We start from the raw sequence: 53,980 nt of genomic DNA on the forward strand, positions 1-53,980 counted from the left end.
GGCTTGCTCGCGAATGCAGTGTGTCAGGCAACGAATAGGCTGACTGATCCACCGCTTTCGCGAGCAAGCCCGCTCCCACACAAGCCCGCTCCCACAAGGGGTCAGAGTTGGACGTGAGGTCCTGCTCCGACCATTTCACCGCGTTTAGCCTTCGAGTTTGCTTTTCAGCAGTTCGTTGACCTGTTGCGGGTTGGCCTTGCCTTTGGAGGCTTTCATCGCCTGGCCGACAAAGAAGCCGAACATCTTGCCCCGCTTGGCTTCATCCGCCGCACGGTATTGTTCAACCTGCTCGGCATTGGCTGCCAGCATCTCGTCGAGCACGGCCGAAATCGCGCCGCTGTCGGTGACTTGCTTCAGGCCGCGCTTTTCGATGATCTCGTCAGCGTTGCCTTCGCCGGCGGCCATGGCTTCAAACACGGTCTTGGCGATTTTGCCGGAGATGGTGTTGTCCTTGATCCGCAGCAACATGCCGCCCAACTGTTCTGCCGACACCGGTGCTTCGTCGATTTCCAGGCCCTGTTTGTTCAACAGGCTGCCCAGCTCAACCATCACCCAGTTGGCCGCCAGTTTGGCGTCGCCGGCAATGCTCACGACTTTTTCGAAGTAGTTGGCTTGCTCGCGGCTCGACGCCAGCACGCTTGCGTCATACACCGAAAGCCCGAACTGCGCCTGGAAACGCTCGCGTTTCTGCGGTGGCAGTTCCGGCAGCGTGGCGCGCACGTCAGCCAGGAACGAGTCCTCGATGACCACCGGCAACAGGTCCGGATCGGGGAAGTAACGGTAGTCGTTGGCTTCCTCCTTGCTGCGCATGGCGCGGGTTTCGTCTTTGTTCGGGTCGTACAGGCGGGTCTGCTGGATCACCTTGCCGCCGTCTTCGATCAGCTCGATCTGGCGACGTACTTCGGTGTTGATCGCCTTCTCGATGAAACGGAACGAGTTGACGTTCTTGATCTCGCAGCGGGTGCCGTACTCGGCCTGGCCCTTTGGCCGCACCGACACGTTGCAGTCGCAACGCAGGGAGCCTTCGGCCATGTTGCCGTCGCAGATCCCGAGGTAACGCACCAGCGCGTGGATCGTCTTGACGTAGGCCACGGCTTCCTTGGCGCTGCGCATGTCCGGCTCGGAAACGATCTCCAGCAGCGGGGTGCCGGCGCGGTTCAGGTCGATGCCGGTGGCGCCGTTGAATTCTTCATGCAGGCTCTTGCCGGCATCTTCTTCCAGGTGCGCACGGGTCACGCCGACACGTTTGATGGTGCCGTCTTCCAGCGGGATGTCCAGGTAGCCCTTGCCGACGATCGGCAATTCCATCTGGCTGATCTGGTAGCCCTTGGGCAGGTCCGGGTAGAAGTAGTTCTTGCGGGCGAACACGTTGTGCTGGCCGATCTCGGCATCGATGGCGAGGCCGAACATCACCGCCATGCGCACCGCTTCCTGGTTCAGCACCGGCAGCACGCCGGGCATGCCCAGGTCTACCAGGCTGGCCTGGGTGTTGGGTTCTGCGCCGAACGTGGTGGCGCTACCGGAGAAAATCTTCGATTGGGTGGCGAGCTGGGTATGAATCTCCAGCCCGATCACGACTTCCCATTGCATAGTGTTCTCCTCAGAAGCCGGTAGGGGTGCGAGTGTGCCAGTCAGTGTTCAACTGGTACTGGTGCGCCACATTGAGCAGGCGGCCTTCCTGGAAATACGGGGCGAGCAGTTGCACGCCCACCGGCAAGCCATCGACGAAACCTGCAGGCATGGACAAGCCCGGCAGACCGGCGAGGTTGGCGGTGATGGTGTACAGGTCTTCCAGGTACTCGGCGATCGGGTCGCCGGTCTTGGCGCCGATCTTCCAGGCCGGGTTCGGCGTGGTTGGGCCGAGGATCACGTCGACTTCATTAAAGGCAGCCATGAAGTCGTTCTTGATCAGGCGACGGATCTTTTGCGCCTTGAGGTAGTACGCGTCGTAGTAGCCGGCCGACAGGGCGTAGGCACCGACCATGATCCGGCGTTGTACTTCCGCGCCGAAACCTTCGCCACGGGAGCGCTTGTACAGGTCGGTGAGGTCTTTCGGGTTTTCGCAGCGGTAGCCGAAGCGCACGCCGTCGAACCGCGACAGGTTGGAGGACGCTTCTGCCGGGGCGATCACGTAGTAGGCCGGAATCGCGTGCTGGTTGTTCGGCAGGCTGATTTCCTTGATCACGGCGCCGAGCTTTTCCAGCTCCTTGACGCTGTTGTGCACCAGTTCGGCGATGCGCGGGTCGAGGCCGGCGCTGAAATACTCTTTCGGCACGCCGATGCGCAGGCCTTTGATCGAGGTATTCAGGCTGGCGCTGTAGTCCGGCACGGGTTCATCAATGCTGGTGGAGTCCTGCGGATCGAAGCCTGCCATGCCTTGTAACAAAATTGCGCAGTCTTCAGCGGTGCGTGCCAGGGGGCCGCCCTGGTCGAGACTGGAGGCATAGGCAATCATGCCCCAGCGGGAAACGCGACCGTAGGTCGGTTTCAGACCGGTGAGGTTGGTGAAAGCGGCCGGTTGGCGGATCGAGCCGCCAGTGTCGGTAGCCGTGGCGGCAGGTAACAGACGAGCGGCAACCGCGGCCGCCGAACCACCGGACGAACCACCGGGCACGTGCTCGAGGTTCCACGGGTTTTTCACCGCGCCGTAGTGGCTCGACTCGTTGGCCGAGCCCATGGCGAATTCGTCCATGTTGGTCTTGCCCAGGGTCACGGCCCCGGCAGCGGCCAGCTTGGCGACCACAGTGGCGTCGTAGGGCGCCTTGAAATTGTCGAGCATCTTCGAGCCGCAGCTGGTGCGAATGCCCTGGGTGCAGAACAGGTCCTTGTGGGCAATCGGCGCACCCAACAGGGCGCCGTTCTCACCGTTGGCGCGACGTGTGTCGGCGGCCTTGGCCTGGCTCAGGGCCAGCTCTTCGGTGATGCTGATGAAGCTGTTGACCTTAGGGTCCAGCTCGGCGATACGCGCCAGCAGGGTCGTGGTCAGCTCTTCGGAAGAAAACTTTTTGTCGGCGAGACCGCGGGCGATCTCGGCCAGAGTCAATTGATGCATTGCAGGCTCTTTCCCTTTAGTCGATGACTTTCGGAACCAGGTACAGGCCGTTTTCGACCGCTGGCGCGATGGACTGGTAAGCCTCGCGATTATTGCGCTCGGTCACGACGTCGGCGCGCAGGCGCTGGCTGGCTTCCAGCGGGTGAGCCAGGGGCTCGATGCCGTCGGTATTCACGGCTTGCATTTGGTCGACCAGCCCGAGAATGCTGTTCAGGGCTGCGGTGGTCTGTGGAAGATCGGCTTCATTGAGGCCCAGGCAGGCCAAATGAGCGATTTTTTCCACGTCGGAGCGTTCAAGCGCCATGGGATTCTCCAGTGGAAAACAGAACGGAAGCTATCCGTGTGTTAGATTGTAGGAACACTACCGCATTTCTACGGTCATATGGCCGCGATTGTGGGGGTTGGTGCACAGAAAGTCGGCCAATTTAGCACATTGGCGCCTTGCCCAAAATCCCTGTCGTTGTTAGAGTTTGCCGCACTTTTTTACCCACGCGTTGCCTAGGGTCCCTTTCCCATGTTCAAGAAACTGCGTGGCATGTTTTCCAGCGATCTTTCCATCGACCTGGGCACTGCCAACACCCTTATTTACGTGCGCGAGCGCGGTATCGTCCTGAATGAGCCATCGGTTGTGGCCATTCGGACCCATGGTAATCAGAAAAGTGTCGTTGCCGTTGGCACCGAGGCCAAGCGCATGTTGGGCCGAACACCGGGCAACATTGCTGCCATTCGTCCGATGAAGGATGGCGTGATTGCTGACTTCAGTGTCTGCGAAAAGATGCTGCAGTACTTCATCAACAAGGTTCACGAAAACAGTTTCCTGCAGCCCAGCCCTCGTGTGCTGATCTGCGTTCCGTGCAAATCCACCCAGGTGGAACGTCGTGCCATCCGTGAGTCGGCCCTTGGCGCCGGTGCCCGTGAAGTGTTCCTGATTGAAGAGCCAATGGCCGCTGCGATCGGTGCCGGCCTGCCGGTTGAAGAAGCGCGCGGTTCGATGGTGGTGGATATCGGTGGTGGTACCACTGAAATCGCCCTGATCTCCCTCAATGGTGTGGTGTATGCCGAATCCGTACGGGTTGGCGGCGACCGCTTCGACGAAGCGATCATCACCTACGTGCGTCGCAACTACGGCAGCCTGATCGGCGAATCCACCGCCGAGCGCATCAAGCAGGAAATCGGTACCGCTTACCCGGGCGGCGAAGTTCGCGAAGTCGATGTTCGCGGTCGCAACCTGGCCGAAGGCGTTCCACGTGCCTTCACCCTGAACTCCAATGAAGTGCTGGAAGCTCTGCAAGAGTCCCTGGCCACCATCGTTCAGGCGGTGAAGAGCGCCCTGGAGCAATCGCCTCCGGAACTGGCTTCCGATATCGCCGAGCGTGGCCTGGTACTGACCGGTGGTGGCGCCTTGCTGCGCGACCTCGACAAGTTGCTGGCCCAGGAAACCGGTTTGCCAGTGATCGTCGCTGAAGACCCGTTGACCTGCGTCGCCCGCGGCGGTGGCCGTGCACTGGAAATGATGGATAAACACACCATGGACCTGCTCTCCAGCGAATAAGAATTTGCTGGTTTGCCCATGTTTCGCTCACAGGCAGCACTTTGCAGTGCTGCCTGTTGGCGTTTATCTTCTTCAATCTGCATCCAGGCCGGTTTGATGCCGTATGAATAAAGAAAACATTTGCCTGGGAGGAGCGGCTTATTAAACCGCTTTTTTCCAAAGGCCCCTCATTGGGCGTGCGCCTGTTGGTGCTGGTCGTGCTATCGGTTGCGCTGATGGTGGTCGATGCTCGCTTCACACTGCTCAAGCCAGTGCGTAGCCAGATGTCGCTGGTCCTGATGCAGACGTACTGGATCACTGACCTGCCGCAGCGTCTCTATCAGGGTGTCGCCAGTCAATTTGGCAGCCGCACCGAACTGGTGGCGGAGAACGAAAAACTCAAGACCGAAAACCTGCTGCTGCAGGGGCGCATGCAAAAGCTCGCGGCCCTCACCGAGCAGAACGTTCGGCTGCGCGAGTTGCTCAATTCCTCTGCGCTGGTCAATGAGAAGGTCGAAGTGGCCGAGTTGATCGGTATGGATCCGAACCCCTTCACCCATCGCATCATCATCAACAAGGGTGAGCGCGACGGCGTAGTCCTTGGCCAACCGGTGCTCGATGCCCGTGGCTTGATGGGCCAGGTGGTGGAGTTGATGCCTTATACCTCCCGCGTGCTGTTGCTGACCGACACCACCCACAGCATCCCGGTGCAAGTCAACCGCAACGGCCTGCGGGCGATTGCCAGCGGTACCGGTAACCCGGAACGCCTGGAGTTGCGTCACGTCGCAGACACCGCCGACATCAAGGAAGGCGACCTGCTGGTCAGCTCCGGCCTGGGTCAGCGGTTCCCGGCAGGCTACCCGGTCGCGACGGTCAAGGAAGTGATCCACGATTCCGGCCAGCCGTTCGCCATTGTGCGTGCCGTGCCGACCGCCGCATTGAACCGCAGCCGTTACCTGTTGCTGGTGTTCAGTGACAACCGCACCCCGGAAGAGCGTGCCAACGAAGCCGCCCAGGCCCAGGAAGCGGAAGACAAGCAAAACGGCACCGCGCCGATCATTCCGGCCACCGTGCCAAAACCGGCGGCACCTGCTGCCCCGGCAGCCGCTCCGGCAACGCCAGCCGCGCCGGTTGCGACACCGGTCAAGCCTGTGGCCCATAGCGCGCGTCCGGCCAAGCCTGCGGCTGCAACACCTGCCGCTGCCAAACCGCCCGCCGCCGCCAAACCACCGGCCGCGGCCCCGGCAACCACTCGGCAGAGGGAAGAATAATGGCCGGTACTCATTCGCGTAACGGCTGGATCGTCTGGCTGACCTTTGCCATCGGCTTGCTGCTCAGCGTTTCGCCGCTGCCGCAATTCATGGAGATCCTGCGCCCGCTGTGGCTCGCCTTGCTGCTGGCGTTCTGGGCCCTGGCGCTGCCGCACAAGGTCGGGATGGTCACGGCCATGTGCCTGGGGCTGATGGAGGATGTGCTCTACGGCACCCTGCTCGGGCAGAACGCGTTGATCCTGACCCTGATTACCTTCCTGGTGCTGTCATTGCAGCAGCGCCTGCGGATGTTCCCGATGTGGCAACAGTGCCTGGTGATCCTGGTGATCTTCGGCCTGGCGCAGTTGGTACAGCTGTGGCTCAGCGCCTTGACCGGCAACCGCCAACCGACCCTGGCGCTGGTGTTGCCCGCGCTGGTCAGCGCGCTGTTGTGGCCCTGGGTCAGTTTTGGCCTGCGTGGATTGCGTCGTCGCTATAAAATCAATTGAATGGATCGCGAGGCTCTGCCTGGTTATCGAACCCTACAGGGAGAGTCTGCATGAATTCGCTTTATCTGGCCTCGGGCTCCCCGAGGCGGCGTGAGCTGCTGACACAGATCGGCGTGCCGTTCACCGTCGTCAGCGCCGCCATTGATGAAACTCCCCTTACAAATGAATCGCCCGCGTCCTACGTAGAACGCCTGGCGCGCGGCAAGGCTGCGGCCGGTCGAGCGACCTTGGCCGATGCCACCGGCGCCTGTGTGCTGGGCGCGGACACAGCCGTGATCCTCGACGGCCGGATCCTCGGTAAACCCGTGGATCAAGCCGATGCCCTGGCCATGTTGCTGGCCCTTTCCGAGCGTGAACACGAAGTGTTGACGGCCATTGCCCTGATTGACGGCCAGCGTTGCGAAACGCAGCTGGTCAGCAGTCGTGTGCGCTTTCGCAGGATTTCAGCGGACGAAGCCACCACTTATTGGCACAGCGGCGAGCCCCAGGACAAAGCGGGCGGCTATGCTATCCAAGGCTTGGCGGCGGTGTTCGTCGCCGGACTCAATGGCAGCTACTCTGCCGTCGTTGGCCTGCCGGTCTGCGAAACCGCAGAACTGCTGGGCCAATTCGGCATACCCTGTTGGCAAAACCTTACCGTGCGCTAAACGCCGTATTCCAGCGCCAAGCCTTAAGCGATCGGTCACTATTGTGAAAACGCCTGAACGAGACCCAGCCATGAGTGAAGAGATTCTGATCAATATCACGCCGATGGAATCGCGCGTGGCGGTGGTAGAGAACGGTGTTCTGCAAGAAGTGCACGTCGAGCGCACCCAAAAGCGCGGGATCGTCGGGAATATTTATAAAGGCAAGGTCGTGCGTGTGTTGCCGGGGATGCAAGCGGCGTTCGTCGACATCGGCCTGGACCGCGCTGCGTTTATCCATGCTTCGGAAATCTCCCTGCGAGAAGGCCCTGCGGTTGAAAGCATCAGCGCCCTGGTGCACGAAGGGCAGAGCCTGGTGGTGCAAGTCACCAAGGATCCGATTGGCTCAAAGGGCGCACGGCTGACCACGCAACTGTCGATTCCTTCGCGCTACCTGGTGTACATGCCGCGCACGGCCCACGTCGGTATTTCCCTGAAAATCGAAGATGAAGCCGAGCGCGAGCGCCTGAAAAAGGTGGTCAGTGACTGCGTGGCGCTGGAAGGCATCAAGGAGGCCGGCGGCTTTATCCTGCGTACTGCCGCAGAAGGTGCCGGTGCTGATGAAATCCTCATGGACATCCGCTACCTGCGCCGCCTGTGGGACCAGATCGGCGCGCAGATCAAGACGATCGGCGCCCCCAGCGTGATCTACGAAGATCTCGGCCTGGCCCTGCGCACCTTGCGCGACCTGGTCAGCCCGAAGATCGAGAAAATTCGCATCGACTCGCGGGAAACCTTCCAGCGCACTACGCAATTTGTTGCCGAGCTGATGCCGGAAATCGCCGATCGCCTGGAGCATTACCCGGGCGAGCGGCCGATTTTCGACCTGTATGGCGTCGAAGACGAAATCCAGAAAGCCCTTGAGCGCAAAGTGCCGCTCAAGTCCGGCGGTTACCTGGTGGTGGACCCGGCGGAGGCCATGAGCACTATCGACGTGAATACCGGTGCCTTTGTGGGCCATCGCAATCTCGAAGAAACCATCTTCAAGACCAACCTCGAAGCGGCCACCGCGATCGCCCGCCAGCTGCGCCTGCGCAACCTGGGCGGGATCATCATCATCGACTTCATCGACATGGAAGACGAAGAGCACCAGCGCCAGGTGCTGCGTACCCTGGAGAAGCAACTGGAGCGCGATCACGCCAAGACCAACATCATCGGCATCACTGAGCTGGGCCTGGTGCAGATGACCCGCAAGCGCACCCGCGAAAGCCTGGAACAAGTGCTGTGCGAGCCGTGCAGCAGTTGCCAGGGGCGCGGTAAGTTGAAGACCCCGGAAACGGTTTGCTACGAGATTTTCCGGGAAATCTTACGGGAGGCACGCGCCTACCAGGCCGAGGGCTATAGAGTCCTGGCTAACCAGAAGGTGGTCGACCGTTTGCTGGATGAAGAATCCGGCAACGTAGCCGAGCTGGAGGGTTTTATCGGGCGCACCATTCGCTTCCAGGTCGAAACCATGTATTCCCAGGAACAATATGACGTGGTGCTGCTCTGATTCGCGTTAGTTCTTATCAACGAGACGGGCAGGCCTTGATCTGCCGTCCGACTATTGCCTTTGAGGGTCGCCTGACATGGAGCGTCTGATACGCTTTTTTGCCGCATTGACCCGCTGGGGCCTCGGCCTGTGCGCCTTGCTGCTGGTATTGGCGGCGGTGTACGTGAGCCTGGGCCGTGAATTGACGCCGTTGGTGGCGGAATACCGTGGCGAAATCGAGGCCAAGGCGCGTACTGCGCTGGATATGCCCGTGAACATCGGCAGCCTGGAAGGGCGCTGGAGTGGCTTCGCGCCGGTATTGTTGGCTCACGACGTGATGATCGGCGAGGGCAGCAGCGCCCTGCGCCTGGACCAGGTGCAAGTGGTGCCGGATATCTGGGCCAGCCTGCTGGCGCGTGAAGTGCGCATTGCCCACCTGGAAGTCAGCGGCCTGCAAGTCAGCGTGAAGGAAGACCAGGACGGCCACTGGGCGCTGCAAGGCCTGCCGGTGCAGGATGACCAGCCGCTGGATCCCGAACAACTGCTGACGCGCATGCAAATGGTCGGGCAGGTTTCATTGCTCGACAGCCAGGTGACGCTGCAGCCGTTCGACCAGGCACCGCTGACCTTGACCTACGTCGGCGTGAGCCTGCAGACCGGCGCCAACCGCCAGCGCCTGGACGCGCGCCTGACCCTGCCCGACGGCCAGCCCCTGGCGTTGAACCTGCGCACCCGAATCCGCGCCAGCCAGTGGAAAGACGGCGAAGCCGAGGCTTACCTGAGCTTGCCCCAGAGTGACTGGGCAAAATGGATCCCGGCAAAACTGACCCAGCAATGGAAACTTTCCGAACTCAAGGCTGGCGGCGAATTCTGGCTGACCTGGGCCAAGGGCACCGTGCAAAGCGCCGCCGTGCGCCTCAACGCCCCGCAGCTCAAGGGCAGCTATGCCGATCGCAAGCCGACTCATATTGAGAACCTGGCCCTCACTGCGTACCTGCAACGCAATGACAGCGGCCTCAAGGTGCTGTTTGACTCGCTCGCAATGAACCTCGGCGACACCCGCTGGGAATCGCGCCTGCAACTGCAGCAAACCCTGGCCACCGACAAGGCCCAGGAAGTCTGGAACCTGCAGGCCGATCGCCTCGACCTGACGCCGATCACGCCATTGCTGCACACCTTGGCACCCTTGCCGGAAGCCGTGGCCACCACCCTGGATCATCTGAAGGCCACTGGCACGCTGCGGAACGTGTTGCTGGATTATCGGCCTCAAGACACCACCGACCAGCGCGTGAGCTTCGCGGCCAACCTCGACCGTATTGGTTTCGACGCTTACTTCGGCGCACCGGCAGCCCGCAATGTCAGCGGCAGCATCAGCGGTGACCTGGGCAAGGGTGAGCTGCGCATGGACAGCAAGGATTTCTCCTTGCACCTGTTTCCGATCTTCGCCAAGCCCTGGCAGTACATCCAGGCCAACGCCCGCCTGACGTGGAAGCTCGACAAGCAAGGCTTCACCCTGATCGCGCCGTATATCAAGGTGCTGGGCGAGGAGGGCAAGGTCGCCGCCGACTTCCTGATTCGCCTGCATTTCGACCATAGCCAGGAAGACTACATGGACCTGCGGGTCGGTATGGTTGACGGCGATGGGCGCTTCACCCCCAAATACCTGCCGGCGGTGTTGAGCCCGGCACTCGATGAGTGGCTGCGCACTGCGATTCTCAAGGGGGCAGTGGACGAGGGCTTCTTCCAGTACCAAGGCTCGCTGAACCACGACGCACTGCCTGCCTCGCGCAATATCAGCCTGTTCTTCAAGGTGCATGATGCCGAGCTGGCATTCCAGCCGGGCTGGCCGCACGTGAGCAAGGTCAAGGGTGAAGTGTTTGTCGAGGAAAGCGGCGTGCGCATCCTGGCCAGCAAGGGCCAGTTGCTCGACACCAAGGTCAATGATATCTACGTCAACATTCCCCACGCCCCCGAAGGCAAGGACAGCCACCTGCTGCTCACCGGCAACTTTGCCGGTGGCCTGGGCGATGGCCTGAAAATCCTTCAGGAAGCGCCGATCGGCACCGCCTCGACCTTCGCCGGCTGGAAAGGCGAGGGCGACCTGCAAGGCAAGCTGGACCTGGATATTCCCCTGGCCAAGGGCGCCGATCCCAAGATCGTGGTGGATTTCAAGACCGACAAGTCCCGCCTGCAACTGGCCGAGCCTACGCTGGACCTGAGCCAGCTCAAGGGTGATTTCCGCTTCGACAGCGCCAAGGGCCTGAGTGGCCAGAACATCAGCGCCCAGGCCTTCGACCGACCGATCACCGCGCAGATTTTCGCCGATGGCAAGCCAGGCGACCTCAACACCCGCGTCACCGCGAAAGGGCAGGTGACCGTCAAGCGGCTGACTGACTGGCTGAAGGTCAGCCAGCCGTTGCCGGTGTCCGGCGATATCCCCTACCAATTGCAGCTCAACCTCGATGGCGCCGACAGCCAGTTGATGGTCAGCTCCAACCTCAAGGGCGTGGCCGTGGACCTGCCGGCGCCGTTCGGCATGCCGGCGAGCCAGGGCCGCGACAGTGTGTTCCGCATGACCTTGCAGGGTAAGGAGCGCCGTTACTGGTTCGATTATGGCGAGTTGGGCAGCTTCACCTTCGCCGCCCCGGCGGACAATTTCGCCGACGGCCGGGGTGAGCTGTTCCTGGGCGATGGCGATGCGGTGTTGCCGGCCGGCAAGGGCTTGCGAATCCGCGGCGTGTTGTCGGAGCTGGATATCGACCCCTGGAAAAAGCTCGTGGACCGCTACGCCGGCAACGACCCGGGTGGCAGTGCCAAGCAGTTGTTGAGCGGGGCCGATTTCAAGGTCGGCAAGCTGACCGGTTTCGGCACCCAGTTCGACCAGGTCAGCTTGCAGCTGGACCGCAAACCCGCTGCCTGGGGCTTGCAGTTCGACAGCCAGCAGGCCAAGGGTACCGTGGGGTTGCCGGACGCCAAGGGCGCGCCGATTGCAGTCAACCTGCAGTACGTGAAGCTGCCTGCGGTGGATCCGACCGTGCAGGCGGATGAAAATGCGCCGGACCCATTGGCTGATGTTGATCCCAAGGATATTCCCGCGCTGGATATCTCGATTGCCCAGTTGTTCCAGGGCCCGGACCTGGTAGGTGCCTGGTCTCTGAAAGTTCGCCCGACCACCAGGGGCATGGCGTTCAACAGCCTGAACCTGGGACTCAAGGGCATGGTGCTCCAGGGCGCCGGCGGTTGGGAAGGTGCACCTGGTGCCAGCAGCAGTTGGTACAAGGGCCGCCTCGATGGCAAGAACATTGGCGACGTGCTCAAGGGCTGGGGATTTGCGCCGAGCGTGACCAGCGAAGATTTTCACGTGGACGTGGACGGCCGCTGGCCGGGTTCGCCGGCCTGGGTAGGTCCCAAGCGTTTCTCCGGCAGCCTGGACGCCAGTTTCCGCAAAGGCCAGTTTGTTGAAGTGGACGGCGGTGCGCAGGCCCTGCGGGTGTTTGGCTTGCTGAACTTCAACTCCATCGGTCGCCGGCTGCGCCTGGACTTCTCGGACTTGCTTGGCAAGGGCTTGAGTTATGACCGGGTCAAGGGCTTGCTGGCCGCCAGTAACGGCGTGTTTGTAACCCGTGAGCCGATCACCATGACCGGCCCGTCGAGTAACCTGGAGATCAACGGCACCCTGGACCTGGTGGCAGACCGCGTCGATGCCAAGTTGCTGGTGACGCTGCCGGTCACCAACAACCTGCCGATTGCTGCATTGATCGTCGGCGCGCCGGCCATTGGTGGGGCGCTGTTCCTGATCGACAAGCTGATTGGCGACCGTGTTTCGCGTTTCGCCAGCGTGCAGTACAAGGTAGAAGGCCCGTGGAAGGACCCGAAAATCACCTTCGACAAGCCATTTGAAAAGCCAAACTGAGTACCTGTGGAGTAGCATGGCCTCATGCCTTTTCTGGAGTGTGGGCCCATGTCCTTTGCGGTAATTCAAATGGTCAGCCAAAGCGATGTGCTGGCCAACCTGGCCCAGGCCCGGCGCCTGCTGGAGCAAGCGGCGGCGGGCGGTGCAAGGCTTGCGGTACTCCCGGAAAACTTCGCCGCCATGGGCCGTCGCGATGTGGCCGATATCGGTCGCGCCGAGGCCTTGGGCGAAGGTCCGATCCTGCCATGGTTGAAACAGACCGCCCGCGACCTCACCTTATGGATAGTGGCCGGCACTTTGCCGCTGCCCCCAAAGGATCAGCCGAACGCCAAGTCCAATGCCTGCTCGCTGCTGATCGATGATCAGGGCGAAATCGTTGCCCGCTACGACAAGCTGCACCTGTTCGATGTCGATGTGGCCGATGCCCGGGGTCGTTATCGTGAATCCGATGACTATGCTCATGGTAGCCAGGTGGTCGTGGCGGATACGCCGGTCGGCCGCCTGGGGCTGACGGTGTGTTACGACTTGCGCTTCCCGGAGCTATACAGCGAATTGCGCGCTGCGGGTGCCGAGTTGATCACCGCGCCCTCGGCCTTTACAGCGGTAACCGGCGCCGCGCACTGGGATGTGCTGATCCGTGCGCGTGCCATCGAGACCCAGTGCTACCTGCTGGCGGCCGCCCAGGGTGGCGTGCATCCGGGGCCCAGGGAAACCTTCGGGCATGCAGCGATCATCGACCCATGGGGGCGGGTGCTGGCACAACAGGATCAAGGCGAGGCGGTGTTGTTGGCCGAACGCGATAGCAGCGAACAGGCGTCGATACGGACGCGCATGCCGGTGGCGGGCCACCGGCGCTTTTTCTCGCAGGGCGCACAGCGACCTGCTTCAGAACGATGAATTTAAGGCCAAACCTATGAGCGAGTTGTTGTCCTCAGTCAGTGAACACCTCCTGGCGCCTGGTGGCGTGACCATCGAAAGCTTGCAAACGGTCCTCGGCGATCTGGCCGGGCCAGGCATCGACGCTGCGGACCTGTATTTCCAGGGGCAGATTTCCGAGTCCTGGGCCCTGGAAGACGGGATCGTCAAGGAAGGCAGCTTCAACCTCGACCAAGGCGTGGGTGTGCGTGCGCAGTCCGGTGAAAAAACCGGCTTTGCCTACAGCAACGCCATCACCTTGGAAGCCCTGGGGCTGGCGGCTCGTGCAGCGCGTTCGATCTCCCGTGCCGGGCAAAACGGCACGGTGCAGGCGTTCAGCACCCAGGACGTGGCCCAGCTGTATGCCCCGGATAACCCATTGGAAGTGATCAGCCGCGCCGAAAAGGTCGAGCTGCTCAAGCGTGTGGACGCGGCGACCCGTGCCCTGGACCCGCGTATCCAGCAAGTCACCGTAAGCATGGCCGGGGTGTGGGAACGCATCCTCGTGGCCTCCACCGATGGCGGCCTGGCGGCGGATGTGCGGCCGCTGGTGCGCTTCAATGTCAGCGTGATCGTCGAACAGAATGGCCGTCGCGAGCGCGGTGGCCACGGCGGCGGCGGGCGTACCGACTACCGTTATTTCCTCACCGAAGACCGCGCCATGGGGTATGCCCGTGAAGCGTTGCGCCAGGCCCTGGTCAATCTGGAAGCAATTCCGGCCCCGGCGGGTACGTTGCCGGTGGTATTGGGCTCTGGCTGGTCCGGCGTGCTGCTGCATGAAGCGGTGGGCCACGGCCTGGAAGGTGATTTCAACCGCAAGGGCAGTTCCGCCTACAGCGGGCGCATGGGCGAGATGGTTGCGTCCAAGCTCTGCACCATCGTCGATGACGGTACCCTGGCCGGGCGTCGCGGTTCGTTGAGCGTCGATGACGAAGGCACCCCGACCGAGTGCACCACGCTGATCGAAAACGGTGTGCTCAAGGGCTACATGCAAGACAAGCTCAACGCGCGCCTGATGGGCGTGGCCCGCACCGGTAACGGTCGTCGCGAGTCCTACGCGCACCTGCCGATGCCGCGCATGACCAACACCTACATGCTCGGCGGCGAAAGCGATCCGGCCGAAATCATCGCCTCGGTGAAACGCGGCATCTACTGCGCCAACCTCGGTGGTGGGCAGGTGGACATCACCAGCGGCAAGTTCGTGTTCTCCACCAGCGAGGCGTATTTGATCGAAGACGGCAAGATCACCGCGCCGGTCAAGGGTGCAACGTTGATTGGCAACGGCCCGGAAGCCATGAGCAAGGTGTCGATGGTCGGTAACGACCTGTCGCTGGATAGCGGTGTGGGGACGTGCGGCAAGGATGGTCAGTCGGTGCCGGTGGGTGTCGGCCAGCCAACCTTGAAAATCGATGCGATCACCGTGGGTGGCACGGGGTCGTAAGAACGGGAGCTTCGGGTGGCGAAGGCCGCCACCCGGGGAAGAGGGTCAGCGCAGGCCGCGTTGACTATCGTCCAGCTCACGGATGTATTTGAAGATTTTTCGGCTGGAGGCCGGTGGCTTGCTTTGCGCCAGTTCGTGCTGGGCCTGACGGATCAGGGAGCGCAATTGTTGGCGATCGGCATCCGGGTACTCGATGACGAACTTCTCCAGTACCGCGTCATCGCCAGCGATCAGGCGATCACGCCAGCGTTCCAGGTTATGGAAGCGCTCGTTGTACTGGCGAGTGGAGGCATCGAGTTGATCGAGCAACGTCAGAATGGCGTCAGTGTCCTGGTCGCGCATCAGTTTGCCGATGAACATGAGGTGCCGTTTACGCGCGATATTCGCGGTGTGCTTGGGCGCATCGTTCAGAGCCCGGCGCAGGGCGTCGGTCAATGGCAGTTTTGCACACAAGTCAGGCTTGAGTGTTGTAAGGCGCTCGCCGAGGTCAACCAGAGCATGCAGCTCGCGTTTGACCTGAGATTTGCTTTTCTCCCCATCGAGGGAGTCGTCGTAAGAATCAACCATGGTGGCAGTCCGCAAAGAAACGCCGCCATGATAACCAGTCGGGGGCCGCTTGTCCGGCCCGGTCGCTAGAAGGCCTTAACCGAAAGCAGAATTTGAGTGGAGAAAACCATGAGTGCAGCCCAAAGCGTCGGTCCGCAAGCGTTACCGGCACTGCAGGAACAAGTCGAGCAGATCATTGCCGAGGCCAAGCGCCAGGGGGCCAGTGCCTGTGAAGTGGCGGTGTCCCTGGAGCAGGGGTTGTCGACTTCGGTGCGCCAGCGGGAAGTGGAAACCGTCGAATTCAACCGCGACCAGGGGTTTGGCATCACCTTGTACGTGGGCCAGCGCAAGGGCTCGGCCAGCACTTCTGCCAGCGGCCCGGAAGCGATTCGCGAAACCGTTGCAGCAGCACTGGCGATTGCCAAGCACACCTCCGAAGATGAAAGCTCCGGCCTGGCTGATGCAGCCCTGATGGCTCGGGACTTGAAGGATTTTGACCTGTTCCATGCCTGGGACATCACCCCGGAACAGGCTATTGAACAGGCTTTGACCTGTGAAGCGGCGGCATTCGATGCCGACAGCCGGATCAAGAACGCCGATGGCACCACCTTGAGTACTCATCAGGGTTGCCGCGTATACGGCAACAGCCACGGTTTTATCGGCGGTTATGCCTCGACGCGTCACAGCCTGAGTTGCGTGATGATCGCCGAAGCCAACGGCCAGATGCAGCGTGATTACTGGTACGACGTGAACCGCCAGGGCGAATTGCTGATGGACCCGGTACTCATCGGCCAGCGTGCCGCGCAGCGTGCTGCCAGCCGCCTGGGCGCGCGCCCGGTGCCGACCTGTGAAGTGCCGGTGTTGTTCTCGGCGGAACTGGCCGGTGGTTTGTTCGGCAGTTTCCTTGGGGCGATTTCCGGCGGCAACCTGTACCGCAAGTCGTCGTTCCTGGAAGGTGCGATTGGCCAGAAGCTGTTCCCGGAATGGCTGACCATCGATGAGCGCCCGCACCTGATGCGCGCCATGGGCAGTTCGTCGTTTGACGGTGATGGCCTGGCCACCTATGCCAAGCCATTCGTCGAGAACGGTGAGCTGGTGTCCTATGTGCTGGGCACCTACGCCGGTCGCAAACTCGGCCTGCCAAGCACCGCCAACTCCGGTGGCGTACACAACCTGTTCATCACCCATGGCGATGAAGACCAGGCGGCGCTGTTGCGGCGCATGGGCCGTGGCTTGCTGGTCACCGAGTTGATGGGCCATGGCCTGAATATGGTCACGGGTGATTACTCCCGTGGTGCGGCGGGTTTCTGGGTGGAAAACGGCGAAATCCAGTTCGCCGTGCAGGAAGTGACCATCGCGGGCAACATGCGTGACATGTTCAAGCAGATTGTCGCGGTGGGTAATGACCTGGAACTGCGCAGCAACATCCGCACCGGTTCGGTGTTGATCGAAAAGATGACCGTCGCCGGCAGCTAACCCGCCGACAGGCGCCATAAAGAAGGCGCGCCACCCATTGGGTGGCGCGCCTTTTTTTGTGCCTGGAATTCCGAGTGATTTTCTCAGGCTCTTGTTTTGATTCTCAATATCATTTAATAATAAATATCATTACCGAATGAGTGTGGATCATGAGTTCTGTCCTGCATGAGGATCCCTACCTGGAAAGCTGGCGTTGGATGAGTCGTCAGATTCGTTGCGGCCTTGCTCCCGACGAGCCCCGCCTGATCGAACATTATCTGGCCGAAGGCCGGTACCTCGCCTGTTGCACTGCGACCCACCCGTGGACCATCGGCGAAACCTCATTCCGCCTGCTGCTGGACACCGCCTCCGACATCGCCTTGCCCTGGCACTGGCGGTCCATGTGCCTGGACCAGGCCTGGCGCCCGTTGCGCGACCTGGAAAAACTTTCCCACTGTGCCTGCCGCCTCAAGCGCTGGCAGACCTTTGCCTGGCAATTGGCGACCTGCGAATTGCTGCCATCGATTTCTCACTCTGACCTGGTGCAAGGATCTTCCGATGAGTAACACCCGTATCGAACGCGACAGCATGGGCGAACTGCAAGTGCCCGCCGAGGCCCTGTATGGCGCACAAACCCAGCGTGCGGTGAACAACTTTCCCATCAGCCACCAGCGCATGCCGGCGCAGTTCATTCGTGCGTTGATCCTGGCCAAGGCTGCCGCCGCTAAAGCCAACGTCGAGCTGAAACAACTGAGCGAAGCCCAGGGCAAGGCCATCGTTGATGCCGCCCAAGGCTTGCTGGAAGGCGATTTCATGCAGCATTTCCCGGTGGATATCTTCCAGACCGGTTCCGGCACCAGCTCCAACATGAACGCCAACGAAGTGATTGCGACCCTCGCCAGCCGCTTGCTGGGCGAGCCGGTCAACCCTAACGATCACGTCAACTGCGGCCAGAGCAGCAATGACATCATCCCGACCACCATTCACGTCAGTGCGGCGCTGGTGCTGCATGAGCAAACCCTGCCGGCGCTGCTGCACCTGGTCCAGGTGATCGAGCACAAGGCCGAGGAGGTGCACCGTTTCGTCAAGACCGGTCGGACGCATCTGATGGACGCCATGCCGGTGCGCATGAGCCAGGTGCTCAATGGCTGGGCGCAGCAGCTCAAGGCCAATATCGGCCATCTGCAAGACCTGCTGCCGAGCTTGCAGGCGCTGGCCCAGGGTGGCACTGCAGTCGGCACCGGGATCAATGCGCATCCGGAGTTTGCAGCGCGCTTCAGCCAGCAACTGAGCAGCCTGACCCACGTCCAGTTCACCCCAGGCAAGAACCTGTTCGCGCTGATCGGCTCCCAGGACACGGCCGTCGCGGTCTCCGGGCAGCTCAAGACCACCGCCGTGTCCCTGATGAAAATCGCCAACGACCTGCGCTGGATGAACTCCGGCCCATTGGCGGGCCTTGGTGAAATCGAGCTGGAAGGCCTGCAGCCGGGCTCTTCGATCATGCCCGGCAAGGTCAACCCGGTGATCCCGGAAGCCACCGCCATGGTTGCCGCACAAGTCATCGGCAACGACACGGTGATTACCATCGCCGGCCAGTCCGGCAACTTCGAACTCAACGTGATGCTGCCGATCATTGCCCAGAACCTGCTCGGCAGCCTGGAGTTGCTGGCCAACTCCAGCCGACTGCTGGCCGACAAGGCCATCGCCAGCTTCAAGGTCAACGAAGCCAAGCTCAAGGAAGCGCTGTCGCGCAATCCGATCCTGGTGACCGCACTCAACCCGATCATCGGTTACCAAAAGGCCGCCGAAATCGCCAAGAAGGCCTATCAACAAGGCCGTCCGGTGATTGATGTGGCGCTCGAACATACCGACTTGCCCCGCAGCCAACTGGAAATCCTGCTGGATCCGGAAAAGCTCACGGCCGGCGGCGTGTAATCACCGACCCTGCTTTGGAGGCTCACCATGGAGCACTGGAAACGCACGATCGAACGGGCCAATCGCTGCTTTATGGCGGGCGAGCTGGTAGATGCCCGCGAGGCCTACCTGCAAGCCCTGGCCCTGGCTCAAGTGTTGTTTGAGCGCTGGGCGGATGCCGACGAAGCGGTGGCGGCTTGCGTCATTTCCCATCACAACCTGGCCGATCTGCACTTGCGCCTGAACCAGCCGGAAGAAAGCGCGGAATACCTCTGCGCCATTCACCAGCGCCTGTTGCAGACCATGCAAGACACCCGTCTTAACCCGCTATTGCGGGAAGCGGCCCTGCGTCAGAGCAGCAAGACCTACGTCGAACTGCTGAATTTCATCAGCGATCACGGTGAGTACCCACGTACCCACCGCCTGCTGGGCAGCAACGTGGCGCCATCGGATGCGTCGACCCGCAACAGCCCTTTTTATGGAGCTCATTGATATGTCCTACACCTTGCCGGCCTTGCCTTACGCCTACGATGCCCTTGAACCGCATATTGACGCGCAAACCATGGAGATCCATTACACCAAGCACCACCAGACCTACATCAACAACCTCAACGCAGCCGTCGAAGGCACCGAGTTTGCCGCTTGGCCGGTGGAGAAACTGGTGTCCAGCGTCCAGCAACTGCCGGAAAAGCTGCGGGCGGCGGTGATCAACCAGGGCGGCGGCCACGCCAACCACTCGTTGTTCTGGGCTGTCATGTCGCCCAAGGGCGGCGGCAAGCCAGACGGCGCGCTGGGTAACGCCATCGACGAGCAGTTGGGCGGTTTCGACGCCTTCAAAGAGGCCTTCACCAAAGCTGCCTTGACCCGTTTCGGCAGCGGCTGGGCGTGGTTGAGCGTGACGCCGCAAAAGACCCTGGTGGTGGAAAGCAGCGGCAACCAGGACAGCCCGTTGATGAACGGCAATACGCCAATCCTCGGCCTGGACGTCTGGGAACACGCTTATTACCTGCTGTACCAGAACCGTCGTCCGGAATACATCAATGCGTTCTACAGCGTCATCAACTGGCCGGAAGTTGCCGGCCGCTACCAGGCTGCGCTGGGCTGAAACTCCTCTATAACAAGATCTAAGGCCGACTATGGGCACTGAAACACTGGCGATCAGCAGCGTGCGAATGTTTCGTTATGCGTTTGGCTCGCTGCTGCTATTGGCAGGAACTGCATTGCTGGTGGCCCAAGGGCTGGCCTGGCTTGACCTGGAACCGCGCATCCTGCGTGCCTTGCAGGGCGGGGCCATCTGCGCGCTCGGCACCGCCCTGGGTGCCGTGCCGGTACTGGTGATCCGCCGGATGCCATTGGCGGTGAGCGACACGCTGCTCGGCTTCGGTGCCGGGGTGATGTTGGCCGCTACGGCGTTTTCGCTGATCGTGCCGGGTATTGCGGCTGCCCAAAGCCTGGGGCTGACGCCATGGGGCGCCAGTGGATTGATCAGTTTCGGCATCATGCTGGGCGCGTTCGGGCTGTATCTGGTGGATCGCAAGGTCTCCGGCGCGAGCCCGGAAATGCTGGTGGGCAGTCCGGATCATCCGGTGATACCGCCGCGTATCTGGCTGTTTGTGTTCGCCATCATTGCCCACAACATTCCCGAAGGCATGGCCGTGGGTGTCTCGGCAGGCGGCGGCATGCCGGATGCCGACAGCCTCGCCATGGGTATTGCCTTGCAGGATGTGCCGGAGGGACTGGTGATTGCGTTGGTGCTGGCCGGGGCAGGGATGTCGCGGGTCAAGGCGTTCCTGATCGGCGCAGCGTCAGGGCTGGTGGAGCCGGTGTTTGCGGTGCTGTGTGCCTGGCTGGTGAGCCTGGCTCAGGTGCTGTTGCCGCTGGGGCTGGCGCTGGCGGCCGGGGCCATGCTGCTGGTGGTGACTCACGAAGTCATTCCCGAGTCGCGGCGCAATGGCCATGACAAGCTCGCCAGCCTGGGGCTGTGTATCGGGTTTTGCTTGATGATGGTGATGGATACGGCGTTGGGCTGAGGCTGTCGCACTTCTACAAGAAGCGCTTGCGGTAGTCGCTGGGGGTAACGCCCAGGCGGCGAACGAAGGCGCGCCGGAACCCATCAACATTGGCATAGCCGACCTGATCGGCCAGGCGTTTGAGCGAGACATTCGACCCTTCGATCAGCCGCCGTGCCTGGTCGATACGTGCCAGCTCCACGAACTCGGCAGGGGTGAATCCACCCTCGGCCTTGAATACCCGGGCAAAGTTGCGTTCGCTCATGTCAGCGCGCTGGGCCAGCAATGCCACGCTCAGGTCTGCGGCCAGGTTGTCGACGATATAGGTCTGTATCTGGCGAATGTTCGTGCGCTCTGCGGTCTGTGCCGCCAGTTGGGCGCTGAACTGTGACTGGCCGCCCGGCCGTTTGAAGTACATCACCATTTCCCTGGCCACACTGAGCGCCAAATCCCGGCCGTGGTCCTCCTCGACTAACGCGAGCGCCAGATCCATACCGGCCGTCACACCGGCGGAGGTGTACAGGTTACCGTCGCGGATAAAAATGCTGTCCGGTTCGACCACGGCATCGGGGTATTGCCTGGCCAGCAATGCACTGGAATTCCAGTGCGTGGTGACGCGTCGCCCGACCAGCAAGCCAGCAGCCCCCAGCACAAAAGCGCCACTGCAAACCGAGCCTATCCGCCGCACGCGCGTGGCCTGGTAGCGTACCCAGTCCCGCAGGTGGGCGTCGTGTGCCACGTCATTCACGCTGGGGCTTCCAGCGATCAGCAGCGTATCGATAGCCCCCTTGAACGTCTCGATGGAGTCATCCGTGGCCAGGCGAAGCCCATTGGTTCCCTTGATCTGCCCGGCGACGGTACCGATGACCGAGATCCTGTATGCACGGGAATTGCCCAATTGCCTGGCCGCTTCAGCGAACACATCGGCAGGGCCCACGACATCCAGCATTTGCACGCGGGGAAATGCCAGGAGGGCAATTCGCATGGTGTCGGTCTCCGTAGTGGAAATGGCTGAAATCGTCGTTAAGCGACACTATAGGACAGAGGGGAGGTAGGCGACACTGTCCGTCACGTGCTTTATCGTCAACCGGAGACCCGCATGAGCATCTGTAACGCGCCACTTCCCCCCTTCGCTGTCGAATCGAGCGAGCGGTCGGGGTCCATCAAGAATCTTCCCATCAATTTGTTTGGCGCCGTGATGGGGTTGGCCGGCTTGAGCCTGGCCTGGCAGTCCGCCAGTGAATATGTGGCTTACGCGCAAATGATCGGAGCGGTCATTGGTGGGTTTGCCATTCTGGTGTTTATCGCACTGGTGGCGGGGTATCTCACCAAATGGGTTAAATACCCTGCGGCGGTCAAAGCCGAGTTCAATCACCCGATATCAGGAAATTTCTTTGGCACGGTGACGATCGCGTTGCTGCTGCTGTCGGCAGTCGTAGGCTCAGCTAGCACCCTGATCAGCCAGGGGCTTTGGATGTTGGGTAGCCTGCTGACCATGATCCTGGCGGCAATTGTGCTCTCGCGACTGTTGTCCGGTAATCAGGAGTCGCAATATGCGGTGCCTGCCTGGCTGATCCCGGGGGTGGCGGCGCTCGACATCGCGGTGACAGGTGCCCACATGCCCATGGCGTGGGCATACGAGTTCAATCTGTTCGCGATGGCGGTAGGGAGTGTGATTGCGCTGGTGTTCTTCACGCGAATTTTTTCACGTCTGGTTCACGAGCCGGTGATGGCCAAAGGTATGACACCTTCGCTGATGATACTTATCGCCCCCTTTGAAGTCGGCTTTCTGGCTTACACCAACTTCTTTGGCAGCGTCGACTACTTTGCCAGCGTGCTCTTCTACTTTGGCCTGTTCCTGTTTGGGGTGCTGGCATTCAAAGTATTCCGTCAGGCCGCGCCTTTTTCTCCTGCCTGGTGGGCAATCAGCTTTCCGATTGCGGCATTGAGCAACGCTGCGTTGAAATATGCCGATGCCAAAGGAGGCGTGATCCTGGAAGCGATTGCCTATCTGATCCTGGCTTTCCTGACGATCGCCCTGGCCGTACTGACGGTCAAGACGTTGAAGATTCTGTTCAACGGCAAACTGCTGTCCAACTGACGCAGGGGAGGGGCGATTACCTACTCGCCCTCATCAAAGAAATTATTGATCAACGCTACCAGGGCATCCATCGCTTCCTGCTCTTGCTCGCCTTCGGTCTTCAAATGAATCTTCGTGCCCTTGCCCGCAGCCAGCATCATCATGGCCATGATGCTTTTGCCGTCGACCATGGATTCCGGGGTACGCCCGGCGCGGATCTGGCAAGGGAACTGCCCGGCGACGCCGACGAACTTGGCCGAGGCCCGGGCGTGCAGGCCCAGCTTGTTGATGATTTCAATTTCCAGAGCGGGCATCGCGGGGGTGTTCCTTTCAGCTGAGGTCGCGGTGGCGAACCTGGACGTTCTTGAGGGTTTGTTGCAGCACCTTGCCCAGGCGTTCGGTCAGGTAGACGGATCGGTGGTGGCCGCCGGTGCAGCCAATGGCGATGGTGACATAAGCCCGATTGCTGGCCGCAAAACGCGGCAGCCACTTGAGCAGGTAGCTGGAGATGTCCTGGTACATTTCCTCGACATCCGGTTGCGCCGCCAGGTACTCGGCCACAGGTTGGTCCAGCCCCGACTGATCGCGCAGTTCCGGCTTCCAGTACGGGTTGGGCAGGCAGCGCACATCGAACACCAGGTCGGCATCCACCGGCATGCCGCGCTTGAAACCGAACGACTCGACAAGGAACGCCGTGCCCGGCTCCGGCTGGTTCAGCAGACGCAGCTTGATCGCATCCCGCAGTTGATACAGGTTCAGGCTGGTGGTGTTGATCTTGAGGTCGGCCAGGTCAATGATCGGCCCCAGCAGTTTGGTCTCGTCCTCGATGGCTTCGGCCAGGGAACGATGAGGGCTGCTCAACGGGTGGCGGCGACGGGTTTCAGAGAAGCGCTTGAGCAGGGTCTCTTCGTCGGCGTCCAGGTACAGCACATCGCAATGGATATGCTTGGCCCGCACTTCTTCGAGCAGTTCAGGAAAGCGTGTGAGGTGGCTGGGCAGGTTGCGGGCGTCGATCGACACGGCGACCAGCGGTTGCGCCAACTCGGTATGAATCAGCGCGCGTTCCGCCAGTTCCGGTAGCAGGCCGGCGGGCAGGTTGTCGATGCAATAGAAGCCGTTGTCCTCAAGAACATTGAGGGCCGTGCTTTTACCTGAGCCGGAACGGCCGCTGACGATGATCAAACGCATGATTAATGCCCGTTTTGTTCATCCAGGACAACCTGGTAGAGCGCCTCATTGCTTGAGGCACTACGCAGTTTGTCGCGTACGTCCTTGCGGTCGAGCATGCTGGCGATCTGCCGAAGCAGTTCCAGGTGCGCATCGGTGGCAGCTTGCGGGACCAGCAGCACGAACAGCAGGTCGACCGGCGCGCCGTCGATGGCGTCGAAATCGATAGGGGCGTCCAGGTGCAGCAGGGCGCTGACTGGAGACTCACAGCCTTGCAGGCGGCAGTGAGGAATGGCGATGCCGTTGCCAAAGCCGGTGGAGCCGAGCTTTTCACGGGCGATCAGGGCCTCGTACACAGCTTGCGTATCCAGTTCGGGCACTTCGCGGCCGATCAGGTTGGCAATTTGTTCGAGGGCGCGCTTTTTACTGCCGCCCGGCACGTTCACGAGGGAACGGCCGGGGGTCAGGATGGTTTCAAGTCGGATCATGGGTGGGGAGTGTTAGCGGCCAGTGCCTTGAAGAAGGCTCTGCTGCTTTTCCTTATGCTTTTTAAGTTGGCGGTCAAGCTTGTCTGTGAGCAAGTCGATTGATGCATACATGTCTTCATGTTCGGCATTGGCGACCACTTCGCCACCGGGTATCTGAAGTGTCGCTTCGATTTTCTGCTGAAGCTTGTCGACCTTCATGATGACCTGAACGTTGGTGATCTTGTCGAAATGGCCCTCAAGCTTCTTCAGCTTCAGCTCGACGTATTCGCGCAATGGAGGGGTGACTTCTACATGGTGTCCACTGATGTTGACTTGCATACAGCTTCTCCTTCGTTGCCAGTGCATAAAGCGGCGGGTAGGAATACCCGCCACTGGAACGCTATGGCCCGCCCGTCACATCAAACGCTTACGCTCGCTGGAAGGCGCGATCCCTAGGGACTCGCGGTACTTGGCGACGGTTCGACGGGCGACCTGAATGCCTTGTGCCTCCAGTAAACCAGCGATCTTGCTGTCACTCAACGGCTTTTTCTGATTTTCCGCGGCAACCAGTTTTTTGATGATCGCGCGGATCGCCGTGGACGAGCATTCGCCGCCTTCGGAGGTGCTGACGTGGCTGGAGAAAAAGTATTTCAGCTCATATATACCCCGTGGGGTATGCATGAATTTTTGCGTGGTCACCCGGGAAATAGTTGATTCGTGCATGCCCACCGCCTCGGCGATGTCGTGCAGTACCAGCGGCTTCATTGCTTCATCGCCGTATTCCAGGAAGCCGCGCTGGTGCTCGACGATCTGGGTGGCGACTTTCATCAGGGTTTCGTTGCGGCTTTGCAGGCTCTTGATGAACCAGCGGGCTTCCTGCAGTTGGTTACGCATGAAGGTGTTATCGGCGCTGGTGTCGGCGCGGCGCACAAAACCTGCGTATTGCGGATTGACCCGCAGGCGCGGCACCGATTCCTGGTTCAGCTCCACCAGCCAGCGTTCGTTGTCCTTGCGCACAATCACGTCGGGCACGACATATTCGGCTTCGCTGGACTCGATCTGCGAGCCCGGGCGTGGGTTGAGGCTCTGCACCAGCTCGATGATCTGGCGCAGGTCATCTTCCTTGAGCTTCATGCGGCGCATCAACTGGCTGTAGTCGCGGCTGCCCAGCAGGTCGATATAGTCGGTGACCAGGCGCTGCGCTTCGCTCAGCCAAGGCGTCTTGGCCGGCAATTGGCGCAGTTGCAGCAGCAGGCACTCGCTGAGGTTGCGGGCGCCGATGCCGGCCGGCTCGAATTGCTGGATGCGGTGCAGGACGGCTTCGATTTCGTCCAGTTCGATGTCCAGTTCCGGGTCGAACGCCTCGAGGATCTCCTCAAGGGTCTCGTCCAGGTAGCCCTGGTTGTTGATGCAATCGATCAGGGTCACGGCGATCAGGCGATCGGTATCGGACATCGGTGCCAGGTTCAGCTGCCAGAGCAAATGGCTTTGCAGGCTCTCGCCGGCTGATGTGCGGGTGGTGAAGTCCCACTCGTCGTCATCGTTGCTGGGCAGGCTGCTGGCGCTGGTCTGGTAGACGTCTTCCCAGGCGGTATCCACGGGAAGTTCGTTGGGAATGCGTTCGTTCCATTCGCCTTCCTCAAGGTTATCCACCGTAGGGGCGGTTTCCTGGTAGGAGGGTTCCTGTACGTCGGGGTTGGGCTTTTGCTCGATGTTGTCGGCCAGCGGGTCTGCATTATCGAAGTCGTCGCCTTCTTCCTGGCGTTCGAGCATCGGATTGGACTCCAGGGCCTCCTGGATTTCCTGTTGCAGGTCCAGGGTCGACAATTGGAGCAGGCGGATGGCCTGTTGCAGCTGCGGTGTCATCGTCAGCTGCTGGCCCATTCTCAGGACTAGCGATGGTTTCATGGCAGGGGCTTAACACCTTATTCGCCGGCGCAATGCGCCATCCACGACAGGGCGCGTGAGCGCCAAACATAAGCAAATTATATGCCTGATATCGGGGGCTTTGCCTAGAGCGCGGTAACAATAAAAATACTGAGGTTTTTATTGACTACCGCGCTCCATGGCGAATGGCCTGATACCACCGTGTTTACAGGCGGAACTCGTGACCCAGATACACTTCCTTGACCAGTTCGTTGGCCAGGATAGTGGCAGAGTCACCTTCGGCAATCAGCTGTCCATCGTTGACGATGTAGGCGGTTTCGCAGATATCGAGCGTCTCACGGACGTTGTGGTCGGTGATCAAAACACCGATGCCCTTGGCCTTGAGATGATGGATGATCTGCTTGATGTCGCCGACCGAGATCGGGTCGACACCGGCGAAAGGTTCGTCCAGCAGGATGAACTTGGGCGCCGTGGCCAGCGCGCGGGCGATTTCCACACGACGACGCTCGCCGCCGGAAAGGCTCATGCCGAGGTTGTCGCGAATGTGGTTGATGTGGAATTCCTGCAGCAGGCTTTCCAGCTCTTTCTTGCGCCCGGCGCGGTCGAGTTCCTTGCGGGTCTCGAGGATGGCCATGATGTTGTCGGAAACCGACAGTTTGCGGAAGATCGATGCTTCCTGGGGAAGATAGCCGATACCCGCTTGCGCACGGCCGTGCATAGGCTGGTGGCTCACGTCCAGGTCGTCGATCAGGACGCGGCCTTGATCGGCCTGCACCAGGCCGACGATCATGTAGAAGCAGGTGGTCTTGCCGGCACCGTTGGGGCCGAGCAAACCGACGATCTGGCCGCTGTCGATCGACAGGCTGACGTCACGCACGACCTGACGGCTTTTATAAGCCTTGGCCAGATGCTGGGCTTTCAGGGTTGCCATTAATTCGCCTTCTTCGCGTCGGGTTTCGGCGCCGGCTGGGCTGCGCCCGGTTTCTGCTTCGGCTGGATAACCATGTCGATACGCGGCTTCGGCGTGCTGATTTTCGAGCCGGTAGCACGGCCGGCCTGGGCGATCTGCTTCACCGTGTCGTAGACGATTTTTTCGCCGTCGGTGGTGTTGCCGTCATTGATGACCCGGGCCTGGTCGATCAGCACGATGCGGTTTTGCTGGGCGTGGTACTGGATCGTCTTGCCATAGCCTTTGACCGGCGTAGGGTCGCCCACTTTCTGCAGTTGTTCGAAATACGCCAGGTTGCCCACCGAAGTGACCACGTCGATATCGCCCGCCGGGGTACGAGTCAGTGTCACGGTGTTACCCGTCACTTTCATCGAGCCCTGGGTGATGATCACGCTGCCCGTGTAGGTCGCGATACCTTGCTTGTCATCCAGCTGCGCATCGTCAGCCTGAATGTGGATCGGTTGCTGGCTATCGTTCGGCAGAGCCCAGGCGCTCACGCTTCCCAGTGCTGCGCCCAGGCCGAGCAAAATAGGGAGGGTTTTAACGAGCCTCATACTGTCCTCTTACGTTCGATAGCAGGTGTATCCTGCTTTCTTTCAAATACGCTTTCATTCCCTTGCCAGTCGATACACCGCCAGCGCCGTCAATTCTAACGTCTTGCTCGGTCTGCGCATATTGCTTCTGTGGGAATACGGTCATGCGACTGCTGGTAATAATGGTGTCGCGGTTCTTGGCGTCAGTGCGGGCTACCCGCACCGAGTCAATCAGTTCCACTTGGGTGCCGTCCGGGTTGACCTCGCCACGCTCGCTGGTGACGTGCCATGGAAATTCGGCGCCGCGGTACAGGTTCATGTCCGGCTTGGTCAGCAAAGTGACCTCGGATGCCTTCAAGTGTTCGACCTTGTCGGAGGTCATTTCATACTGGACCTTGCCATCGGGCAGGTACTGGATGCTGTGGGCGTTGATGGCGTAATAGTCGATAGCACTCTCGTCAACCTGTGCAACCGGCTTGTCGAGGAAGCGCTCCGGGCTGATATTCCAGTAGCCGACCGCGAGGAAAACCGCGGCGATGACTGCAAGTATCAGGAAATTGCGAATCTTTTTACTCAGCATAAAACGCTCTATAGGTAGGCGGCGTGGGCCGCTTCAAGGCTGCCTTGGGCGCGCAGAATCAACTCGCAGAACTCGCGGGCGGCGCCTTCGCCGCCGCGGGCGGTGGTTACACCATGGGCGTGTTCGCGAACGAACGCCGCCGCATTGGCCACGGCCATGCCCAGGCCGACCCGGCGAATCACCGGCAGGTCGGGTAAATCGTCACCCAGGTACGCAACCTGCTCATAGCTTAGGTTGAGTTGGCCAAGAAGCTCGTCCAGAACCACCAGTTTATCCTCGCGGCCCTGATACAGGTGAGGAATACCCAGGTTTTGTGCGCGGCGTTCCACAACCGGGGTCTTGCGACCGCTGATGATGCCGGTTTGCACGCCCGCCGCCATCAGCATCTTGATGCCCTGGCCGTCGAGGGTGTTGAACGTCTTGAATTCGCTGCCGTCTTCCAGAAAGTACAGGCGGCCATCCGTCAGCACGCCGTCGACGTCGAAAATCGCCAGCTTGATGTGCTTGCCCCGTTGCATCAGGTCGGTGGTCATCTACATCACTCCCGCACGCAGCAAGTCGTGCATGTTCAGGGCGCCAACCGGACGGTCGTCGCTGTCGACCACCACCAGCGCCAGGATCTTGTGGTCTTCCATGATCTTCAGTGCTTCGGCCGCGAGCATGTCAGGGCGTGCGGTCTTGCCGTGAGGCGTCATGACTTCGTCGATGGTGGCGGTCTGGATGTCGAGGTTGCGGTCCAGGGTGCGGCGCAGGTCGCCGTCGGTGAAGACCCCGGCCAGCCGCCCGTCGGACTCCAGGATTACGGTCATGCCCAGGCGCTTGAGGGTCATTTCCATCAAGGCATCTTTCAGCAAGGTGCCGCGTGGCACTTGTGGCAGCTCGTCGCCGGCGTGCATGACGTTTTCCACTTTCAGCAGCAGGCGACGGCCAAGGGCGCCGCCCGGGTGGGAAAACGCGAAGTCTTCGGCGGTAAACCCGCGGGCTTCCAGCAATGCCACGGCCAGCGCATCGCCCATGACCAGGGCGGCGGTGGTGGAGGAGGTCGGTGCCAGGTTCAGCGGGCAGGCCTCGTGGGCAACGTGCACGTTCAAATTCACTTCGGCGGCTTTTGCCAGCGTCGAGTCCGGGTTGCCGGTCACGCTGATCAGCTGGATACCCAGGCGCTTGATCAGCGGCAGCAGGGTCACGATTTCGTTGGTGGTGCCGGAGTTGGACAGTGCCAGGATGATGTCGTCCCGGGTGATCATGCCCATGTCGCCGTGGCTGGCTTCGGCCGGATGCACGAAGAACGCGGTGGTCCCGGTGCTCGCCAGGGTGGCGGCGATCTTGTTGCCGACATGCCCGGATTTGCCCATGCCGACCACCACTACGCGGCCCTTGCTGGCCAGAATCATCTCGCAGGCGCGTACGAAATCCGCGTCGATATGGGCCAGCAAGCCTTCTACGGCTTCAAGCTCGAGGCGGATGGTGCGTTGTGCGGATTGAATAAGGTCGCTGGATTGGCTCATGTCTGAAATCGTATAGCCTGACGAAAAGTCGGCGATTATAACGGTAATGATCAATTCCCTCACACAAGTTCGTCAGGCTTTATTCAATCCACCTGTGGTTGAGATTGAACCTCAGCCAGGATTTTTTAGCTGTCCTGTTTCTGAACAAGCTCTGTTCCGGCCTTGGGGGCGCTGTACCAGCAGTGATATAGTTCGCGGCCAGTTCGGTCCGCACGGCCTTTTTGTCTATTCGGCGCAAGCATTTGTCGAAAACAAAGTGTCTGAGTGAAAGGCTGCATCCCAAGGAGTTTAGATGAGTGCCGATAACGCCTACGCGGTCGAGCTGAAGGGCCTTTCCTTCAAGCGCGGTACGCGCAGCATCTTCAATAATGTGGATATTCGCATTCCCCGCGGCAAAGTCACGGGCATCATGGGGCCTTCCGGCTGCGGCAAGACTACGCTGCTGCGCCTGATGGGCATGCAATTGCGCCCCTCCGCCGGTGAAGTCTGGGTCAATGGCCAGAACCTGCCGACCCTTTCGCGCAGTGACCTGTTCGATGCCCGCAAACACATGGGCGTCCTGTTCCAGAGCGGCGCGTTGTTTACCGATCTCGATGTTTTCGAAAACGTGGCGTTCCCGCTGCGGGTGCATACACAGCTGTCCGATGAAATGATTCGTGACATTGTGTTGCTGAAATTGCAGGCCGTCGGGCTGCGCGGTGCTATCGATTTGATGCCCGACGAGTTGTCCGGAGGCATGAAGCGTCGTGTCGCCCTGGCGCGTGCCATCGCCCTCGACCCGCAGATTCTCATGTACGACGAGCCTTTCGTTGGCCAGGACCCGATTGCCATGGGGGTGCTGGTACGCCTGATCCGCCTGCTCAATGATGCGTTGGGTATCACCAGTATCGTGGTTTCCCACGACCTGGCCGAGACCGCGAGCATTGCCGACTACCTATATGTAGTGGGCGATGGCCAGGTGCTGGGGCAGGGCACGCCTGAAGAACTGATGAACGCAGACAACCCGCGCATTCGCCAATTCATGACCGGCGATCCCGATGGCCCGGTGCCTTTTCACTTTCCGGCAGCGGACTACCGCTCAGATCTTCTGGGGAAGCGCTGATGCGCAAGACATCATTACTCGAAAAGGTTCGCCTTTTCGGTCGCTCCGGCATCGATATCATCGGTGTGCTGGGGCGTTCGACGATTTTCCTGTTTCATGCCTTGCTCGGCCGCGGCGGTATTGGCGGCGGTTTCGGCCTGCTGATCAAGCAATTGCACTCCGTGGGCGTGATGTCCCTGGTGATCATCGTGGTCTCCGGGGTGTTCATCGGCATGGTGTTGGCGCTGCAAGGCTTCAATATCCTCTCCAGCTACGGGTCCGAGCAGGCTGTTGGGCAGATGGTTGCCCTGACGCTGTTGCGTGAGTTGGGCCCGGTGGTGACCGCGCTGCTGTTTGCCGGGCGCGCAGGTTCTGCGCTGACGGCCGAAATCGGCAACATGAAGGCCACCGAGCAGCTGTCCAGCCTGGAAATGATCGGCGTCGATCCACTCAAGTACATTGTTGCCCCGCGCCTGTGGGCCGGCTTCATCTCCCTGCCACTGCTGGCGATGGTATTCAGCGTGGTCGGGATCTGGGGCGGTTCATGGGTGGCGGTTGACTGGTTGGGCGTCTACGACGGCTCCTACTGGGGCAACATGCAAAACAGCGTGACCTTCAGCGGCGACGTGCTCAACGGCATCATTAAAAGCATCGTCTTCGCCTTTGTAGTGACCTGGATCGCCGTATTCCAAGGCTATGACTGTGAGCCCACCTCAGAAGGGATCAGTCGCGCCACCACCAAGACCGTTGTGTACGCCTCGCTGGCGGTACTGGGCCTTGACTTCATTTTGACCGCCTTGATGTTTGGAGATTTCTGATGCAAAACCGCACTGTGGAAATCGGTGTCGGCCTTTTCTTGCTGGCTGGCATCCTGGCTTTACTGTTGCTCGCCCTGCGAGTCAGCGGCCTATCGGCCAGCCCCACCGCCGATACTTATAAACTTTACGCCTACTTCGACAATATCGCCGGTTTGACTGTCAGAGCTAAAGTGACCATGGCGGGTGTAACCATCGGCAAGGTCACGGCAATCGATCTGGACCGCGACAGCTTCACCGGCCGTGTGACCATGCAGGTGGACAAGAAGGTAGATAACCTGCCGACTGACTCCACTGCGTCTATCCTCACCGCTGGCCTGCTGGGCGAGAAGTACATCGGCATCAGCGTCGGCGGGGAATCTGCCCTGCTCAAGGATGGTTCGACCATTCATGACACACAGTCGTCGTTGGTGCTGGAGGACTTGATCGGTAAATTCCTGCTCAATACCGTCAATAAAGACGCCAAATGAGGAATGTGTTCATGATCTCTACTTTGCGACGTGGCCTGTTGGTACTGCTCGCGGCACTGCCGTTGATGGCTAACGCCGCTGCCGGCGGTTCTGCGCATGACCTGGTGCAGGACACCACCAACAAGATGTTGGCTGACCTGAGTGCCAACAAGGAAAAGTACAAGCAGGACCCGAGTCAGTTCTATAACGCGCTGAACACGATTGTCGGGCCTGTTGTTGATGCTGAAGGTATTTCCAAAAGCATCATGACCGTCAAGTACTCGCGCAAGGCTACGCCTGCGCAGATGCAGACATTCCAGGAAAACTTCAAGAAGGGCTTGTTCCAGTTCTACGGCAACGCCCTGCTGGAGTACAACAACCAGGGGATTACCGTCGCCCCTGCCGGGGATGAGTCGGGTGACCGCACCAGCGTCAACATGAGCGTCAAGGGCAACAACGGCGCGGTCTACCCTGTGCAGTACACGCTCGAGAAGGTCAACGGCGAGTGGAAACTGCGTAACGTGATCATCAACGGCATCAACATTGGCAAGCTGTTCCGTGACCAGTTCGCGGATGCCATGCAGCGCAATGGCAACGACCTGGACAAAACCATCAACGGTTGGGCCGGTGAAGTGGCCAAGGCCAAGGAAGAAACCGACAAAGCTGCCGGGAAGCCTGCCCAATGACCGAGTCGGCCATTCGCCTTGGCGAGTCCGGTGAGCTGTTGCTCAGCGGCGTGCTGGATTACAGCACTGGACCCGCCCTGCGCAAGCAGGGCCAGGCGCTGATCAATGCCAGTACCGCTCCTGCGCTGGTGCTGGATTGCTCGGCGGTGGTGAAGTCCAGCAGCGTCGGCTTGTCGTTGCTGCTGTGTTTCATGCGCGATGCGCAGGCCGTCAAAAAGCCGGTGAGCATTCGTGCATTGCCCGAAGACATGCGTGAAATCGCTGAGGTTTCCGGTCTGACCGAGCTGTTGGCGCATCCTTAATACACATTATTAAAGAAGCCCCCCGTCAGAGTCCTGCTATGCGGGGTTCGCAGGCGCGGGGCTTTTTTGTATGATGTGCGACCCGCGCGCACTGGGCGCCCATAGAGGTTGATCATGCAGGCCCTAGAAGTTAAAAGCTTCCTTGAAGGAAAGCTGCCCGAAACTAATGTTGAAGTTGAGGGCGAAGGCTGCAATTTCCAGCTGAACGTGATTAGCGATGAACTGGCGGCATTGAGCCCGGTCAAGCGTCAGCAGCAGATCTATGCCCATTTGAACCCGTGGATCACCGATGGCAGCATCCATGCGGTCACTATGAAATTTTTCAGCCGCGCGGCCTGGGCCGAGCGCACCTGAGCCCCCAAGGCGTCGAGATTCTTATGGATAAATTGATTATTACCGGCGGTGCTCGTCTTGATGGCGAGATCCGTATTTCCGGGGCGAAGAACTCCGCCCTGCCGATCCTGGCAGCGACCTTGCTGTGCGATGGTCCGGTTACCGTGGCCAACCTGCCGCACCTGCATGACATCACCACCATGATCGAGTTGTTCGGTCGCATGGGCATCGAGCCGGTGATCGACGAGAAACTCAGCGTCGAAATCGACCCGCGCACCATCAAGACCCTGATCGCACCGTACGAGCTGGTGAAAACCATGCGCGCCTCGATCCTGGTACTGGGCCCGATGGTTGCCCGTTTCGGCGAAGCCGAAGTCGCACTGCCTGGCGGTTGCGCCATCGGTTCGCGTCCGGTGGACCTGCACATCCGTGGCCTCGAAGCCATGGGTGCAACCATTGACGTCGAAGGCGGCTACATCAAGGCCAAGGCGCCGGAAGGCGGCCTGCGTGGCGCAAACTTCTTCTTTGATACCGTCAGTGTGACCGGTACCGAGAACATCATGATGGCCGCTGCCCTGGCCAATGGCCGCAGCGTGCTGCAAAACGCCGCGCGCGAGCCGGAAGTGGTCGACCTGGCCAACTTCCTGATCGCCATGGGTGCCAACATCACCGGCGCCGGCACCGACACCATCACCATTGATGGCGTGAAACGCCTGCATTCGGCTACCTACAAGGTGATGCCGGACCGCATCGAGACCGGTACCTATCTGGTCGCGGCTGCCGTCACCGGTGGCCGTGTCAAGGTCAAGGACACTGATCCGACCATCCTCGAAGCCGTCCTGGAAAAACTCAAGGAAGCCGGCGCCGAGATCACCACCGGTGAAGACTGGATCGAGCTGAACATGCATGGCAAGCGGCCAAAAGCCGTTAACGTGCGTACCGCTCCGTACCCGGCGTTCCCGACCGACATGCAGGCGCAGTTCATTTCCCTGAACGCGATTGCCGAAGGCACCGGTGCCGTGATCGAGACCATCTTCGAAAACCGCTTCATGCACGTGTACGAGCTGCACCGCATGGGCGCCAAGATCCAGGTCGAAGGCAACACCGCCATCGTGACCGGTATCGAGAAGCTCAAGGGCGCGCCAGTGATGGCTACCGACCTGCGTGCCTCCGCCAGCCTGGTGATCTCGGCGTTGTGCGCTGACGGCGACACCCTCATCGACCGCATCTACCACATAGACCGTGGTTACGAGTGCATCGAAGAGAAGCTGCAGATGCTCGGCGCGAAAATCCGCCGCGTGCCGGGCTAGTTCCAGGAACTGCAAACACGTTCATTGTGGCGAGGGAGCTTGCTCCCGCTGGACTGCGCAGCAGTCGCAGTCTTTTTAAACAAAGATCAGGGCCGCTTCGCGCCCCAGCCGGAGCAAGCTCCCTCGCCACATGACGATGTATGCTGTTAGCTGATTTGTTTCAAGTCGAGGCTGTAATGGCCTCGATCTGTGTCTGGCGCCGATTGCGACCGGACAGCAATAGCCTGATGAAGGACTGACGTTTCCCATGTTGACCATCGCACTGTCCAAGGGCCGCATCCTTGACGACACTTTGCCGCTTCTGGCTGAAGCGGGCATCGTGCCGACCGAGAATCCGGACAAGAGCCGCAAGCTGATCATCCCCACGACCCAGGACGACGTTCGCCTGCTGATCGTGCGTGCCACCGATGTGCCAACTTACGTTGAACATGGCGCGGCCGACCTCGGCGTCGCGGGCAAAGACGTGTTGATGGAATATGGCGGCCAGGGCCTGTACGAGCCGCTGGACCTGCGTATCGCCCTGTGCAAGCTGATGACCGCCGGCCGTGTCGGTGACGTCGAGCCTAAGGGCCGCCTGCGGGTGGCGACCAAGTTCGTCAACGTTGCCAAGCGTTACTACGCCGAGCAGGGTCGTCAGGTCGATATCATCAAGCTCTACGGCTCGATGGAGTTGGCACCGCTGATCGGCCTGGCCGACAAGATCATCGACGTGGTCGACACCGGCAACACCCTGCGCGCCAACGGCCTGGAGCCCCAGGACTTTATCGCCGACATCAGCTCCCGGCTGATCGTCAACAAAGCTTCGATGAAAATGCAGCACGCCCGTATCCAGGCGTTGATCGACACCCTGCGCAAGGCAGTGGAGTCTCGACACCGCGGTTGACTCACCCGCGCGGCCTCAAGCCGCGCCCGTCTATCCGCCTCATAGCCAGAATTCTCAGGTGCCCAAGCGGATCGACTGCTAACTTTCGGCGCCTGAGCATTTTTGCCATTCCTATGAGGCCCTCGCTATGACCACGTCCACTGCAATTGCCCGACTCAACGCTGCCGACCCGGATTTCGCCCATCATCTGGATCATCTGCTGAGCTGGGAAAGCGTGTCCGACGATTCGGTCAACCAGCGGGTGCTCGACATCATCAAGGCCGTGCGCGAGCGCGGTGACGCGGCGCTGGTTGATTTTACCCGGCAGTTCGATGGCCTGGATGTCGCCTCCATGGCCGACCTGATCCTGCCCCGCGAACGCCTGGAACTGGCCTTGACCCGCATCACCGCGCCCCAGCGCGAAGCCCTGGAAGTGGCGGCCGCGCGGGTGCGCAGCTACCACGAGAAACAGAAACAGGATTCCTGGAGCTACACCGAGGCCGACGGCACCGTACTGGGCCAGAAGGTCACGCCGCTGGACCGTGCCGGCCTGTACGTGCCGGGCGGCAAAGCGTCGTACCCGTCCTCGGTACTGATGAACGCGATTCCGGCCAAGGTGGCCGGCGTGACCGAAGTGGTCATGGTGGTGCCTACCCCGCGCGGCGAAATCAACGAACTGGTGCTGGCAGCGGCCTGCATCGCGGGCGTTGATCGCGTGTTCACCATCGGTGGCGCCCAAGCGGTAGCGGCCCTGGCCTACGGTACCGAAAGCGTGCCGAAGGTCGACAAGGTGGTTGGCCCGGGCAACATCTACGTGGCCACGGCCAAGCGCCATGTATTTGGCCAGGTCGGCATCGACATGATCGCCGGCCCTTCGGAAATCCTCGTGGTGTGTGACGGCCAGACCGACCCGGACTGGATCGCCATGGACCTGTTCTCCCAGGCCGAGCACGACGAAGACGCCCAGGCGATCCTCGTCAGCCCGGATGCCGAATTCCTGGACAAGGTCGCCGCCAGCATCGCCAAGCTGCTGCCGACCATGGAGCGCGCCGAGATCATCGAGAAGTCGATCAATGGCCGTGGCGCCCTGATCCTGGTCCGCGACATGGAGCAGGCCATCGAAGTGGCCAACCGTATCGCCCCGGAACACCTGGAGTTGTCCGTCGCCGACCCACAAGCCTGGCTGCCGCTGATTCGCCACGCCGGCGCGATCTTCATGGGCCGCCACACCAGCGAAGCCCTGGGCGACTACTGCGCAGGTCCCAACCACGTGCTGCCCACGTCGGGCACTGCGCGGTTCTCCTCGCCGCTGGGCGTGTATGACTTCCAGAAGCGCTCGTCGATCATCTTCTGCTCGCCAGAGGGCGCGTCGGAGTTGGGCAAGACCGCTTCCGTGCTGGCCCGTGGCGAGTCGCTGACCGCCCACGCCCGCAGCGCCGAATACCGCATCGTTGACGATAAGCAGGGGAACTGAAACATGAGCAAATTCTGGAGCCCGCTCGTCAAGGATCTCGTGCCTTACGTGCCCGGTGAGCAACCGAAGCTGACCAAGCTGGTAAAACTCAACACCAATGAAAACCCCTACGGCCCATCGCCCAAGGCGCTGGCTGCCATGCAGGCCGAGCTGAACGACAATCTGCGTTTGTACCCGGACCCCAACAGCGACCTGCTCAAGCAGGCGGTGGCCAAGTACTACGGGATCGACGCGGGCAAGGTGTTCCTCGGCAACGGCTCCGATGAAGTCCTGGCGCACATCTTCCACGGTTTGTTCCAGCACGACCTGCCGCTGCTGTTCCCGGACATCAGCTACAGCTTCTACCCGGTGTACTGCGGCCTGTACCGCATTGCCTTCGACGCAGTGCCGCTGGATGAACAGTTCCAGATCCGCGTGTCGGACTACGCCAGGCCCAACGGCGGGATCATCTTCCCGAACCCGAACGCGCCGACCGGTTGCGTGATGGCGCTGGACGCCGTGGAGCAAATCCTCAAGGCCAGCCCGGACTCGGTGGTGGTGGTCGATGAAGCCTATATCGACTTCGGCGGCGAGACCGCCATCAGCCTGGTGGACCGTTACCCGAACCTGCTGGTGACCCAGACCCTCTCCAAGTCGCGCTCCCTGGCCGGTTTGCGGGTGGGCCTGGCCGTGGGCCACCCGGACCTGATCGAGGCGCTGGAGCGGGTCAAGAACAGCTTCAACTCCTACCCGCTGGACCGTCTGGCGATTGTCGGCGCGGCCGCCGCTTTTGAAGACCGCGAATACTTCCGGAACACCTGCAAGTTGGTGATCGATAGCCGTGAAAAGCTGGTGGCGCAACTGCAGGCCAAGGGGTTTGAAGTACTGCCGTCGGCGGCCAACTTCATCTTTGCCCGGCATCCAGGGCACGACGCTGCCGGGCTGGCGGCCAAGGTGCGGGAGCAGGGGGTGATTGTGCGGCACTTCAAGCAGGAGCGGATTGCCCAGTTCCTGCGGATCAGTATTGGCACGCCTGAGCAGAACCAGGCGCTGATCGATGCGTTGGGTGAGCTGTAAGCCACACTGAAACTCAAAAAATGTGGGAGCGGGCTTGCTCGCGAATGCGGTGGTTCAGTCACTGATGTGCTGAATGACACACTGCATTCGCGAGCAAGCCCGCTCCCACACTGGTTTTGCGTTGGCAGTTAGATCAGCGGCTCATCCGGCTTCCTGTTCTTCCAGCCGTCATTGCCCGGCAGCAGCAGATTCAACGCAATCGCTACCACCGCACACAGGGCGATGCCCTTCAGGCCAAAGTCATCCGGGCCAGTGCCGGTGCCTACCAACACACCGCCAATCCCGAACACCAGGGTCACCGACACAATCACCAGGTTGCGCGCTTCGCCAAGGTCGATCTTGTGGCGGATCAGGGTGTTCATCCCCACTGCGGCAATCGAGCCGAACAGCAGGCACAGAATACCGCCCATCACCGGGACTGGAATGCTTTGCAGCAGCGCGCCGAACTTGCCGATAAACGCCAGGCTGATGGCAAATACCGCCGCCCAGGTCATGATCTTCGGGTTGTAGTTCTTGGTCAGCATCACCGCGCCCGTCACTTCCGCGTAGGTCGTGTTGGGCGGGCCGCCGAACAGGCCGGCAGCGGTGGTGGCGATCCCGTCACCCAGCAGGGTGCGGTGCAGGCCAGGCTTCTTCAGGTAGTCGCGACCGGTCACGCTGCCCACCGCAATCACACCACCGATGTGTTCGATCGCCGGGGCCAGGGCCACCGGGACGATAAACAGGATCGCCTGCCAGTTGAATTCCGGCGCGGTGAAGTGGGGCAGGGCGAACCACGGTGCGGCGGCGATCTTCGCGGTGTCGACTACGCCGAAGTAGAACGACATAGCGAAACCCACCAGCACGCCGGAGATGATCGGCACCAGGCGGAAAATGCCTTTGCCGAACACCGCCACGATCAACGTGGTCAGCAGCGCCGGCATCGAGATCAGCATGGCGGTCTGGTAGTGGATCAACTCGCTGCCGTCACCGGCCTTGCCCATCGCCATATTGGCCGCAATCGGCGCCATGGCCAGGCCAATGGAAATGATCACCGGCCCGATCACCACCGGCGGCAGCAGCCGGTCGATGAAACCGGTGCCCTTGATCTTCACGGCCAGGCCCAGGAAGGTGTAAACGAAGCCGGCCGCCATCACGCCACCCATGGTCGCCGCGAGGCCGAACTGGCCCTTGGCGAGAATGATCGGGGTGATAAACGCAAAGCTCGACGCCAGGAACACCGGTACCTGGCGCCCGGTAACCACCTGGAACAACAATGTGCCCAAGCCTGCGGTAAACAGGGCGACGTTTGGATCGAGACCGGTGATCAGCGGCATCAACACCAGCGCGCCAAATGCTACGAAGAGCATCTGTGCGCCAGACAGGATCTGGCGCCAAAGCGGGTCGTTGAACTCATCCTGCATGGTCACGCGTCCTTCTGCTTGGTACCGAAGATCTTGTCGCCGGCATCGCCCAGGCCCGGGATGATGTAGCCATGTTCATTCAGGCGTTCATCGATGGATGCGGTGTAGATCAACACGTCCGGGTGGGCTTTCTCGACGGCGGCGATGCCTTCGGGAGCGGCCACCAGCACCATGGCGCGGATGTCCTTGCAACCGGCTTTTTTCAGCAGGTCGATGGTGGCAACCATGGAGCTGCCGGTGGCGAGCATCGGGTCGATGATCATCGCCAGGCGCTCGTCGATTTCCGGTACCAGTTTTTCCAAGTAGGTGTGGGCCTGCAGCGTCTCTTCGTTGCGGGCCACGCCTACGGCGCTGACCTTGGCACCCGGGATCAGGCTGAGCACGCCTTCGAGCATGCCGATACCGGCACGCAGGATCGGCACCACGGTAATCTTCTTGCCGGCGATTTTCTCGACCTGGACGGGACCACACCAACCGGCGATCTCGTAGTTTTCCAGGGGCAGGTCTTTGGTCGCCTCGTAGGTGAGCAGCGCTCCGACTTCCTGAGCAAGCTCACGGAAGTTCTTCGTGCTAATGTCGGCGCGGCGCATAAGGCCGAGTTTATGTCGGATCAGCGGATGGCGGATCTCACGGATGGGCATGGGGAAAGGCTCCGGCGGCGGGCAAAAAAACCGGCCTAGATTAATCTATCCGAGGGTGTTGTCCTATAGACATCTAGTACGTTAGTCCATTAAGGCTTGAACGTTGGGCCTCACATGCGTACCTTTGCCCGCTTTTCTTGCCACAGCACCCCCTTGGAGAGCGCCATGTCCGCTGATCTCGAGCATATCCGTCAAATCATGCGCGAGGCTGACTGCCTGTACACCGAAGCGCAAGTCGAAGAGGCCATCGCCAAGGTCGGCGCGCACATCTCCCGTGAAATGGCCGACACCAACCCGGTGGTCTTTTGCGTGATGAACGGTGGCCTGATTTTCGCCGGTAAATTGCTCACCCACCTGCAATTCCCGCTGGAAGCGTCCTACCTGCACGCCACTCGCTATCGCAATGAAACCAGTGGCGGCGACCTGTTCTGGAAAGCCAAGCCGGAAGTCTCGTTCATCGACCGCGACGTGCTGATCATCGACGACATCCTCGACGAAGGTCACACCCTGGGCGCGATCATCGACTTCTGCAAACACGCCGGCGCGCGCAAGGTGCACACTGCCGTGCTGATCGACAAGGACCACGACCGCAAGGCCCGTCCGGACCTGAAAGCCGATTACGTGGGTCTGCCGTGCATTGACCGTTACATCTTCGGTTACGGCATGGACTACAAAGGCTACTGGCGCAACGCCAATGGGATTTACGCCGTTAAGGGGATGTAATCAATGGCCAGCTTTCTTGATCAAACGCTGTTTGCGGAGCTGGCCGAGAAAGCGGCTGGCAGCCCTCGTGGCCGGCATCACCACAACTTTCATCAGATGGAAGAGCCATGCCATCGCATGGCTGTCGGCATGCAGCCCAGCACCTATGTGCCGCCTCATTGTCATTTGAGTGCCGATAAGGCGGAAACCTTGCTGGTGCTGAAGGGCAGCCTGGGCTTGTTGATCTTCAGCGAGACCGGCGAGGTGCTGGCCAAGCGCGTGATGCAGGCGGGCGGTGAGTGCCAGGGCGTCGATTTGCCGCCCGGGGTGTTTCACGGCCTGGTGGTGCTGGAGCCAGATACTTTGATGTTCGAATGCAAAGCCGGACCGTATCGACCGGTGGGAGAGGGTGAGCTGGCCAGTTGGGCTCCCCGTGAAGGCGACGCTGAAGTGGCTGAGTATCAGCGCTGGATGCTTGCCCAGTTCGATTGAGCTAAAGTGCTGGGCCATCTTCCACGGAGCGGCCCATGCGCCTTTTGATCCGCAGTTGCGCCGCCCTGGCGCTGACCCTCAGTTTGCCCCTGGCGGCTGCTCCGGCGCCGCTGCACAGCCAATTCCTGCCGCCCGACGACCTGACCCTGCGCGCCGAAACCCCGGACCAGCAGCAATTGCTGCAAGTCACCGAGTATTCGGTGGTGGTGGGTAACCAGCGCCAATCCACCCAGCAGCCGATCCCGGTGACCTCGCCGTTGATGATCCGCCTCAAGGGCAAGTCCCTGAACAAAGGCGCGACCATCGCCCAGGTGATCCTCAACTTTGATGCTGAAAGCAAAAGCCTGAAAAAGCCGGTGTTCGACGACAAAAGCAAAACCCTGACCTTGTCGTATCCGGTGACCCAGTATCGGGTGATCGTCGACTTGTTGCGCAATGACACGGTCTATGTGCAATTCCTCACTTACGCCAACGGCCATATCTGGGCCGATTTGCACACCGGGGCGGTGCGCGCCAAATAATCCAGCCGACGCGCATTCGGCGGTGTAAATACAGTCAATGTGGGAGCTGGCTTGCCTGCGATAGCGGTGGGTCCGTTGGCACATCTGTTACTGATGCACCGCTATCGCAGGCAAGCCGGCTCCCACATTGGTTCGCGTAGCTTTCGAAGCCGCGGTGCCGCAGGTAAACTGCTTTTCCCGTGTAAATGTCTGCAGGCTGGAGTCGGTAATGCGTAAAGATAAGAAACAGGTGATTGGTGATGAAATCGGCGACGAGCAAATCAAGCTGTTCCTGGATTTCGAGCCGGTAGACGCCACTTCGCCGTCCCTGCACAAACTGATCAAGGCCTACCGCGGCCTGCGTATCGACGACTTCGAACGCTTCCTGGTTTTCTTCAAGGAAGCCGGCCTGGACCTCGATGGCAAGGACGAGCATGGCCTGACCTTCGTTGAAGTGATCAAGGACCAGCGCAACGCCGCCGAGTACATCGAGCTGATCGAACAAGCTCGCGGCTGATTGTTGCGGACGAAAAAAAACGCCCCGTTAGGGGCGTTTTTCGTTCCCACGCTCTGCGTGGGAATGCATCAACTGACGCTCTGCGTCACGACGCTCAAGCGTAGCTTTCGGTCTCGCTGCTCTGCTCAACCAGTTCCAGGCTGATGTTGTTCTGCGTGTTGATCTTGCGATACAGCTCGGCATCGGTCTCCAGGACCTTTTCCCGAGCCGGGAAGATCTCGTGCAGCTTGGCGGCCCACTCACCGGCCGCTTTCGTCGGGAAGCAGCGTTCGATCAGTTCCAGCATGATCGACACGGTCACCGAAGCACCTGGAGACGCGCCGAGCAGGGCGGCCAGCGAACCGTCCTTGGCCGCAACCAGTTCGGTACCGAATTGCAGCACGCCGCCTTTCTTCGGGTCTTTCTTGATGATCTGCACCCGTTGGCCGGCCACTTCCAGGCGCCAGTCTTCGGCTTTTGCCTCAGGGTAGAAGCGACGCAGGGATTCCAGGCGCTGCTCCATGGACTGGCGCACCTCGCTGACCAGGTACTTGGTCAGGTCCATGTTGTCCCGGGCCACGGCCAGCATCGGGCCGATGTTGCCGGCACGAATCGACATGGGCAGGTCAAGGAACGAGCCGTGCTTGAGGAACTTGGTGGTGAAACCGGCGTATGGCCCGAACAGCAGGGATTTCTTGCCGTCGACCACACGGGTGTCGAGGTGCGGCACCGACATCGGTGGCGAACCCACGGCCGCCTGGCTGTAGACCTTGGCCTGGTGGTGCTTGACCACTTCCGGGTTGTCGCAACGCAGCCACTGGCCGCTGACCGGGAAGCCGCCGAAGCCCTTGCTTTCCTCGATGCCCGAGGCTTGCAACAGCGGCAGGGCCGCGCCACCGGCGCCGAGGAACACGAACTTGGCGTCCACATCACGGGAATTGCCGCTGTTGACGTCCTTGATGCTCACGGTCCAGCCGGCGCCGTTGCGCTTGAGGCCGGTGACGCGCTTGCTGTACTTGACCTGGGCATCCGGGGCGCTGGTCAGGTGCGAGAGCAACTGGTTGGTCAGGGCGCCGAAGTTGACGTCGGTGCCGTTCATCACGCGGGTGGCGGCGATTTTTTCGTCCAGCGGGCGGCCGGGCATCATCAGCGGCATCCACTCGGCCATCTCGCTGCGGTCTTCGGTGTAGTGCATCTCCGAGAACGCGTGGTGCTGGCTGAGGGTTTCAAAACGCTTCTTGAGGAACGACACGCCTTTCTCGCCCTGTACGAAGCTCAGGTGCGGCACGGGGCTGATAAAGGATTTGGACGAGCCAAAGGTGCCTTTCTTGGTCAGGTAGGCCCAGAACTGCTTCGACACCTCGAATTGGGTGTTGATGTGCACGGCTTTCTTGATGTCGATGGAGCCGTCGGCGGCCTGCGGTGTGTAGTTCAGCTCACACAGCCCGGCGTGGCCGGTACCGGCGTTGTTCCACGGGTTGGAACTTTCCGCGGCACCCGAATCCATCAGCTCAACGACTTCCAGCTTGAGGCCGGGGTCGAGCTCTTTGAGCAGTACGGCGAGGGTGGCACTCATGATGCCCGCACCTACCAGTACTACGTCGACTGCTTCGTTATGCGCCATTTAACGCGTCTCCAAAATCTGCAGCACCAAATTGACGGCATGGCTGCCAGGAGTGACGGGGCGGTTCACGTGATGCCCCAGGTTACCCATGGCCAGGATCGCCATGTCCGATTCTTCGCAATTTATCGCAAGCGGACGCTGCCGACCGGGCCTGATCTGCGTATGAACGCATTTAAGGGCGCCTGTGGCAATTCGACTTATGGTCAAGCTCGTCCGATCGTGCAACCAAATCCGTAGCGGACAGGCTTCAAGCTCCGGTTCTTGAGGAGTGCTCGGTCCTGTGTGGTGGGGCTGTTCCAGACGCTGATGGTGCTTGTACAAACGCAAAACTATTCATTTGCTCGCCACACTCTTGTGAAGTTGTGAAAACCCGTTTTTTTCACGCTCTTTTGAAGACGTGAACCTCAAAAAAGGGCTGCCCCAGCCTGGCACCTGGCCCGAAATCACTGCCGGCAAGCGGCAAAACGGGCAAACAACTCAAGTGGCCGAGCGCATGGCAGCTCTGGCAGATTCGGGTAAAGACGATGGTTTGCAGAGAAAACAGCAAGCTCGCCAGCTTCACACGATCTGTGTGGGCGGCTCTCTGTGGGCGGTGCGGGGGAGCTAATACAAGTGCATTAGCGATGCTGCGAGGCCCGATCAGGAGACGTCCTTATAATCGGGGGGAGATTGTAGCGAAGAAATGCGCGCAAATGGACGTGTTTAATGACTTTTATTAGCAGTCTGGTCAGGAGGCCAACGCGTGCCGTGCCTGTGGCTGCGAAACCCGGGGGCTGACGCGCGCGCTGGCGGGCAGCGGGCGGTGCATCCAGCTCAGGCGGGTCTCTTCGACTTCGACCCAGCCTTCACCGACGGGCGGCAGGCTGCACTGCTTGAAAGCCTGGCAGCAGCCTTGGGCGTCGAGCAGAGCAAAGTTGCGATGGCTGGTGTGGGAAAAGAACAAAGATTTGAGAAGGCGCATGGCTGTGTACCCGGTTCGTTACATGCTGCGAAGGTTGGCAGTCTGGCATGACATTGAGGTGACGGTTCTGTGTGAAAATTGTAATTTCGCCGACAGTTCAGGCGCCGTTCAGGAATTCTGGTGAGTGGCGAGCGCTCACCGTTATACTGGCGCCCTGTTTGCATCTAGTCCTGGAGAAATGAGTATGTTGCAACGCCTGTTGTTCGGTTTGATCACTGTGACCAGTTTGACCCTGGTTGGCTGCGCCCACAGCCCGCAACAACTCAGCCCGCAACCGAAAATCACCACCCAGCTGGCGCCTGTCGGCCATGGCCAGCCGGTGTCGGTGCGTGTGGTTGACGGTCGTCCGTCGCCGACCCTCGGCACCCGTGGCGGCCTGTACCCGGAAACCAGCGCCATTACGGTGACCGGTGCGGACGTGCTGCCCAAGCTGCAAGCCCAGGCCGAAGCGGCCGTGCGCCTGTTGGGCTTCACCCCTTCCAACTCGCCAGGTGCGCCACAACTGACCATCACCCTGGCCGAGCTGAAGTATCAGTCGCCCAAGGAAGGCCTGTACGTGACTGAAGCCACCATCGGCGCGACCTTCAAGTCCGACGTGACTGCCGGTACCCGTCGCTACAGCGGCCGTTACGGCGCATCCCTGGACCAGCGCTTCGGCATGGCGCCGAACCAGGAAACCAACACCAAGCTGGTCAGCGACGTGTTGAGCGATGCTCTGACGCGCCTGTTCAAGGACCCGAGCATCGGTTCGCTGCTCAGCTCGCAGTAACCGTCAGGCGGGCGCGGAGCGCCCCAGTCGGCATTCCTTTGCGGCGCGTGGGAACGATCAAAAAACCGGGCTCATCACTGAGCCCGGTTTTTTTACGCCTGCCGTTTTCATGCAGCCGTTTCGACATAAAAGTCCAGCACACTCACGCCAGTGAGCAAGTCCAGCTCCGGCAGGTCGGCATGTTGATGCCCGCCGAGGGCGCAATACACCAGCCAGTGGCGGTCCTGCACATTGAACGCGAGGCCGCCCACCAGGGCCTCTTGCTCATCACTTGGGGCAATCAGATACAGCCGATCCTGGTTCTGCGCGTGCAACATGACAAGCTCCCGGGCTTTCGAAGGGCAACAGAGTGGCTTGTTAAGGTGACGTTCAGGTGACGCTGTAAATTACTGGATACATTAGCCGTCAATGGGGAAGGAGTAATGACGCGCAGGCGGCGCATATCATTCAGGTTTGTATCTGGATTGATACCAAGACACTGATACATCGAGGTTTGCGATGTCGCTGACCGCACTACTGCTCAATTCCCTTGCCCTGTTACTGGCCTGCCCGGCGGCATGGCTGCTGTTTGTCACGCGCCTGCATGAACAGCGCGCGATGGCCCGCCTTGCCGCGCAAAGCGAACTGCGTGCCATTGATCAGCCGATGCTGTATCTGGACGTGTTGACGCAGCGTACCTATCGCCTGTTCTACCGGTTGGGGTTTACCTGTCTGGGGCTGGCGTTGCTGGTGTCCTTTCTTAGTACCCGATTGTAGGAACACCCTAAAAACAACTGTGGGAGCGGGCTCGCTCGCGAAAGCGCGGTGTCAGTCAATACATGATTGGCTGATTCACCGCCTTCGCAAGCAAGCCTGCTCCCACATTGGGTTTGCGCTGTTGCTGGTACCGGGTTACAGGGCAATCCCGGCCTTGACCCGGTACTGATTCCTCACCGGCGTCGCGTATTGCAATACCAGATACGGCCGATGCTCGGCCGGGCACGCATTCAAGCGCCGCTCCCACTCTGCCTTTGCCTTGGCCAACTCGTCCGCCGGGAATACCTCGGCTGCGGTCGGTACCTGCAATTGCGGATCGGCATCGCTCCATTGGGCGTACGCCAGGTAATGCACCGGGAACAACCGATAACCGCCCAGGATCTGCCGGTCCATTTCGATCGCCAACAGCTTGGTGTCTTCGAACGCCTCGGTGACCGGCGGCGCGAAGTTGACGTGTACCCGGCCCTTGTAGCCGGTGATGCCCAGGGCGATGCTCACGTCATCTTCCCCCGGCGCCTTGCTGTAGGTGCCGGTGGTGGCGCGGATGTACAGCTCGCGGGCCTTGGCTGCGTCGCACGGGTCGTATTCGTAGCTGATGGACACCGGCGTCAGGTTCAGTGACTGGATGACTTCGGCGAACGGCTCGTCCTTGCGGCTCATGTGGAACATCTTGAGGATCGCCGACTCGGTGCGATCATCCCCATCCTTGGCGCGGCCTTCGGCCTGGGCGATCCAGATCGACTGGCAGTCGTTGCGAATCGAATGGTTGATGTAGGCCGACAGCAACTGGTAGGCCGCCATCTTCTCTTTGCGCCCGGTGATCGAGCGGTGCACGATGAAACTCTTGTTCAGGCGCATCAGGTCGCTGACAAACGGCTTCTGCAGCAGGTTGTCGCCGATGGCGATGCGCGGCGTCGGCAGGCCGGCGTGGTACACGGCGTAGTTGACGAAGGCCGGGTCCATCACGATGTCGCGGTGGTTGGCCAGGAACAGGTAGGCGCTGCCGGACTTGAACTGCTCCACGCCGGTATAGGTCACGCCGTCGGTTGCCCGCTCGATGGTGTGGTCGACGTAAAACTCGACTTTGTCCTGCAGCGTGGCCACGGTGGTGACGCCGGCGAACTCACGGCGCAGTTTATGAGCGATCATCGGCTTGAGCAGCCAGCCGAAGGCGCCGGCAAAGCGCGGGAAGCGAAAGTGGGTCAGGATGTCCAGAAAGGCCTTGTCACTGAACAGTCGGGCCAGCACTGCCGGGACTTCGCTGTCGTTGTAAGGTCGGATGGTATCGAATTCGCCCATCATGCTCTCTTGTTAGAAACGGCTAGGGTAAGTAAAGGTTTGGAACAATAAATATCAGGGCGTGGTCCGGGCAATTGGCCGGGACGAAAAATAGCCCTGTAAATAGACCGGCGATTATACGCACAAGTCACCTTGGAGACCGCGATGGAAGAGGAGTCGTACGAATGTCCTTATTGTGGAGAGGTAGTCACGGCGCTACTGGACCTGTCGGCGGGCGATCAGGAATATATTGAGGACTGCCCGGTGTGCTGCCGGCCCATTGTTTTCGAGCTGCAGGTTCATGACGACGAATGGATGCTCAACGTGCGCAGCGAGAACGAATAAAGGTACGCCCATGCAGCGAATCTACGAGCCGGAAAACCTGATGGAAGGCGAGCTGCTGCAAGGCATGCTCGAAAGCGAGGGCATCACCGCGCACCTGGTGGGGCGCGATTTGCTCGGGGGTACCGGCGAACTGCCGATCTATGGCCTGCTGGCGCTGGCGGTGGAGAACGACCAGGCCGCCTACGCCCGCGAGCTGATCACCGCCTACAACGGTGCGCAACCACTGCCCGGTGATGAACCCGACAGCTTTCCCGACGTGCTGGTCTGTTAGGCTGTCGGCCAGTTTCTCCAAGAGTCGTGTTGCCCCATGTGTGGACGTTATGCCCTGTTTCGCTGGAACCCCGCGTTTGCTGCCTTGCCGGGCTTCCCGGCCGACCAGCAGGCCCAGTGGAACATCTCTCCCAATGACTCGGTGCTGATCCAGCGCCTGAGCGACGGCCAGCACACCCTGGCGCGGGCGCGCTGGGGCCTGACGCCGCCCTGGCTGACCGATCTCTCTCGTACACCGGCCCATGCCCGGGCGGAAACCCTTGCCGAACAGCCGATGTTTCGCGAAGCGTTTCGCCAGCGCCGCTGCCTGCTGCCGGCCAATGGTTTCTACGAATGGCGCGGCACCCAGCGCAAGCGCCCGTACTGGCTGACGCCGGGGGAGGGCAGCACGCTGTTCTTTGCGGCGATCTGGGAGGCGTATCCGGTGCAGGAGCAGGTGTGGCTGAGTACGGCAGTGGTGACCCAGGCGGCGCAGAGTCAGCGCCGACCGTTGATTCTGGATGCGGCGGGGCAGGCAGCCTGGCTGAACCCCGAGACGCCACTGCACACCTTGCAGGCCTTGTTGGCCAGTGAACCCACCGCGTTGCGCGAGCGGGTGCTGGCCAATATGGTCAACGATCCGAAGCTGAATGGACCGGAGTGCCTGACGCCGGGTTGAGCGTTGTGTTGAATCGGCCGGCCTCTTCGCGAGCAAGCCCGCTCCCACATTTGATTGCATTTCAACTGAAGGAATGCGATCGAATGCGGGAGCGGGCTTGCTCGCGAAGGCGCCCGAAAGGGCGCCGCTTGACTCAAACCTTGAACTGATTGATCAACCGCCGCTGCTGCTCCGCCAGCTTGGTCAGGTCTGCGCTGGCCCCGCTCGACTCATCCGCTCCGCCGGCCACTTCATTGGCCACCTGTCCGATATTGATCACGTTACGGTTAATGTCCTCGGCCACCGCGCTCTGTTCCTCGGCGGCGCTGGCGATCTGGGTGTTCATGTCGTTGATCACCGACACCGCCCGGGTAATGGTCTCCAGCGCCTGAGCCGCCTTGGCCGCGTGTTGCACGCTTTCATCGGTGCGATTCTGGCTGTCTTCCATCACCCGCACCACGTCGCGGGTGCCTTGTTGCAGTTGCTGGATCATGGCCTGGATTTCTTCGGTAGCCTTCTGGGTCTTCTGCGCCAGGTTGCGCACCTCGTCGGCCACCACCGCAAACCCGCGCCCTTGCTCACCGGCCCGTGCGGCTTCGATTGCCGCGTTGAGCGCCAGCAGGTTGGTCTGCTCGGCAATCCCGCGAATCGCCGTGAGGATGGCATTGATGTTCTCGCTGTCCTTGGCCAGCGCCTGCACCACACCGACCGCCTTGCCGATTTCCTCGGCGAGGGCGCCGATGGAGGTGGAGGTGTCGCGCACAATCTGCATGCCCTGGCTCGCCGCTTGATCAGCGTGGCTGGCGGCCTGTGCGGCCTGGGTGGCGTTGCGCGCCACGTCCTGTGCGGTCGCGGTCATCTCGTGCACGGCGGTAGCCACCTGGTCGATCTCGACCATTTGCTTGTGCACGCCCTGGTTGGTGCGAATCGCGATGTCGGCGGTGTGCTCCGACGAGTCGCTGACCTTCTGCACCGAACTCACCACCTGGGTAATCATCCCCTGCAACTTGGCCAGGAATGTATTGAAGCCGCTGGCAATCGCCCCCAGTTCGTCGGCGCGATCACTGGTCAGGCGCCGGGTCAGGTCGCCTTCGCCCTGGGCGATGTCATTGAGCATCGCCACCATTTGCTTGAGCGGCCGGGCAATGCCGTGGCCCACCAGCCAGATCACCAGCAAGCCGATGCCGGCGATCAGCAGCCCGGCCACGGCCATGCCGAAAATATCGGTTTTGCGCTGGGCGTCGAGGTCGTGCTGCATCGCCTGCAGGTCGGCCATTACCGCACTCAGGGGCAGTTGCAGGAGCAGGGTCCAGCGGGCGTCGGTCTGGCCGATGTTGAACGGCAGGAACAGCTCGATATGCCCGTGTTGCTTGTCCACGTCATAGCGCACCTCGCCGATCTTCAGTTGGCCGAGGTTGGCCAGTTCGTTGCTGTCCAGCAGGTCGCTGGCTTTTTCCCCGAGCTTGCTGGCGTCCTTGGTATAGGCCACCAGGCGACCGTTGCTGGAAATCAGCGCCAGTTCGCCAGCACCGTTGTACAAATTCTGATCAGCCTTGGTGAGCATTTCCTGGATGAAGTTCACCGACAGGTCGGCGCCGACGATGCCCTGGAAGGTGCCGTCGATCATGATTGGTTCGATAAACGAGGCGAGCATCACCATCGCATTCCCGACTTTATAAGGGGCCGGATCGATGGCGCAGGGCTTTTTGCTTTCCTTGGAACACAGGTAGTACTCACTGGCGCGCACGCCGGTGGACAGGATGGTCTGGTCGGCCACGTCAGCCAGTTTATCCAGGCCCAGGCTGCCGTCGGCATTGCGGAACCACCACGGCAGGAAGCGGCCGTTGGTTTCGATGCCGACCACCGGGCTGTTGACGTAGGCAGCATCGTTGTGGTCGATGGCGTTGGCTTCCCAGCCTATATAGGCGCCAAGAATCTTCGGGTTACGCACCACGGTTTCGTGGATCAGGTTGATCAGTTGTTCACGGGAGACCGCCAGTTGCGGGTTGCCGTTGGCGTCTTTCATGCCCATCAGGGCGTTGGCGGTGGCCAGGCCCTTGGCCGTCACCAGCGGTGCTTCGAGTTCGCGCTGGATCAGCGTCGCCTGGGTTTGCGCCAGGGCGGTCAGGCGCTGCTCGATGATTTGTTCGAATTGACCCTGGGTGCGTTCCTGCACCATCTCCTGGGTGCGCGCCCCGGCGAACAAGGCATACAGCACCAACACCGCCACCACGCTCAGGACAATGGCCCCGGCCAGTGCCGCGACAGAAAATTGAATCGACTTGAACTTCATGACGGCTCCGAACGCAGGGGGAGATTGGCTGCTTGTGTATATCGGCCGCGGGCGGGGGAGACATGAGGGCCATTACCTCAAAATGGCTGTGCCGGATGGGCGAATGTCGTAAATGGAATGGTTGCCAGCGTTTGTGAATTTTTTGCGGCAGTGTGGGATGTATCTGAAATCAGGTGGCTATACGTCTGTTGTATCTGGCGTCGATACAATTGGCCGACTACGATACGCGCCATGTTTTCAGGGAGCAGGTTGATGAAAAAGACAGTGGCGGTATGTGCGTTGGGCGCGGCTTTGTTGCTCGCCGGTTGTCAGTCGGTCAACACCACCAGCGGCGGCGCCGTGGGCGTTGAGCGCAAGCAGTACATGTTCAGCATGTTGTCGAGCCAGGAAGTCGACCAGATGTATGCGCAGTCCTACCAGCAGACCCTGGGTGAAGCCAGCGGCAAGGGCCTGGTGGACAAGACCAGCGCCAACGCCAAGCGCGTGCAGGCGATTGCCAACCGCCTGATCGCCCAGGCGCCCACCTTCCGCCCGGATGCGGCGCAGTGGAAGTGGGAAGTGAACCTGATCAAAAGTGACGAGATGAACGCCAACTGCGGGCCTGGCGGCAAGATCTTTGTCTACAGCGCGTTGATCGACAATCTCAAGTTGACCGACGACGAACTCGCCGCCGTGATGGGCCATGAAATTGCCCACGCCTTGCGTGAACACGGCCGCGAAGCCATGTCCAAGGCCTACGGTATCGAAATGGCGAAGCAGGGGGCCGGTGCGTTGTTCGGCCTCGGTCAGGACAGCTTGGCGCTGGCCGATACCGTGGCCAACTACGGCATGACCTTGCCCAACAGCCGCAGCAATGAAAACGAAGCGGACCTGATCGGCCTGGAGTTGTCGGCGCGTGCAGGTTACAACCCGAACGCGGCGATTACCCTGTGGAACAAAATGGCCAAGGCTTCGGAAGGCTCGCCACCTGAATTCATGAGCACCCACCCTGCCTCCGACAGCCGGATCGCCTCGTTGCAGGCGGCGATTCCGAAGGTGATGCCGTTGTATCAGCAGGCGAAAAAATCCTGATTTATAAGGCTGAAATGCAAATCTGAATGTGGGGGCCCGGCTTGTGTGGGAGTCGGGCTTGCCCGCGATGCAGGCACCTCGGTGTGTCAGTTGCACCGAGGTGATGCTATCGCAGGCAAGCCAGCTCCCAAAAAAGCCCAGCTCCCATATGGGGTTACGTTTAGATCCAGCCACTGCTCTGCATGGCCTTGTACACCGCAACAATGGCCAGGATGAAGAATGCCGTAGCCGCCAGTCGACGAATCAGCGTCAGCGGCAATTTGTCCGCGGCAAAATTACCCGCCAGCACCACCGGCACGTTGGCAATCAACATGCCCAGGGTGGTGCCGATAATTACCAGCCACAGTTCCGGGTATTGCGCCGCGAGCATCACGGTAGCGATCTGGGTCTTGTCGCCGATTTCCGCGAGGAAGAACGCGATCAGCGTGGTCAGGAAGGGCCCGAACTTGCGGGAAGTGCTGGCTTCGTCATCGTCGAGCTTGTCGGGCACGAGGGTCCACAGCGCCGTGGCGCAGAAGCTCGCCGCGAGGATCCAGTGCAGCACCGCATCCGAGAAGAAACTCCCGAACCAGGCCCCCACGGCACCGGCGGCCGCATGGTTGGCCAGGGTCGCGGCAACGATGCCGGCGATGATCGGCCAGGGTTTGCGAAAGCGTGCAGCGAGAATGAGCGCGAGCAGTTGCGTCTTGTCGCCAATTTCGGCCAAGGCAACGATTGCGGTAGGGACGAGCAGAGAATCCAGCATCAGGTAAGTTCCAGGGGCGGGTCGACACGGCTATGACACGTACAGCCTTCCCGCCCCGGGTAAGGTGTTCGTGTCATAGGTCTTGTCAAACCCCGGTCCGTCTGTGCGGACTCCTGGGTCGCATACGCCATGGCCTGTTGACCAAGTATGTTGACGTATGCCGGACGAGCGTGGCGCTCGTGGGAGACTACTCCCCTAGGACGGAGCGGATTCTGCCTAGGCAAAATCCATTCGGCAAGCCTTCTTTTGGAAAAAGACCTCAGCCGCGCTTGGCACGGTAAATGCGAAAACCCTGGCCTTCTGCCTTGATTGCGCACACCCCAAGATGCTCTTCAATCAGCGGCTGATACTTCAGGAAGCTGTTCGCGACCAAGCGAAGTTCGCCGCCTTTTGCCAGATGTTTGGCCGCTTTTCGCAGCAGGTTCTCGGTGGCGAAATAATCGGTGTGCACCCCGACGTGGAACGGCGGGTTGCTCAGAATCGCGTTCAGATTCATCGGAGCAGCGTCGATGCCATCACCGGTCAACACCTCGGCTTCCAGGCCATTGGCCGCCAATGTCAGGCGACTGCTGGCAGCGGCAAAGGCATCCACGTCGAGCATTGTCACCGTGTTATGCGGGTAGCGACGCTTGACCGCTGCCCCGAGCACACCCGCGCCACAACCGAAATCCAGCAAGTGACCGCTCGGCAACTTGTCCAGATGCTCCAGCAGCAATGCGGTACCGCGATCCAGCCGACCGTGGCTGAACACGCCCGGCAGGCTCACCAC

At 60.7% G+C, this 53,980-nt stretch carries 59 protein-coding genes, 1 pseudogene and 1 riboswitch (1 of these 61 cut by a window edge); of the genes and pseudogenes, 35 read left to right on the forward strand and 25 right to left on the reverse strand.

Annotation, left to right across the window (positions count from 1 at the left end; translation table 11 throughout):
* Positions 1-144: 144 nt before the first annotated feature.
* The 3 genes from gatB to gatC are packed head-to-tail and all read right to left on the reverse strand — an operon-like array spanning position 145 to position 3,356.
* The gene (gene gatB / locus AC3WKX_RS13450) at positions 145-1,590 is read right to left on the reverse strand and encodes an Asp-tRNA(Asn)/Glu-tRNA(Gln) amidotransferase subunit GatB (protein WP_003216073.1); all 1,446 of its coding nucleotides are present in this window, start codon (positions 1,588-1,590) and stop codon (positions 145-147) included.
* Between the two features lie 10 nt (positions 1,591-1,600).
* The gene (gene gatA / locus AC3WKX_RS13455) at positions 1,601-3,052 is read right to left on the reverse strand and encodes an Asp-tRNA(Asn)/Glu-tRNA(Gln) amidotransferase subunit GatA (protein WP_008437245.1); all 1,452 of its coding nucleotides are present in this window, start codon (positions 3,050-3,052) and stop codon (positions 1,601-1,603) included.
* Positions 3,053-3,068: 16 nt separating this feature from the next.
* Entirely contained in the window at positions 3,069-3,356 is a 288-nt protein-coding gene (gene gatC / locus AC3WKX_RS13460; protein WP_003216077.1) for an Asp-tRNA(Asn)/Glu-tRNA(Gln) amidotransferase subunit GatC, read from the reverse strand.
* A 210-nt stretch (positions 3,357-3,566) separates the two neighbouring features.
* On the opposite strand from gatC, the gene mreB reads away from it, so the two are divergent.
* From mreB to tldD, 8 genes are all read left to right on the forward strand, one after another.
* Entirely contained in the window at positions 3,567-4,604 is a 1,038-nt protein-coding gene (gene mreB / locus AC3WKX_RS13465; RefSeq protein WP_002555108.1) for a rod shape-determining protein MreB, read from the forward strand.
* A 140-nt stretch (positions 4,605-4,744) separates the two neighbouring features.
* Positions 4,745-5,854, forward strand: coding sequence for a rod shape-determining protein MreC (gene mreC, locus AC3WKX_RS13470; protein ID WP_080673268.1), 1,110 nt, complete (start codon positions 4,745-4,747; stop codon positions 5,852-5,854).
* Positions 5,854-6,342, forward strand: a complete 489-nt coding sequence (gene mreD / locus AC3WKX_RS13475) for a rod shape-determining protein MreD (protein ID WP_003216081.1) — start codon at positions 5,854-5,856, stop codon at positions 6,340-6,342. Before mreC ends, mreD begins: the two co-directional genes overlap by 1 nt.
* 50 nt (positions 6,343-6,392) lie before the next feature.
* A complete protein-coding gene (locus tag AC3WKX_RS13480) occupies positions 6,393-6,989 on the forward strand; it encodes a Maf family protein (protein WP_003216083.1) in 597 nt (198 codons plus the stop codon).
* A gap of 70 nt (positions 6,990-7,059) precedes the next feature.
* The gene (rng, locus tag AC3WKX_RS13485; RefSeq protein WP_003216085.1) at positions 7,060-8,517 is read left to right on the forward strand and encodes a ribonuclease G; all 1,458 of its coding nucleotides are present in this window, start codon (positions 7,060-7,062) and stop codon (positions 8,515-8,517) included.
* Positions 8,518-8,593: 76 nt separating this feature from the next.
* Entirely contained in the window at positions 8,594-12,409 is a 3,816-nt protein-coding gene (locus AC3WKX_RS13490; RefSeq protein ID WP_102606314.1) for a YhdP family protein, read from the forward strand.
* Between the two features lie 48 nt (positions 12,410-12,457).
* A complete protein-coding gene (locus AC3WKX_RS13495) occupies positions 12,458-13,306 on the forward strand; it encodes a carbon-nitrogen hydrolase family protein (RefSeq protein WP_008437218.1) in 849 nt (282 codons plus the stop codon).
* 16 nt (positions 13,307-13,322) lie between these two features.
* A complete protein-coding gene (tldD, locus tag AC3WKX_RS13500) occupies positions 13,323-14,765 on the forward strand; it encodes a metalloprotease TldD (protein WP_010170608.1) in 1,443 nt (480 codons plus the stop codon).
* 45 nt (positions 14,766-14,810) lie between these two features.
* Here the strand turns inward: tldD and yjgA are convergent, their stop codons facing one another.
* On the reverse strand, positions 14,811-15,332 hold the full coding sequence (yjgA, locus tag AC3WKX_RS13505) for a ribosome biogenesis factor YjgA (RefSeq protein ID WP_003216092.1): 522 nt from the start codon (positions 15,330-15,332) through the stop codon (positions 14,811-14,813).
* A 108-nt stretch (positions 15,333-15,440) separates the two neighbouring features.
* Between yjgA and pmbA the strand changes: the two genes are divergently transcribed.
* The 6 genes from pmbA (at position 15,441) to AC3WKX_RS13535 (ending at position 20,710) form a co-directional block, all read left to right on the forward strand.
* Positions 15,441-16,787 carry a metalloprotease PmbA gene (gene pmbA / locus AC3WKX_RS13510; protein WP_003216094.1) on the forward strand — a complete coding sequence of 449 codons (1,347 nt, stop codon included), beginning with the start codon at positions 15,441-15,443 and terminating at the stop codon, positions 16,785-16,787.
* A 149-nt stretch (positions 16,788-16,936) separates the two neighbouring features.
* Positions 16,937-17,332 carry a hypothetical protein gene (locus tag AC3WKX_RS13515; RefSeq protein WP_008434319.1) on the forward strand — a complete coding sequence of 132 codons (396 nt, stop codon included), beginning with the start codon at positions 16,937-16,939 and terminating at the stop codon, positions 17,330-17,332.
* A complete protein-coding gene (locus AC3WKX_RS13520; RefSeq protein WP_008434316.1) occupies positions 17,325-18,701 on the forward strand; it encodes a class II fumarate hydratase in 1,377 nt (458 codons plus the stop codon). Before AC3WKX_RS13515 ends, AC3WKX_RS13520 begins: the two co-directional genes overlap by 8 nt.
* Positions 18,702-18,728: 27 nt before the next feature.
* Positions 18,729-19,172, forward strand: a complete 444-nt coding sequence (locus tag AC3WKX_RS13525) for a DUF2753 family protein (RefSeq protein ID WP_003216099.1) — start codon at positions 18,729-18,731, stop codon at positions 19,170-19,172.
* Position 19,173: 1 nt separating this feature from the next.
* Positions 19,174-19,785, forward strand: coding sequence for a superoxide dismutase (locus tag AC3WKX_RS13530; RefSeq protein WP_003216101.1), 612 nt, complete (start codon positions 19,174-19,176; stop codon positions 19,783-19,785).
* A 31-nt stretch (positions 19,786-19,816) separates the two neighbouring features.
* Positions 19,817-20,710 (forward strand): ZIP family metal transporter, encoded by an 894-nt coding sequence (locus AC3WKX_RS13535; protein WP_087692866.1) that lies wholly within the window; start codon positions 19,817-19,819, stop codon positions 20,708-20,710.
* 13 nt (positions 20,711-20,723) lie between these two features.
* On the opposite strand, the gene AC3WKX_RS13540 is transcribed toward AC3WKX_RS13535, so the two are convergent.
* Positions 20,724-21,674, reverse strand: coding sequence for a GlxA family transcriptional regulator (locus AC3WKX_RS13540; RefSeq protein WP_087692865.1), 951 nt, complete (start codon positions 21,672-21,674; stop codon positions 20,724-20,726).
* 114 nt (positions 21,675-21,788) lie between these two features.
* Between AC3WKX_RS13540 and AC3WKX_RS13545 the strand changes: the two genes are divergently transcribed.
* A complete protein-coding gene (locus AC3WKX_RS13545) occupies positions 21,789-22,790 on the forward strand; it encodes an SLAC1 anion channel family protein (protein WP_102369902.1) in 1,002 nt (333 codons plus the stop codon).
* A 20-nt stretch (positions 22,791-22,810) separates the two neighbouring features.
* On the opposite strand, the gene AC3WKX_RS13550 is transcribed toward AC3WKX_RS13545, so the two are convergent.
* The 10 genes from AC3WKX_RS13550 to AC3WKX_RS13595 all read right to left on the reverse strand — a co-directional run bounded on the left by AC3WKX_RS13550 (position 22,811) and on the right by AC3WKX_RS13595 (position 29,860).
* On the reverse strand, positions 22,811-23,083 hold the full coding sequence (locus AC3WKX_RS13550; protein WP_003216108.1) for an HPr family phosphocarrier protein: 273 nt from the start codon (positions 23,081-23,083) through the stop codon (positions 22,811-22,813).
* A gap of 16 nt (positions 23,084-23,099) precedes the next feature.
* Entirely contained in the window at positions 23,100-23,957 is an 858-nt protein-coding gene (gene rapZ / locus AC3WKX_RS13555; RefSeq protein ID WP_003216111.1) for an RNase adapter RapZ, read from the reverse strand.
* Positions 23,958-23,959: 2 nt separating this feature from the next.
* Entirely contained in the window at positions 23,960-24,424 is a 465-nt protein-coding gene (gene ptsN, locus AC3WKX_RS13560; protein ID WP_003216114.1) for a PTS IIA-like nitrogen regulatory protein PtsN, read from the reverse strand.
* A 12-nt stretch (positions 24,425-24,436) separates the two neighbouring features.
* Positions 24,437-24,742 (reverse strand): ribosome hibernation-promoting factor, HPF/YfiA family, encoded by a 306-nt coding sequence (hpf, locus tag AC3WKX_RS13565; RefSeq protein ID WP_003216115.1) that lies wholly within the window; start codon positions 24,740-24,742, stop codon positions 24,437-24,439.
* A 75-nt stretch (positions 24,743-24,817) separates the two neighbouring features.
* Positions 24,818-26,311, reverse strand: a complete 1,494-nt coding sequence (locus AC3WKX_RS13570) for an RNA polymerase factor sigma-54 (protein ID WP_003216117.1) — start codon at positions 26,309-26,311, stop codon at positions 24,818-24,820.
* 184 nt (positions 26,312-26,495) lie between these two features.
* Positions 26,496-27,221, reverse strand: coding sequence for an LPS export ABC transporter ATP-binding protein (lptB, locus tag AC3WKX_RS13575; RefSeq protein WP_003216119.1), 726 nt, complete (start codon positions 27,219-27,221; stop codon positions 26,496-26,498).
* Positions 27,221-27,793, reverse strand: coding sequence for a lipopolysaccharide transport periplasmic protein LptA (gene lptA / locus AC3WKX_RS13580; RefSeq protein WP_023659193.1), 573 nt, complete (start codon positions 27,791-27,793; stop codon positions 27,221-27,223). Before lptA ends, lptB begins: the two co-directional genes overlap by 1 nt.
* Positions 27,780-28,352 (reverse strand): LPS export ABC transporter periplasmic protein LptC, encoded by a 573-nt coding sequence (gene lptC / locus AC3WKX_RS13585; protein WP_003216122.1) that lies wholly within the window; start codon positions 28,350-28,352, stop codon positions 27,780-27,782. Before lptC ends, lptA begins: the two co-directional genes overlap by 14 nt.
* Before the next feature lie 8 nt (positions 28,353-28,360).
* A complete protein-coding gene (locus AC3WKX_RS13590; RefSeq protein ID WP_003216124.1) occupies positions 28,361-28,885 on the reverse strand; it encodes a KdsC family phosphatase in 525 nt (174 codons plus the stop codon).
* Positions 28,886-29,860 carry a KpsF/GutQ family sugar-phosphate isomerase gene (locus AC3WKX_RS13595; protein WP_003216126.1) on the reverse strand — a complete coding sequence of 325 codons (975 nt, stop codon included), beginning with the start codon at positions 29,858-29,860 and terminating at the stop codon, positions 28,886-28,888.
* Between the two features lie 292 nt (positions 29,861-30,152).
* Between AC3WKX_RS13595 and AC3WKX_RS13600 the strand changes: the two genes are divergently transcribed.
* The 10 genes from AC3WKX_RS13600 (at position 30,153) to hisC (ending at position 38,228) form a co-directional block, all read left to right on the forward strand.
* Positions 30,153-30,962 (forward strand): ATP-binding cassette domain-containing protein, encoded by an 810-nt coding sequence (locus AC3WKX_RS13600; RefSeq protein WP_003216128.1) that lies wholly within the window; start codon positions 30,153-30,155, stop codon positions 30,960-30,962.
* Positions 30,962-31,759: a lipid asymmetry maintenance ABC transporter permease subunit MlaE gene (gene mlaE, locus AC3WKX_RS13605; RefSeq protein ID WP_003216131.1), complete on the forward strand. Its 798-nt coding sequence runs from the start codon at positions 30,962-30,964 to the stop codon at positions 31,757-31,759. The genes AC3WKX_RS13600 and mlaE overlap by 1 nt, the downstream gene beginning before the upstream one ends.
* Entirely contained in the window at positions 31,759-32,226 is a 468-nt protein-coding gene (gene mlaD / locus AC3WKX_RS13610) for an outer membrane lipid asymmetry maintenance protein MlaD (protein ID WP_003216133.1), read from the forward strand. The genes mlaE and mlaD overlap by 1 nt, the downstream gene beginning before the upstream one ends.
* 11 nt (positions 32,227-32,237) lie before the next feature.
* Positions 32,238-32,891: an MlaC/ttg2D family ABC transporter substrate-binding protein gene (locus AC3WKX_RS13615; protein ID WP_003216135.1), complete on the forward strand. Its 654-nt coding sequence runs from the start codon at positions 32,238-32,240 to the stop codon at positions 32,889-32,891.
* The gene (locus AC3WKX_RS13620; protein ID WP_003216137.1) at positions 32,888-33,193 is read left to right on the forward strand and encodes an STAS domain-containing protein; all 306 of its coding nucleotides are present in this window, start codon (positions 32,888-32,890) and stop codon (positions 33,191-33,193) included. Before AC3WKX_RS13615 ends, AC3WKX_RS13620 begins: the two co-directional genes overlap by 4 nt.
* Before the next feature lie 114 nt (positions 33,194-33,307).
* Positions 33,308-33,547, forward strand: a complete 240-nt coding sequence (locus tag AC3WKX_RS13625; protein WP_008434291.1) for a BolA family protein — start codon at positions 33,308-33,310, stop codon at positions 33,545-33,547.
* 23 nt (positions 33,548-33,570) lie between these two features.
* Positions 33,571-34,836, forward strand: a complete 1,266-nt coding sequence (murA, locus tag AC3WKX_RS13630) for a UDP-N-acetylglucosamine 1-carboxyvinyltransferase (protein WP_003216140.1) — start codon at positions 33,571-33,573, stop codon at positions 34,834-34,836.
* A 247-nt stretch (positions 34,837-35,083) separates the two neighbouring features.
* The gene (gene hisG, locus AC3WKX_RS13635) at positions 35,084-35,719 is read left to right on the forward strand and encodes an ATP phosphoribosyltransferase (RefSeq protein ID WP_003188599.1); all 636 of its coding nucleotides are present in this window, start codon (positions 35,084-35,086) and stop codon (positions 35,717-35,719) included.
* Between the two features lie 127 nt (positions 35,720-35,846).
* Positions 35,847-37,172, forward strand: coding sequence for a histidinol dehydrogenase (hisD, locus tag AC3WKX_RS13640; RefSeq protein ID WP_008434283.1), 1,326 nt, complete (start codon positions 35,847-35,849; stop codon positions 37,170-37,172).
* A gap of 3 nt (positions 37,173-37,175) precedes the next feature.
* The gene (gene hisC / locus AC3WKX_RS13645; protein ID WP_003216145.1) at positions 37,176-38,228 is read left to right on the forward strand and encodes a histidinol-phosphate transaminase; all 1,053 of its coding nucleotides are present in this window, start codon (positions 37,176-37,178) and stop codon (positions 38,226-38,228) included.
* 128 nt (positions 38,229-38,356) lie between these two features.
* Here hisC and AC3WKX_RS13650 read toward each other — a convergent pair whose 3' ends face one another.
* Entirely contained in the window at positions 38,357-39,631 is a 1,275-nt protein-coding gene (locus tag AC3WKX_RS13650) for a uracil-xanthine permease family protein (protein ID WP_087692860.1), read from the reverse strand.
* Positions 39,632-39,633: 2 nt separating this feature from the next.
* Positions 39,634-40,272, reverse strand: a complete 639-nt coding sequence (gene upp / locus AC3WKX_RS13655) for a uracil phosphoribosyltransferase (protein ID WP_003216149.1) — start codon at positions 40,270-40,272, stop codon at positions 39,634-39,636.
* A gap of 165 nt (positions 40,273-40,437) precedes the next feature.
* On the opposite strand from upp, the gene AC3WKX_RS13660 reads away from it, so the two are divergent.
* From AC3WKX_RS13660 to AC3WKX_RS13675, 4 genes are all read left to right on the forward strand, one after another.
* Entirely contained in the window at positions 40,438-40,995 is a 558-nt protein-coding gene (locus AC3WKX_RS13660) for a hypoxanthine-guanine phosphoribosyltransferase (protein WP_003216150.1), read from the forward strand.
* Positions 40,996-40,998: 3 nt separating this feature from the next.
* Positions 40,999-41,466, forward strand: a complete 468-nt coding sequence (locus tag AC3WKX_RS13665) for a WbuC family cupin fold metalloprotein (protein WP_102604701.1) — start codon at positions 40,999-41,001, stop codon at positions 41,464-41,466.
* 35 nt (positions 41,467-41,501) lie between these two features.
* Positions 41,502-41,987: a hypothetical protein gene (locus AC3WKX_RS13670; protein ID WP_102604702.1), complete on the forward strand. Its 486-nt coding sequence runs from the start codon at positions 41,502-41,504 to the stop codon at positions 41,985-41,987.
* Between the two features lie 208 nt (positions 41,988-42,195).
* The gene (locus tag AC3WKX_RS13675) at positions 42,196-42,483 is read left to right on the forward strand and encodes a PA4642 family protein (protein WP_003216153.1); all 288 of its coding nucleotides are present in this window, start codon (positions 42,196-42,198) and stop codon (positions 42,481-42,483) included.
* Between the two features lie 94 nt (positions 42,484-42,577).
* Here the strand turns inward: AC3WKX_RS13675 and mqo are convergent, their stop codons facing one another.
* Both mqo and AC3WKX_RS13685 read right to left on the reverse strand, forming a co-directional pair.
* Positions 42,578-44,086 (reverse strand): malate dehydrogenase (quinone), encoded by a 1,509-nt coding sequence (gene mqo, locus AC3WKX_RS13680; protein ID WP_102604703.1) that lies wholly within the window; start codon positions 44,084-44,086, stop codon positions 42,578-42,580.
* A 727-nt stretch (positions 44,087-44,813) separates the two neighbouring features.
* Positions 44,814-45,047 (reverse strand): hypothetical protein, encoded by a 234-nt coding sequence (locus AC3WKX_RS13685; protein ID WP_102604704.1) that lies wholly within the window; start codon positions 45,045-45,047, stop codon positions 44,814-44,816.
* Positions 45,048-45,231: 184 nt separating this feature from the next.
* On the opposite strand from AC3WKX_RS13685, the gene AC3WKX_RS13690 reads away from it, so the two are divergent.
* Positions 45,232-45,816 carry a YajG family lipoprotein gene (locus tag AC3WKX_RS13690; RefSeq protein ID WP_003216157.1) on the forward strand — a complete coding sequence of 195 codons (585 nt, stop codon included), beginning with the start codon at positions 45,232-45,234 and terminating at the stop codon, positions 45,814-45,816.
* Between the two features lie 107 nt (positions 45,817-45,923).
* On the opposite strand, the gene AC3WKX_RS13695 is transcribed toward AC3WKX_RS13690, so the two are convergent.
* Entirely contained in the window at positions 45,924-46,133 is a 210-nt protein-coding gene (locus AC3WKX_RS13695) for a hypothetical protein (RefSeq protein ID WP_008434269.1), read from the reverse strand.
* A gap of 181 nt (positions 46,134-46,314) precedes the next feature.
* Between AC3WKX_RS13695 and AC3WKX_RS13700 the strand changes: the two genes are divergently transcribed.
* Complete coding sequence (locus tag AC3WKX_RS13700) at positions 46,315-46,572, forward strand: hypothetical protein (RefSeq protein WP_102604705.1); 258 nt, start codon at positions 46,315-46,317, stop codon at positions 46,570-46,572.
* A gap of 135 nt (positions 46,573-46,707) precedes the next feature.
* On the opposite strand, the gene AC3WKX_RS13705 is transcribed toward AC3WKX_RS13700, so the two are convergent.
* Entirely contained in the window at positions 46,708-47,871 is a 1,164-nt protein-coding gene (locus AC3WKX_RS13705; RefSeq protein ID WP_003216160.1) for a 1-acyl-sn-glycerol-3-phosphate acyltransferase, read from the reverse strand.
* Between the two features lie 144 nt (positions 47,872-48,015).
* On the opposite strand from AC3WKX_RS13705, the gene AC3WKX_RS13710 reads away from it, so the two are divergent.
* The 3 genes from AC3WKX_RS13710 to AC3WKX_RS13720 are packed head-to-tail and all read left to right on the forward strand — an operon-like array spanning position 48,016 to position 49,123.
* Complete coding sequence (locus AC3WKX_RS13710; protein ID WP_102369897.1) at positions 48,016-48,195, forward strand: CPXCG motif-containing cysteine-rich protein; 180 nt, start codon at positions 48,016-48,018, stop codon at positions 48,193-48,195.
* Between the two features lie 10 nt (positions 48,196-48,205).
* Positions 48,206-48,466 carry a putative signal transducing protein gene (locus AC3WKX_RS13715; protein WP_017477710.1) on the forward strand — a complete coding sequence of 87 codons (261 nt, stop codon included), beginning with the start codon at positions 48,206-48,208 and terminating at the stop codon, positions 48,464-48,466.
* A 36-nt stretch (positions 48,467-48,502) separates the two neighbouring features.
* Entirely contained in the window at positions 48,503-49,123 is a 621-nt protein-coding gene (locus AC3WKX_RS13720; protein ID WP_003216163.1) for an SOS response-associated peptidase, read from the forward strand.
* 133 nt (positions 49,124-49,256) lie between these two features.
* Here the strand turns inward: AC3WKX_RS13720 and AC3WKX_RS13725 are convergent, their stop codons facing one another.
* Together AC3WKX_RS13725 and AC3WKX_RS13730 are read right to left on the reverse strand one after the other, a co-directional pair.
* Complete coding sequence (locus AC3WKX_RS13725; protein WP_371860094.1) at positions 49,257-50,099, reverse strand: methyl-accepting chemotaxis protein; 843 nt, start codon at positions 50,097-50,099, stop codon at positions 49,257-49,259.
* A gap of 15 nt (positions 50,100-50,114) precedes the next feature.
* Positions 50,115-51,395, reverse strand: a pseudogene (locus tag AC3WKX_RS13730) (methyl-accepting chemotaxis protein); the annotation flags it as partial.
* A gap of 252 nt (positions 51,396-51,647) precedes the next feature.
* Here AC3WKX_RS13730 and AC3WKX_RS13735 point away from each other — a divergent pair.
* The gene (locus tag AC3WKX_RS13735; protein ID WP_003216165.1) at positions 51,648-52,466 is read left to right on the forward strand and encodes a M48 family metallopeptidase; all 819 of its coding nucleotides are present in this window, start codon (positions 51,648-51,650) and stop codon (positions 52,464-52,466) included.
* Between the two features lie 160 nt (positions 52,467-52,626).
* Here the strand turns inward: AC3WKX_RS13735 and AC3WKX_RS13740 are convergent, their stop codons facing one another.
* A complete protein-coding gene (locus tag AC3WKX_RS13740; RefSeq protein WP_003216166.1) occupies positions 52,627-53,211 on the reverse strand; it encodes a TMEM165/GDT1 family protein in 585 nt (194 codons plus the stop codon).
* Between the two features lie 87 nt (positions 53,212-53,298).
* Positions 53,299-53,420, reverse strand: a riboswitch (yybP-ykoY riboswitch).
* Between the two features lie 50 nt (positions 53,421-53,470).
* Positions 53,471-53,980, reverse strand: partial view of a methyltransferase gene (locus AC3WKX_RS13745; RefSeq protein ID WP_102604707.1) — the 3' portion only. 489 nt of this gene lie beyond the right edge of the window; 510 of the gene's 999 nt are visible here — the last part of the coding sequence; its start codon lies off the right edge, out of view; it ends in the stop codon at positions 53,471-53,473.

It is taken from the genome of Pseudomonas sp. GP01-A4 (genome assembly GCF_058780865.1).

What these genes read in the sequence shown, in the direction of transcription:
- AC3WKX_RS13725 (WP_371860094.1), bottom strand. Translation starts at nt 50,099, where the DNA reads ATGATTACCCAGGTGGTGAGTTCGGTGCAGAAGGTCAGCGACTCGTCG.
- gatA (WP_008437245.1), bottom strand. Translation starts at nt 3,052, where the DNA reads ATGCATCAATTGACTCTGGCCGAGATCGCCCGCGGTCTCGCCGACAAA.
- AC3WKX_RS13480 (WP_003216083.1), top strand. Translation starts at nt 6,393, where the DNA reads ATGAATTCGCTTTATCTGGCCTCGGGCTCCCCGAGGCGGCGTGAGCTG.
- murA (WP_003216140.1), top strand. Translation starts at nt 33,571, where the DNA reads ATGGATAAATTGATTATTACCGGCGGTGCTCGTCTTGATGGCGAGATC.
- AC3WKX_RS13490 (WP_102606314.1), top strand. Translation starts at nt 8,594, where the DNA reads ATGGAGCGTCTGATACGCTTTTTTGCCGCATTGACCCGCTGGGGCCTC.
- lptC (WP_003216122.1), bottom strand. Translation starts at nt 28,352, where the DNA reads ATGCTGAGTAAAAAGATTCGCAATTTCCTGATACTTGCAGTCATCGCC.
- gatC (WP_003216077.1), bottom strand. Translation starts at nt 3,356, where the DNA reads ATGGCGCTTGAACGCTCCGACGTGGAAAAAATCGCTCATTTGGCCTGC.
- AC3WKX_RS13650 (WP_087692860.1), bottom strand. Translation starts at nt 39,631, where the DNA reads ATGCAGGATGAGTTCAACGACCCGCTTTGGCGCCAGATCCTGTCTGGC.
- AC3WKX_RS13545 (WP_102369902.1), top strand. Translation starts at nt 21,789, where the DNA reads ATGAGCATCTGTAACGCGCCACTTCCCCCCTTCGCTGTCGAATCGAGC.
- AC3WKX_RS13695 (WP_008434269.1), bottom strand. Translation starts at nt 46,133, where the DNA reads ATGTTGCACGCGCAGAACCAGGATCGGCTGTATCTGATTGCCCCAAGT.
- AC3WKX_RS13515 (WP_008434319.1), top strand. Translation starts at nt 16,937, where the DNA reads ATGAGTTCTGTCCTGCATGAGGATCCCTACCTGGAAAGCTGGCGTTGG.
- AC3WKX_RS13715 (WP_017477710.1), top strand. Translation starts at nt 48,206, where the DNA reads ATGCAGCGAATCTACGAGCCGGAAAACCTGATGGAAGGCGAGCTGCTG.
- lptA (WP_023659193.1), bottom strand. Translation starts at nt 27,793, where the DNA reads ATGAGGCTCGTTAAAACCCTCCCTATTTTGCTCGGCCTGGGCGCAGCA.
- AC3WKX_RS13735 (WP_003216165.1), top strand. Translation starts at nt 51,648, where the DNA reads ATGAAAAAGACAGTGGCGGTATGTGCGTTGGGCGCGGCTTTGTTGCTC.
- gatB (WP_003216073.1), bottom strand. Translation starts at nt 1,590, where the DNA reads ATGCAATGGGAAGTCGTGATCGGGCTGGAGATTCATACCCAGCTCGCC.
- AC3WKX_RS13520 (WP_008434316.1), top strand. Translation starts at nt 17,325, where the DNA reads ATGAGTAACACCCGTATCGAACGCGACAGCATGGGCGAACTGCAAGTG.
- mlaE (WP_003216131.1), top strand. Translation starts at nt 30,962, where the DNA reads ATGCGCAAGACATCATTACTCGAAAAGGTTCGCCTTTTCGGTCGCTCC.
- AC3WKX_RS13625 (WP_008434291.1), top strand. Translation starts at nt 33,308, where the DNA reads ATGCAGGCCCTAGAAGTTAAAAGCTTCCTTGAAGGAAAGCTGCCCGAA.
- mlaD (WP_003216133.1), top strand. Translation starts at nt 31,759, where the DNA reads ATGCAAAACCGCACTGTGGAAATCGGTGTCGGCCTTTTCTTGCTGGCT.
- rng (WP_003216085.1), top strand. Translation starts at nt 7,060, where the DNA reads ATGAGTGAAGAGATTCTGATCAATATCACGCCGATGGAATCGCGCGTG.
- AC3WKX_RS13685 (WP_102604704.1), bottom strand. Translation starts at nt 45,047, where the DNA reads ATGCGCCTTCTCAAATCTTTGTTCTTTTCCCACACCAGCCATCGCAAC.
- lptB (WP_003216119.1), bottom strand. Translation starts at nt 27,221, where the DNA reads ATGGCAACCCTGAAAGCCCAGCATCTGGCCAAGGCTTATAAAAGCCGT.
- AC3WKX_RS13740 (WP_003216166.1), bottom strand. Translation starts at nt 53,211, where the DNA reads ATGCTGGATTCTCTGCTCGTCCCTACCGCAATCGTTGCCTTGGCCGAA.
- AC3WKX_RS13710 (WP_102369897.1), top strand. Translation starts at nt 48,016, where the DNA reads ATGGAAGAGGAGTCGTACGAATGTCCTTATTGTGGAGAGGTAGTCACG.
- AC3WKX_RS13590 (WP_003216124.1), bottom strand. Translation starts at nt 28,885, where the DNA reads ATGACCACCGACCTGATGCAACGGGGCAAGCACATCAAGCTGGCGATT.
- AC3WKX_RS13665 (WP_102604701.1), top strand. Translation starts at nt 40,999, where the DNA reads ATGGCCAGCTTTCTTGATCAAACGCTGTTTGCGGAGCTGGCCGAGAAA.
- AC3WKX_RS13670 (WP_102604702.1), top strand. Translation starts at nt 41,502, where the DNA reads ATGCGCCTTTTGATCCGCAGTTGCGCCGCCCTGGCGCTGACCCTCAGT.
- AC3WKX_RS13675 (WP_003216153.1), top strand. Translation starts at nt 42,196, where the DNA reads ATGCGTAAAGATAAGAAACAGGTGATTGGTGATGAAATCGGCGACGAG.
- AC3WKX_RS13705 (WP_003216160.1), bottom strand. Translation starts at nt 47,871, where the DNA reads ATGGGCGAATTCGATACCATCCGACCTTACAACGACAGCGAAGTCCCG.
- mreD (WP_003216081.1), top strand. Translation starts at nt 5,854, where the DNA reads ATGGCCGGTACTCATTCGCGTAACGGCTGGATCGTCTGGCTGACCTTT.
- hisD (WP_008434283.1), top strand. Translation starts at nt 35,847, where the DNA reads ATGACCACGTCCACTGCAATTGCCCGACTCAACGCTGCCGACCCGGAT.
- pmbA (WP_003216094.1), top strand. Translation starts at nt 15,441, where the DNA reads ATGAGTGCAGCCCAAAGCGTCGGTCCGCAAGCGTTACCGGCACTGCAG.
- AC3WKX_RS13700 (WP_102604705.1), top strand. Translation starts at nt 46,315, where the DNA reads ATGTCGCTGACCGCACTACTGCTCAATTCCCTTGCCCTGTTACTGGCC.
- rapZ (WP_003216111.1), bottom strand. Translation starts at nt 23,957, where the DNA reads ATGCGTTTGATCATCGTCAGCGGCCGTTCCGGCTCAGGTAAAAGCACG.
- hisG (WP_003188599.1), top strand. Translation starts at nt 35,084, where the DNA reads ATGTTGACCATCGCACTGTCCAAGGGCCGCATCCTTGACGACACTTTG.
- mqo (WP_102604703.1), bottom strand. Translation starts at nt 44,086, where the DNA reads ATGGCGCATAACGAAGCAGTCGACGTAGTACTGGTAGGTGCGGGCATC.
- AC3WKX_RS13720 (WP_003216163.1), top strand. Translation starts at nt 48,503, where the DNA reads ATGTGTGGACGTTATGCCCTGTTTCGCTGGAACCCCGCGTTTGCTGCC.
- AC3WKX_RS13535 (WP_087692866.1), top strand. Translation starts at nt 19,817, where the DNA reads ATGGGCACTGAAACACTGGCGATCAGCAGCGTGCGAATGTTTCGTTAT.
- AC3WKX_RS13525 (WP_003216099.1), top strand. Translation starts at nt 18,729, where the DNA reads ATGGAGCACTGGAAACGCACGATCGAACGGGCCAATCGCTGCTTTATG.
- AC3WKX_RS13595 (WP_003216126.1), bottom strand. Translation starts at nt 29,860, where the DNA reads ATGAGCCAATCCAGCGACCTTATTCAATCCGCACAACGCACCATCCGC.
- yjgA (WP_003216092.1), bottom strand. Translation starts at nt 15,332, where the DNA reads ATGGTTGATTCTTACGACGACTCCCTCGATGGGGAGAAAAGCAAATCT.
- tldD (WP_010170608.1), top strand. Translation starts at nt 13,323, where the DNA reads ATGAGCGAGTTGTTGTCCTCAGTCAGTGAACACCTCCTGGCGCCTGGT.
- hisC (WP_003216145.1), top strand. Translation starts at nt 37,176, where the DNA reads ATGAGCAAATTCTGGAGCCCGCTCGTCAAGGATCTCGTGCCTTACGTG.
- AC3WKX_RS13615 (WP_003216135.1), top strand. Translation starts at nt 32,238, where the DNA reads ATGATCTCTACTTTGCGACGTGGCCTGTTGGTACTGCTCGCGGCACTG.
- upp (WP_003216149.1), bottom strand. Translation starts at nt 40,272, where the DNA reads ATGCCCATCCGTGAGATCCGCCATCCGCTGATCCGACATAAACTCGGC.
- AC3WKX_RS13600 (WP_003216128.1), top strand. Translation starts at nt 30,153, where the DNA reads ATGAGTGCCGATAACGCCTACGCGGTCGAGCTGAAGGGCCTTTCCTTC.
- AC3WKX_RS13690 (WP_003216157.1), top strand. Translation starts at nt 45,232, where the DNA reads ATGTTGCAACGCCTGTTGTTCGGTTTGATCACTGTGACCAGTTTGACC.
- AC3WKX_RS13530 (WP_003216101.1), top strand. Translation starts at nt 19,174, where the DNA reads ATGTCCTACACCTTGCCGGCCTTGCCTTACGCCTACGATGCCCTTGAA.
- AC3WKX_RS13620 (WP_003216137.1), top strand. Translation starts at nt 32,888, where the DNA reads ATGACCGAGTCGGCCATTCGCCTTGGCGAGTCCGGTGAGCTGTTGCTC.
- mreB (WP_002555108.1), top strand. Translation starts at nt 3,567, where the DNA reads ATGTTCAAGAAACTGCGTGGCATGTTTTCCAGCGATCTTTCCATCGAC.
- AC3WKX_RS13570 (WP_003216117.1), bottom strand. Translation starts at nt 26,311, where the DNA reads ATGAAACCATCGCTAGTCCTGAGAATGGGCCAGCAGCTGACGATGACA.
- ptsN (WP_003216114.1), bottom strand. Translation starts at nt 24,424, where the DNA reads ATGATCCGACTTGAAACCATCCTGACCCCCGGCCGTTCCCTCGTGAAC.
- AC3WKX_RS13660 (WP_003216150.1), top strand. Translation starts at nt 40,438, where the DNA reads ATGTCCGCTGATCTCGAGCATATCCGTCAAATCATGCGCGAGGCTGAC.
- hpf (WP_003216115.1), bottom strand. Translation starts at nt 24,742, where the DNA reads ATGCAAGTCAACATCAGTGGACACCATGTAGAAGTCACCCCTCCATTG.
- AC3WKX_RS13540 (WP_087692865.1), bottom strand. Translation starts at nt 21,674, where the DNA reads ATGCGAATTGCCCTCCTGGCATTTCCCCGCGTGCAAATGCTGGATGTC.
- AC3WKX_RS13550 (WP_003216108.1), bottom strand. Translation starts at nt 23,083, where the DNA reads ATGCCCGCTCTGGAAATTGAAATCATCAACAAGCTGGGCCTGCACGCC.
- AC3WKX_RS13495 (WP_008437218.1), top strand. Translation starts at nt 12,458, where the DNA reads ATGTCCTTTGCGGTAATTCAAATGGTCAGCCAAAGCGATGTGCTGGCC.